Source organism: Corynebacterium sp. MSK019, assembly GCF_030232425.1.
Taxonomy (GTDB): domain Bacteria; phylum Actinomycetota; class Actinomycetes; order Mycobacteriales; family Mycobacteriaceae; genus Corynebacterium; species Corynebacterium jeikeium_D.
The window spans coordinates 1-50299 of sequence record NZ_JASPJT010000013.1; the positions used below are offsets into that span (position 1 = coordinate 1).

At 59.0% G+C, this 50299-nt stretch carries 45 protein-coding genes and 3 tRNA genes; 23 read left to right on the forward strand and 25 right to left on the reverse strand.

Annotated elements, in window-relative coordinates:
- Positions 1–127: 127 nt before the first annotated feature.
- The 5 genes from QP982_RS09255 to QP982_RS09275 form a co-directional block, all read right to left on the reverse strand.
- Positions 128–1066, reverse strand: coding sequence for an amino acid ABC transporter permease (locus tag QP982_RS09255; RefSeq protein WP_016421416.1), 939 nt, complete (start codon positions 1064–1066; stop codon positions 128–130).
- Complete coding sequence (locus QP982_RS09260; RefSeq protein WP_048733083.1) at positions 1066–1752, reverse strand: amino acid ABC transporter permease; 687 nt, start codon at positions 1750–1752, stop codon at positions 1066–1068. The genes QP982_RS09255 and QP982_RS09260 overlap by 1 nt, the downstream gene beginning before the upstream one ends.
- A gap of 19 nt (positions 1753–1771) precedes the next feature.
- Positions 1772–2713 (reverse strand): glutamate ABC transporter substrate-binding protein, encoded by a 942-nt coding sequence (locus QP982_RS09265; protein ID WP_016421414.1) that lies wholly within the window; start codon positions 2711–2713, stop codon positions 1772–1774.
- A gap of 15 nt (positions 2714–2728) precedes the next feature.
- Positions 2729–3457 (reverse strand): amino acid ABC transporter ATP-binding protein, encoded by a 729-nt coding sequence (locus QP982_RS09270; protein ID WP_069359127.1) that lies wholly within the window; start codon positions 3455–3457, stop codon positions 2729–2731.
- 120 nt (positions 3458–3577) lie between these two features.
- On the reverse strand, positions 3578–4858 hold the full coding sequence (locus QP982_RS09275; RefSeq protein ID WP_284870457.1) for an MFS transporter: 1281 nt from the start codon (positions 4856–4858) through the stop codon (positions 3578–3580).
- 259 nt (positions 4859–5117) lie between these two features.
- On the opposite strand from QP982_RS09275, the gene QP982_RS09280 reads away from it, so the two are divergent.
- The 4 genes from QP982_RS09280 to QP982_RS09295 all read left to right on the forward strand — a co-directional run bounded on the left by QP982_RS09280 (position 5118) and on the right by QP982_RS09295 (position 10466).
- Positions 5118–5567, forward strand: a complete 450-nt coding sequence (locus QP982_RS09280) for a MarR family winged helix-turn-helix transcriptional regulator (RefSeq protein ID WP_049172172.1) — start codon at positions 5118–5120, stop codon at positions 5565–5567.
- 34 nt (positions 5568–5601) lie between these two features.
- Positions 5602–7032, forward strand: coding sequence for an adenylosuccinate lyase (purB, locus tag QP982_RS09285; protein WP_069359129.1), 1431 nt, complete (start codon positions 5602–5604; stop codon positions 7030–7032).
- Positions 7033–7223: 191 nt separating this feature from the next.
- A complete protein-coding gene (locus QP982_RS09290) occupies positions 7224–8153 on the forward strand; it encodes an alpha/beta hydrolase (protein ID WP_070549872.1) in 930 nt (309 codons plus the stop codon).
- 336 nt (positions 8154–8489) lie between these two features.
- On the forward strand, positions 8490–10466 hold the full coding sequence (locus QP982_RS09295; protein ID WP_284870459.1) for a vWA domain-containing protein: 1977 nt from the start codon (positions 8490–8492) through the stop codon (positions 10464–10466).
- Positions 10467–10468: 2 nt separating this feature from the next.
- Here the strand turns inward: QP982_RS09295 and QP982_RS09300 are convergent, their stop codons facing one another.
- From QP982_RS09300 to QP982_RS09330, 7 genes are all read right to left on the reverse strand, one after another.
- Positions 10469–11164: a VOC family protein gene (locus QP982_RS09300; RefSeq protein WP_049173075.1), complete on the reverse strand. Its 696-nt coding sequence runs from the start codon at positions 11162–11164 to the stop codon at positions 10469–10471.
- Positions 11165–11284: 120 nt separating this feature from the next.
- Positions 11285–11860, reverse strand: coding sequence for an NADPH-dependent FMN reductase (locus QP982_RS09305; RefSeq protein WP_016421405.1), 576 nt, complete (start codon positions 11858–11860; stop codon positions 11285–11287).
- 42 nt (positions 11861–11902) lie between these two features.
- The gene (gene nrdF, locus QP982_RS09310; protein WP_080971523.1) at positions 11903–12907 is read right to left on the reverse strand and encodes a class 1b ribonucleoside-diphosphate reductase subunit beta; all 1005 of its coding nucleotides are present in this window, start codon (positions 12905–12907) and stop codon (positions 11903–11905) included.
- The gene (nrdI, locus tag QP982_RS09315; protein WP_284870461.1) at positions 12904–13368 is read right to left on the reverse strand and encodes a class Ib ribonucleoside-diphosphate reductase assembly flavoprotein NrdI; all 465 of its coding nucleotides are present in this window, start codon (positions 13366–13368) and stop codon (positions 12904–12906) included. Before nrdI ends, nrdF begins: the two co-directional genes overlap by 4 nt.
- Positions 13369–13748: 380 nt before the next feature.
- Positions 13749–14711 carry a MaoC/PaaZ C-terminal domain-containing protein gene (locus QP982_RS09320; RefSeq protein ID WP_048732091.1) on the reverse strand — a complete coding sequence of 321 codons (963 nt, stop codon included), beginning with the start codon at positions 14709–14711 and terminating at the stop codon, positions 13749–13751.
- A 53-nt stretch (positions 14712–14764) separates the two neighbouring features.
- Positions 14765–16123, reverse strand: a complete 1359-nt coding sequence (locus tag QP982_RS09325) for a 3-oxoacyl-ACP reductase (RefSeq protein WP_049173074.1) — start codon at positions 16121–16123, stop codon at positions 14765–14767.
- Between the two features lie 47 nt (positions 16124–16170).
- Positions 16171–17493 carry an acetyl-CoA C-acetyltransferase gene (locus QP982_RS09330; RefSeq protein WP_016421400.1) on the reverse strand — a complete coding sequence of 441 codons (1323 nt, stop codon included), beginning with the start codon at positions 17491–17493 and terminating at the stop codon, positions 16171–16173.
- A gap of 296 nt (positions 17494–17789) precedes the next feature.
- Here QP982_RS09330 and QP982_RS09335 point away from each other — a divergent pair, with 296 nt between their 5' ends.
- From QP982_RS09335 to QP982_RS09355, 5 genes are all read left to right on the forward strand, one after another.
- On the forward strand, positions 17790–18683 hold the full coding sequence (locus tag QP982_RS09335) for a phosphoribosylaminoimidazolesuccinocarboxamide synthase (RefSeq protein WP_016421399.1): 894 nt from the start codon (positions 17790–17792) through the stop codon (positions 18681–18683).
- A gap of 5 nt (positions 18684–18688) precedes the next feature.
- Positions 18689–20920: a S9 family peptidase gene (locus tag QP982_RS09340; protein WP_502870642.1), complete on the forward strand. Its 2232-nt coding sequence runs from the start codon at positions 18689–18691 to the stop codon at positions 20918–20920.
- A gap of 4 nt (positions 20921–20924) precedes the next feature.
- The gene (gene bluB, locus QP982_RS09345; RefSeq protein WP_284870462.1) at positions 20925–21596 is read left to right on the forward strand and encodes a 5,6-dimethylbenzimidazole synthase; all 672 of its coding nucleotides are present in this window, start codon (positions 20925–20927) and stop codon (positions 21594–21596) included.
- A 133-nt stretch (positions 21597–21729) separates the two neighbouring features.
- Entirely contained in the window at positions 21730–22539 is an 810-nt protein-coding gene (locus QP982_RS09350) for a polysaccharide deacetylase family protein (RefSeq protein ID WP_222867650.1), read from the forward strand.
- Positions 22540–22585: 46 nt separating this feature from the next.
- Positions 22586–23077 (forward strand): glutathione peroxidase, encoded by a 492-nt coding sequence (locus QP982_RS09355; RefSeq protein WP_049190229.1) that lies wholly within the window; start codon positions 22586–22588, stop codon positions 23075–23077.
- Between the two features lie 6 nt (positions 23078–23083).
- Here QP982_RS09355 and QP982_RS09360 read toward each other — a convergent pair whose 3' ends face one another.
- Positions 23084–24022, reverse strand: a complete 939-nt coding sequence (locus QP982_RS09360) for a hypothetical protein (protein ID WP_239272507.1) — start codon at positions 24020–24022, stop codon at positions 23084–23086.
- A gap of 119 nt (positions 24023–24141) precedes the next feature.
- On the opposite strand from QP982_RS09360, the gene QP982_RS09365 reads away from it, so the two are divergent.
- Entirely contained in the window at positions 24142–24849 is a 708-nt protein-coding gene (locus QP982_RS09365) for a hypothetical protein (RefSeq protein ID WP_049190233.1), read from the forward strand.
- Here the strand turns inward: QP982_RS09365 and QP982_RS09370 are convergent.
- Entirely contained in the window at positions 24846–25853 is a 1008-nt protein-coding gene (locus QP982_RS09370; RefSeq protein WP_016421392.1) for an acyl-CoA thioesterase, read from the reverse strand. The two genes, QP982_RS09365 and QP982_RS09370, sit on opposite strands and share 4 nt — an antisense overlap.
- A 29-nt stretch (positions 25854–25882) precedes the next feature.
- Between QP982_RS09370 and QP982_RS09375 the strand changes: the two genes are divergently transcribed.
- The 3 genes from QP982_RS09375 (at position 25883) to purM (ending at position 29168) form a co-directional block, all read left to right on the forward strand.
- Positions 25883–26323, forward strand: a complete 441-nt coding sequence (locus tag QP982_RS09375) for a sterol carrier family protein (protein WP_049190234.1) — start codon at positions 25883–25885, stop codon at positions 26321–26323.
- A gap of 53 nt (positions 26324–26376) precedes the next feature.
- Positions 26377–27945: an amidophosphoribosyltransferase gene (purF, locus tag QP982_RS09380; RefSeq protein WP_049190235.1), complete on the forward strand. Its 1569-nt coding sequence runs from the start codon at positions 26377–26379 to the stop codon at positions 27943–27945.
- 158 nt (positions 27946–28103) lie between these two features.
- A complete protein-coding gene (gene purM, locus QP982_RS09385; protein WP_016421389.1) occupies positions 28104–29168 on the forward strand; it encodes a phosphoribosylformylglycinamidine cyclo-ligase in 1065 nt (354 codons plus the stop codon).
- A 370-nt stretch (positions 29169–29538) separates the two neighbouring features.
- Here purM and QP982_RS09390 read toward each other — a convergent pair whose 3' ends face one another.
- Both QP982_RS09390 and ygfZ read right to left on the reverse strand, forming a co-directional pair.
- On the reverse strand, positions 29539–29721 hold the full coding sequence (locus tag QP982_RS09390; protein ID WP_005511943.1) for a DUF3073 domain-containing protein: 183 nt from the start codon (positions 29719–29721) through the stop codon (positions 29539–29541).
- Positions 29722–29981: 260 nt separating this feature from the next.
- Positions 29982–31136, reverse strand: coding sequence for a CAF17-like 4Fe-4S cluster assembly/insertion protein YgfZ (gene ygfZ / locus QP982_RS09395; RefSeq protein ID WP_049193816.1), 1155 nt, complete (start codon positions 31134–31136; stop codon positions 29982–29984).
- A gap of 80 nt (positions 31137–31216) precedes the next feature.
- On the opposite strand from ygfZ, the gene QP982_RS09400 reads away from it, so the two are divergent.
- Positions 31217–32104: an aminodeoxychorismate lyase gene (locus QP982_RS09400; RefSeq protein WP_069359331.1), complete on the forward strand. Its 888-nt coding sequence runs from the start codon at positions 31217–31219 to the stop codon at positions 32102–32104.
- Between the two features lie 77 nt (positions 32105–32181).
- Here the strand turns inward: QP982_RS09400 and QP982_RS09405 are convergent, their stop codons facing one another.
- On the reverse strand, positions 32182–32862 hold the full coding sequence (locus QP982_RS09405) for a heme-binding beta-barrel domain-containing protein (protein ID WP_016421386.1): 681 nt from the start codon (positions 32860–32862) through the stop codon (positions 32182–32184).
- Between the two features lie 101 nt (positions 32863–32963).
- Positions 32964–33821 carry an LmeA family phospholipid-binding protein gene (locus QP982_RS09410; RefSeq protein ID WP_016421385.1) on the reverse strand — a complete coding sequence of 286 codons (858 nt, stop codon included), beginning with the start codon at positions 33819–33821 and terminating at the stop codon, positions 32964–32966.
- 81 nt (positions 33822–33902) lie between these two features.
- Here QP982_RS09410 and mshD point away from each other — a divergent pair, with 81 nt between their 5' ends.
- The 6 genes from mshD to QP982_RS09440 all read left to right on the forward strand — a co-directional run bounded on the left by mshD (position 33903) and on the right by QP982_RS09440 (position 40379).
- Positions 33903–34811, forward strand: coding sequence for a mycothiol synthase (gene mshD, locus QP982_RS09415; protein WP_070603970.1), 909 nt, complete (start codon positions 33903–33905; stop codon positions 34809–34811).
- Positions 34812–35152: 341 nt separating this feature from the next.
- Entirely contained in the window at positions 35153–36205 is a 1053-nt protein-coding gene (gene pstS, locus QP982_RS09420; RefSeq protein WP_049193813.1) for a phosphate ABC transporter substrate-binding protein PstS, read from the forward strand.
- Positions 36206–36441: 236 nt separating this feature from the next.
- Positions 36442–37485, forward strand: coding sequence for a phosphate ABC transporter permease subunit PstC (pstC, locus tag QP982_RS09425; RefSeq protein ID WP_049181149.1), 1044 nt, complete (start codon positions 36442–36444; stop codon positions 37483–37485).
- A gap of 77 nt (positions 37486–37562) precedes the next feature.
- Positions 37563–38456, forward strand: coding sequence for a phosphate ABC transporter permease PstA (pstA, locus tag QP982_RS09430; RefSeq protein ID WP_070605402.1), 894 nt, complete (start codon positions 37563–37565; stop codon positions 38454–38456).
- A gap of 48 nt (positions 38457–38504) precedes the next feature.
- Positions 38505–39281: a phosphate ABC transporter ATP-binding protein PstB gene (gene pstB / locus QP982_RS09435; protein ID WP_049193811.1), complete on the forward strand. Its 777-nt coding sequence runs from the start codon at positions 38505–38507 to the stop codon at positions 39279–39281.
- Between the two features lie 267 nt (positions 39282–39548).
- Positions 39549–40379 (forward strand): hypothetical protein, encoded by an 831-nt coding sequence (locus QP982_RS09440; protein WP_049193810.1) that lies wholly within the window; start codon positions 39549–39551, stop codon positions 40377–40379.
- 345 nt (positions 40380–40724) lie between these two features.
- Here the strand turns inward: QP982_RS09440 and phoU are convergent, their stop codons facing one another.
- The 6 genes from phoU to QP982_RS09470 all read right to left on the reverse strand — a co-directional run bounded on the left by phoU (position 40725) and on the right by QP982_RS09470 (position 48784).
- Complete coding sequence (phoU, locus tag QP982_RS09445; RefSeq protein ID WP_080969597.1) at positions 40725–41462, reverse strand: phosphate signaling complex protein PhoU; 738 nt, start codon at positions 41460–41462, stop codon at positions 40725–40727.
- 90 nt (positions 41463–41552) lie between these two features.
- Positions 41553–42710 carry a tRNA dihydrouridine synthase DusB gene (dusB, locus tag QP982_RS09450; protein WP_049193809.1) on the reverse strand — a complete coding sequence of 386 codons (1158 nt, stop codon included), beginning with the start codon at positions 42708–42710 and terminating at the stop codon, positions 41553–41555.
- Positions 42711–42842: 132 nt separating this feature from the next.
- Positions 42843–44582: a thiol reductant ABC exporter subunit CydC gene (gene cydC, locus QP982_RS09455; protein WP_284870463.1), complete on the reverse strand. Its 1740-nt coding sequence runs from the start codon at positions 44580–44582 to the stop codon at positions 42843–42845.
- A complete protein-coding gene (locus QP982_RS09460; RefSeq protein WP_284870464.1) occupies positions 44579–46129 on the reverse strand; it encodes an ABC transporter ATP-binding protein/permease in 1551 nt (516 codons plus the stop codon). Before QP982_RS09460 ends, cydC begins: the two co-directional genes overlap by 4 nt.
- Before the next feature lie 29 nt (positions 46130–46158).
- Positions 46159–47175: a cytochrome d ubiquinol oxidase subunit II gene (gene cydB, locus QP982_RS09465; protein ID WP_070605374.1), complete on the reverse strand. Its 1017-nt coding sequence runs from the start codon at positions 47173–47175 to the stop codon at positions 46159–46161.
- Between the two features lie 19 nt (positions 47176–47194).
- Positions 47195–48784, reverse strand: coding sequence for a cytochrome ubiquinol oxidase subunit I (locus QP982_RS09470; RefSeq protein ID WP_049190245.1), 1590 nt, complete (start codon positions 48782–48784; stop codon positions 47195–47197).
- Between the two features lie 216 nt (positions 48785–49000).
- Here QP982_RS09470 and QP982_RS09475 point away from each other — a divergent pair.
- Positions 49001–49073: transfer RNA gene (locus QP982_RS09475), tRNA-Lys, on the forward strand.
- 75 nt (positions 49074–49148) lie between these two features.
- Here QP982_RS09475 and QP982_RS09480 read toward each other — a convergent pair.
- Positions 49149–49679: an NUDIX hydrolase gene (locus QP982_RS09480; protein WP_070643090.1), complete on the reverse strand. Its 531-nt coding sequence runs from the start codon at positions 49677–49679 to the stop codon at positions 49149–49151.
- 200 nt (positions 49680–49879) lie between these two features.
- On the opposite strand from QP982_RS09480, the gene QP982_RS09485 reads away from it, so the two are divergent.
- Positions 49880–49955 (forward strand) — tRNA-Glu (locus QP982_RS09485).
- 14 nt (positions 49956–49969) lie between these two features.
- A tRNA-Asp gene (locus QP982_RS09490) sits at positions 49970–50043 on the forward strand.
- Positions 50044–50299: the final 256 nt, after the last annotated feature.

A 50299-nucleotide genomic window follows, 5' to 3' on the forward strand; every position in this document is an offset into this window, starting at 1 on the left:
CTTATATAAGCCCGTTTTATGCGGCCTGACCAGCAAATAGGCTGAAAATCAGACACACTTTTTGTCACTTAACCCGGCGTCGCTGTGTTCGTCGTAAAGCAAGTGTGGCGTTAAGCCGTGATTAGCTTTACTCGTAGGTGCCTCGGAGGTCCTTGTAGTCCTCATCGTGCCAATCCACGTTGGCCTGGTCCTTGGTGGTGACACCGACATCAGGCTGATGCGGGACCTTCGCAATGATGTTGCGGCGGGCGCGGCCGGCGCGGAGCTGGCTTTCGATGCGCTCAGCAAGGTTGGCAAGGCCGAAGTTGATGGCAATGAGAATGATTGCTACGACGACCAGCGATGGAATCATGGCGCCGTAGTACTCGCCAAGCTGGCGGCCGGAGCGGACAACCTCGACGTAGCCAATCATGTAGCCCAGTGCGGAGTCCTTCAGCGCGATGACCATCTGCGAGATAATCGCCGGCAACATGGCGGCGACTGCCTGCGGCAGCAAAATGGTGACCATCGTCTGGCGGTGGGAGAGACCCAGCGCAATCGCGGCCTCTCGCTGGCCCTTCGGCAGCGATTCGATGCCGGAGCGCAGCGTCTCGCCAATGACGGATCCGTTGTACATGGTCAGGCCAAACACAACGGCGGCAAAGCCGAGGTAGTTCGACGGAAACAGCTGCCAAAGCGCGAACACCGAGTAGGCAAACAGCATGAGCACCAGCACCGGAATGGCGCGGAAGAACTCGACAATCACCGAGCACAGCCAGCGCACCGGAGCGACCGGGCTCAACCTACCGACGCCCAGGAGAGCACCAATAACCAGTGCCAACACAATAGAGACGACAGCCGCGACAATGGTGCTGACCAGACCGGGCAGAATGTACGTGGTCCAGGTTGTGGATTCTAGGAAGAACGACCACTTATTCGCCTCGAACTGGCCCTTGTCGGCCAGTTTCATTCCGACCCAGGCGAGGATCGCAACGGTGATTGCGGCCACGATCCAGGTGAGGGTTCGGTTGAAGCGCTGAGCCTTGGGGCCCGGCGCGTCGTAAAGAACTGTTGCGCGAGTAGCCATTAGCGCTTCACCGCCCATCGCTTGCCAGCCCAGCCGAAGAACAGGCCGGTCGGCAGAGTCAGAATAATAAAGCCGACAGCGATGATGCCGAAGATAATCAGGATATCGCTGGCGTAGTTTTCGGTCATGGTCTTCATCAGCAGCGACGCTTCAGCCACACCGATTACCGAGGCAATCGTGGTGTTCTTGGTCAGCGCGATCAGGGTGTTGCCGAGTGGCACGATAGCGCCACGGAACGCCTGCGGGAAGATGATGTAGCGGAAGCTTTGGCCGAAGCTAAGCCCCAGGGAGCGGGCGGCTTCGGCCTGCCCGAACGGCACAGTATTAATACCGGCGCGCAGGGACTCCGCAACGAAGCACGAGGTGTAGGCAACGAAGGCCAACACCGCGAGACGGAAGTTCTGCTTGACAATGAAGGAGTCATTCTCCGCAGCCAGCAGCAGCCCCAAGTTGTAGTAGAGACCCATCGAGGCCAGCAGCACAATCAACGTCAGCGGGGTATTGCGGACAATGTTGATGTACCAGGTCGACAGGGTACGCAGGATTCCCACGGGGCTCACGCGCATAGCGGTGAGAAGCGTGCCAAAAATCAGGGAACCAATTGCCGAAGCAATCGTCAGTTTGATGGTTACCCAGAAAGCCGGAAGCAGTTCCGGCCCCATTTCACTCCATAGTTCTGGATTCATTGTTTGCTCGCACCCCTTCCTACTTCTTCTCTACGAACGACAGATCGCCGATTGCCGGCTTGTCGTCGAGCTCGAACTTGTCGCCCAAATGCTTCTTCAGGATCTTCTGAAGCTCACCGGTGTCGTACAGCGACTCCAGCGCCTCATTGATGGCCTCACGGCTGGCATCATCACCCTTGGGCAGGCCGATGCCGTAGTACTCATTGGTCCAGTAGGAACCATCGGGGTTGCGCAGCTCGACCACGCGGAAGTCGTCGCCGAAGCGCTCCTTGTAGCGCTGGGCGAAGCCCGCGAGAATGGTCGCATCGGTGGTCAGGGCATCGACGACACCCTGCTTCACACCTTCCGCGCACGCGGCGTAGGTATCGAACTCCTGCAGCTGCACCTCCGGTAGAGCGTCCTTGACTTTCTGCGCTGGGGTGGAGCCGGATACAGAACACAGGCGAGTGCCCGGGGCGACGTCGTCAAGCCCCTGGATGCCCTCGGAACCGCGCACCAACAGTGCCTGGTGCGTGACCAGGTACGGGCCGGCGAAGTCGACGGCAGCCAGGCGGCCAGCGTTGATGGAGTAGGTGGCGGCGATCATGTTGACCTCGCCGTTGTTAATCAGCGTCTCGCGCTGAGCGGACGGGGTCTCGCGCCACTCCATCTCGGGCACATCCCAACCGTTCTTGTTGGCGATGTACTCAATGACGTAGCGGGAAACATCGTTGTCGACGCCCGCGAACTCACGGTCCGGAGTGCGCTCACCGAGGCCCGGCTGGTCAAACTTCGTACCCAGCGTCACGTGCCCGGCTTCGATATCGGCCAGCAGGTTTCGGGGTCCGCCGCTACCGCAGGCCGCGAGGCTCATCGTCGTGGCAACAGCTACGACAGCCGCCGCAACTCGCTTGCCGACGACACCTCGGCGGCCCTGGTTGCGACTGCGTCCCCGGCCTCCTCGTAATAGTGAAAGCTTCATGGTGACCAGCCCCGCCTAGTGTCCGACGATCTTGGCCAAGAAGTCCTTGGCACGATCGCTCTGCGGGTTGGTGAAGAAGGTCTCCGGGTCGGTGTCTTCGACAATCGCACCGTCGGCCATGAACAGGATGCGGTCGGCCACGCGGCGGGCGAAGCTCATCTCGTGGGTGACACAGACCATGGTCATGCCGCCCTTGGCCAGGTCGGTCATGACATCGAGGACCTCGTTAATCATTTCCGGGTCGAGCGCGGAGGTGGGCTCGTCGAAAAGCATGACCTTCGGGTCCATGGCCAGGGCGCGTGCGATGGCGACGCGCTGCTGCTGACCGCCGGAGAGCTGTGCCGGGTACTTGTCAGCCTGTTCCGCAATGCCGACACGGGCGAGCAGCTTGTCCGCACGCTCGCGGGCCTCGGCTTTTGAGATCTTGCGGACCTTCAGTGGGGCCAACGTGACATTGTCGCGAATGGTCATGTGGCTGAAGAGGTTGAACTGCTGGAAGACCATGCCGACCTCAGCACGCAGACGGGTGAGTTCCTTACCCTCTTCTGGGAGAAGTTTGCCGTTGATGCGGATCTCGCCGCTGTCGATGGTCTCGAGGCGGTTGATGGTTCGGCACAGTGTGGACTTACCAGAGCCGGAGGGGCCGAGGACAACTACGACCTGACCAGCTGGGATTTCCAGATTGATGTCGCGCAAAGCGTGGTAATCGCCGTAGTGCTTATTCACCCCGGCAATCGAAATCATGCTCTGTGGTGTGGATGATTCAGTCATGTGAAAAAGTATAGGTGACTCACGACACATCACTGCTATCGGTGTTCCTTGTGCGATATTCACTTGTGAAAAGTGACTGCACACCAATTAGTTCTAAAGATCCACGCGATGGCGCCTCGCAACAGGCTTGCGGCCATGCACGAACCAGTAGAAAACGGCCGCGAGAACCACGACAACCGCCAGGCCTGCGTACATCTTGTCGAAGCCCATAGTGGCGGCTACCGAACCAAGCACGATTGGGCCGAGGCCGATGCCTGCGTCGACAAGCAGGAGCAGCGTCGAGATGCCCGTGCCCAACTTGTGCGCCGGCGCCAGGTGCACGGAGATGGTCTGGCAGGCCGGCATCAGCGTGCCGTAGCCCAGGCCGCAGAGCGCACCGGCGGCGATAACGTGCCAGTCAGCGGTTGCGAAAGCCAGAACAAGCAGTGAGATGGTGAAGCACACCAGGCCGATGGCGATAACGGGGTTGTCGCCGCGGCGATCTTGTAGGCGTCCCAGTGAGAAACGCGCCGCCATCATCGCCACCGCATAGGCGATGAAGAAGAAGCTGGCGCCCCTAGCCAGGCCGCTCAGCTGCGAGTATCGGTTCAGGAATGTAATCACGCCCGCATACGCCAGGCCGATGAGCAGCATGAACAGACCGATCGGCACCACTCTCGGCGTCATGATGTCATCGAAGGAAAATGTGCGCTTCGTCTCGCTTGCCGACGAATCCTCGGTGGCCTCGGCCTTGGTTTCCGCAGTGGTGGGCCCGTTGTGTTGTGGCAGAACGAGTGCCAGCACCAGTCCGACAATGGACAGGCCGAGGGCTGTGGTAAAGAGGACGCTGTAGCCGACCGAGCCAATAAGGGCTAGGCCGAGAGCTGGGCCAATCGCGGTGGCCAGGGTGGTGCCGAGCGAGATATAGCCAGTTCCCTCTGCGCGGCGCGAAGCCGGAATAGCGGTCTGGGCGGCGGCCATCACGGCGGTGGAAGCTAATGCGTAGGTCAGGCCGTGGATGATGCGGATTGCAATCAGGACCGGCAGGGATGCGGCCCAAATGTAGGCGGCACAGGCTGCCACGATGACAGCGAGCGAGCCAAGCATGATTCTGCGACCACCGAAGGTGTCCACCAAGTAGCCGGAAAAGAGTCGCGCGATGGTGGCGCCGACCACGAAAGAACTGGCAGCGAAGCCACCGGCGGCATCTGAGGCGGAGAAGCGCTGGACGGCGTAGAGCGCCATGACTGTGATTGAAAGGTAGAACACCAGGTACATGCTGAAGTTAATCAGCCAGCTGATGATGAACGCGGGGGAGAAGAGCTTGTCTTGCCCGTGCTGCTCGTCCTGCTCGTTCTGTTTGTGCCTGTTCTGTGTGGTCGTATGCGTTGTCATGCTGAAGATACGGTCTCTTTTCTCGTTTGAAAACGATCGTGGAATTAGTGCTTTGGCGAAACTGCTTTCCGGCATTTGTATCATGCAAAAATGCAGTTAGGGCTCGAATTATAACAATTGGTTTGTATGATGCAAATGTGCTTTTTCGGCCTTAACCGCATCCGTGGCGCGCTAGAATAGGGGCTGTTCAGCAAACAGATACATCCCGCAGGCCCATTAAAGGGCCGACATAAAGGCGACAAGAGGATTGACTGCCACCGTGCGAAACGACGACCTGGCCGCGCTCGTTTACGAGAACATGCTGCTATCCCGGGTGAGCTCCAGCGGCTACCGACCACATCGTAAGGACATCCTGTTGGATCGCTCCGCCGCAGCACTGCTGGCTAGGCTGGAAGCACAGCCGGATATGACAGTCGCCGAGCTCTCCGATGCACTAGGGCTGGACATTTCTACAGTGCATCGCCAGCTGGCCGCCGCCATGCGGCAGGGGTATATCGCGAAGAGGTCCGCGCCGTCGTCAAGCGCGAAGGTGCATAGCGCGACCGACAAGGGGCTAGAGCTGCTGCACCGGGAGATTGAGGCGCGTAAGAATACCGTCGATGACATTACGCATGGCTGGGAAGACTCGGAGCTCGCGGAGTTCGTGCGATTGATGCGCAAATTCAACGAGGGCGTGGAAGAAATGCGTGGTCATCCATGGCCTAGATAACCGCGGATGCAGTGGTCATGGAATACTTGAGGGCGTGGCTGAGAAAAAGAAGATCGCAAACGTCCTTGCTAACCGATACGCCTCTGCGACTCTGGCTGAGTTGTGGAGCCCTGAGTACAAGATCATCCTCGAGCGCAAGCTCTGGATTGCCGTTCTGAAGGCTCAGGTCGCTCGCGGAATTGAGGTGCCGGAGGGCACTATCGAGGCGTATGAGAAGGTCATCGACCAGGTTGACCTCGACTCCATTGCCGCCCGTGAGCGTATTACTCGCCACGATGTGAAGGCTCGCATTGAAGAGTTCTGCGACCTGGCTGGCACCGAGCACATTCACAAGGGTATGACCTCGCGTGACCTGACCGAAAACGTTGAGCAGCTGCAGGTTCTGCAGTCGCTGAAGGTCGTGCGCGACAAGGCCGTTGCCGTTGCCGCCCGCACTGCGGAAAAGGCCTCCGAGTACCAGTCGCTGGTGATGGCAGGTCGCTCCCACAACGTCGCCGCACAGGCAACAACCCTGGGTAAGCGCTTCGCCTCTGCTGCGGACGAGATGCTGCTGGGCATCGAGCGCGTAGAAGACCTGATTTCCCGCTACCCACTGCGTGGCATCAAGGGCCCGATGGGTACCGCCCAGGACATGCTGGATCTGCTTGACGGTGATGAGTCCGCACTGGCCTCCCTCGAAAACGAAATCGCTGAAGGCCTCGGCTTCGACCGCGTCTTTGACTCCGTTGGTCAGGTCTACCCGCGCACCCTCGACTTCGACGCTCTGTCCGCACTGGTCGAGCTGGGCGCAGGCCCGGCGTCGCTGGCCACCACCATCCGCCTGATGGCCGGTAATGAGACCGTCACCGAGGGCTTCAAGGAAGGCCAGGTCGGCTCTTCCGCCATGCCGCACAAGATGAACGCCCGCTCCTGTGAGCGCGTCCACGGTTTCCAGGTCATCCTGCGTGGTTACATGACCATGCTCTCCGAATACGCCGGTACTCAGTGGAACGAAGGCGACGTTTCCTGCTCCGTGGTTCGCCGCGTTGCACTGCCGGATGCTTTCTTCGCCATGGACGGCATGTTCGAAACCTTCCTCACCGTCCTGTCCGAGTTCGGTGCATTCCCGGCCATGATCGACCGTGAGCTGGAGCGCTACCTGCCGTTCCTGGCTTCCACCAAGATCCTCATGGCAGCCGTTCGCGCTGGTATGGGCCGCGAGGAAGCCCACGAGATCATCAAGGAGCACGCCGTCGCCACCGCACTGGATATGCGCGAAAAGGGTGCTGAGCAGAATCTCACTGAACGTCTCGCTGCAGATGAGCGTTTCCCGCTGGATGCCGCAGGGCTTGCCGACGCTCTGGCGAACCGCCATGCGTTCATCGGTGCCGCGGAATCCCAGGTTGACCGCGTAGTTGCACGTGTGCAGGCTGTCGTGGACAAGTACCCAGAGGCCGCGGCCTACAAGCCGGGCGAGATTCTGTAGCTTCGCGAGCGTCACGCGCGAATCGCGAAGCGCGAAACGCGCAAACGTGCAAACGTAAGTACCTTTGAAAAACTCTGTCACGTTGGTGGCAGAGTTTTTCGTCGTTTGTTGGCGAAACCACCAGTGAGCAGCCAAGTTCCTCGGTACGATGAGCGGTAAGTATCGAAACCTCTACGCGAAAGGTGCCCGACGTGACATCGGCTGTTAGGACTTCGCTTTCTCGCCCAGGTGCCACATTGAATGTGCTGCGCTGGGTTCCAGAAAATGACAAGGGCGCGCCCGTTACTCCTAAGGGAGTGGTGCAGATTGTCCACGGCATGGTCGAGTACGCCAACCGCTACGCCAAGTTCGCCGAGTACCTCGTATCCCAGGGCTATGCCGTCGTCGCGCACGACCATCGCGGCCACGGTATGACCAAGACAGATGCTGGCATCCCGGGCTACTTCGCTGACTACGGTGGCTGGAACTTGATTCTCGAAGACCTCCACGCGGTGCGCCAGTATGTTGATGCTGAATTCCCAGGCAGCAAGCACTATATTCTCGGCCACTCCATGGGGTCGCTTCTGACTCGTAACTACATCGCCAAGTACGGCGAAGGGCTCACCGGCGTCATTATCATGGGTACTGTGTCGTGGCCAGGGGCTAAGGGCGACGCGGGAATGAAGGTGGCAAACCTGCTGGCTAAGATTCGTCCTACCGCGCCGGGCAAGCTGCTCAACACTCTCACCTTTGCTGATTACAACAAGGGCTTTGAGCGCCGCACTAAGTTTGATTGGCTCACCCGCGACCACAAGGTTGTTGATGCTTATATTGCGGACGACAAGTGTGGTTTCGTTCCCACCAATGCCTTTTTCCGCGACCTTCTCGTCGGCACGCACTACGCGAACTCGCCTGAAGCCTATGAGAAAGCGCCTGATGAGCTGCCGCTTTTCGTGGTTTCCGGTGCCGTTGATCCGGCGGGTGGCGCTGCCTGTGTGACTGAGGTCGTGGGCAAATACCTGAACGCGGGCAAGAAGGACGTGCGCTTTAAGGTCTATCCGGATGGTCGCCATGAGATTCTCAACGAGTTGAATAAGGAAGAGGTCTACTCCGACATTGTGGCGTGGTTGGAGTCCCGCTAGGGGGAGCTGGTTAATAGACAAAAAGTATGCCCGTTCGGCGGGTCGACCGGTGGGCATCTTTTGCTACTTATCCCAATGCGAGTTACTGACTGCGTTTATGTCAGCGGCGGCAGGGCGATGCAAGTTACTGACTGCGTTTATGACAAAAATGGCCTGAAAAATTGCCTGAAAGTGTCATAAACTCATACAGTTTCACATTTGCAGCCCGTAATCATATTTGGCGCCCGTAATTTTTGGGGTCTGCCCAGTCATTATCTTGAGAATCAGACATACTTTTGTCATGTAACGTTCTTTTTACGCTTGAAGATTTACGCTTGAAGAAAAGGAACCGACCACATGATCAGAAGAAGACAACTCTCAGCGGTCGTGCTCACCATCTCCATGCTGCTGGTGCTCGTAGGCTCTTTTGCGGGAATCACAACAGGGCGTGCACAGGCGCAAGAGGCCGCGAGTACTATCTCGCCAACCATGGTGATCCTGGATGCTTCAGGGTCAATGCTTGCCGACGACGCGGGCGGCCAGACCCGAATGGAGGCAGCGAAGACTGCCACGAGTAAGTTCGCGGGATCGGTGTCAGAGGACTCCGAAATTGGGTTCATGGTCTACGGCACGGAAGTTGGCAATTCGCCGGAGGAGCGGGAAGCTGGCTGTCAGGACATCACCACGCTGCTGCCCGTGCAGGCGGGTAACTCGGCGAAGATTCCTGCTGAAGTAGGAAAGGTCCAAGCCTCCGGCCACACCCCGATGGGGCCTGCGCTGCGTCAGGCTGCCGATGAGTTGCCGAAAGAAGGGCAACGTTCGATTGTGTTGGTCTCCGATGGTGAGGACACCTGTGCTCCGCCACCGGTGTGCGAGGTAGCCAAGGAACTCAAGCAGCAGGGCATTGACCTGGTCATCAACACAGTTGGTTTCCTTGTTGATGCAGGTGCACGTGCTGAACTGGAGTGCATTGCTGAGGCCACTGGCGGTGAGTACCTGGACGCCCAGGACTCCGATTCGCTGGCTGAGTCCATGAAGACGCTGGCGACCCGCACCGCACGCACCGCGCAGTCCAGCGCGCAAGAGATACAGGGCGGCGACGCTCCTACGAGCGCTACCAAGGTGCCTGCCGACGTGGAAACGTTCTCGACCAAGCTGCGGGAAAAGACTCCTGAGTCCGAGCGCAGCATCAGTAATCAGGAAGGCGACGGTGCTGAGTACTTCTCCGTCCCGGTCGCTGAGGGAGAGCGGCTTGCAATTAGTGCGGCCACGGTGCCGGGAGCGTCGTCAGGCGCGACTTTGATGGACCTAGATGTCCGCAACTTCGCGCTCACTATGCATTTGGATGACAGCAGTTGCTTCCTTGCCAATGATTTCGGCAATGGCATCATCGACTCCAATGGCCCCTTTTTCGCATCGATAACAACCAAGCAGTCCGGAGGAGCGGAGGGGGACTGTAAGTCGGGCAATATGGTGTTCTCCGTGGCCCGAAAAGGAGGCCCCTTCGAGGGCCAGGACATTCCTGCAGAAGTAACCATCAAGCGTTTCGCCAACGAAAACCTGATTGATGTGCCGGAGGCGTTCCCGTCCGACAAGGAGAGCTTGACCCCTCCGCCCGCGACACCGGAAGCGGATCAGGCTAAGAAGGTCACCCCAGGTTCGTGGTTCGATGACGCCACGGAACTTACTGCCGACAGCATCAGCAGCGTCACGGCCGACATTGTTCCTGGTGAGACGCACGTGTACAAGATCAAGTCCGAGTATGGGCAGCAGCTCCGCGGCGCCGTCAAACTCATTGACGCCCCAGAAGCGGACAAGCTTGCACAGATCTCCGGCCTGGATATCAAGACGCTGAACTCGGCACGCCAGCTCGCCGGCAGCGAGGAAAACCGTCCGGCCAATGAACACCAGATCGGTGAAGAGACTACATTTGGTAACTCGGCCCGGATTAACTATCGCAATCGGATCGGCGAAGATAGTGAAAAGTCGGGCGATTACGAGGCTGAAAGAGCCTGGTTGGATGGCGACCAGTACATCGTTGTCTTCTTCAACAACAGCTGGGGTGCCGGTCAATCCCACGATGTCGCGGGTGTTCAAAACGTCCCGGTGACTTACCAGCTGACCACGGAGTTGGTCGGCGAGAAGATTCCGGGCCCAGCTTTTGAACAGGTCGCGCACAAGTCGCCAAGTAGCGAGGCCCCGACTAGTAGCCAGCAGAATCCGAAGGGCACCGAAGAAAACGAGGATGACGGCTCTTCCAACATGATGTGGTTCTCTATTGGTGCAGTTCTGTTAGCCGTCGTCGGCGCGGCAATCGCGTTGACCCGTAAGTAACGCTAGAGCGTCCAGTACACGCCGAATCGGTCAGGCTTGACGACGGCTTCCGTGCCCTCGGCAACCTCAGCGCCTGTTAGGCCAAGCGCTTGGCAGGCGCTTTCGACCTCTTCGGCCGAATCGCTGGAGAGGCGCATCGCCACACCGTCGCCGAAGGTGAAATTGTGCATGCCCGGCGAGTCGAGCGTCATGAAATTCCCTGACCCGAAAAGCCGGTTGTATACCTCGGTGGCGGCGGCAGCCTGTGGTTCGTCGCCTGTCCACATGAAGTAGGGAATAACGGCGGGATTCGCTGTCTTTGCGGCAGCGTCCGTGCTTGCAGCCCCGCTGGTTAAGGAATCAATCATCAGTTGCCAGTTGACCCCATTGCCGTCGACCAACCAGCCAAAGAGCGGCGAGAAATCGTAGCTGGTCAGGGGCATGAGCGTAGCACCACCGCTGATGGTTTCATCACCCGCCATCAGATGCTCCCACAGTCTGCGCAGCTGGTTTTCCTGACCAGGGGCAAATCGCACCATAAAAGACACAGCGGGGGTTAATCGGCGGTTCCCGTTCTCAATGAGTTCAAAGTCCATCCCGCCGATGGTGAGCGTGGTGGAGTTGGGCTTGATGTTGGAGTGAAAACCTTCGGCGTAAAACCGCGCAGCGGCGCGGGGGTCGTCGTTAAGCGCGATCACGGCCGAGATAGAAACAGTCATGAAAATGAGCCTAACGACGAGCGCCTAACCGCGCAGAGAACGCAGCGTTTGATCCTAGTCAGTGAAGAATCTTCATACGGCGATATCCCCAGTAACGCTGCGCTGATTAGGGGATTTCAGTTAGTGGCGTGGGCTCTGCTCGCGAACTAGGTCTGCAAATCTGTTGATGTAGTCGCGAACAAAGTCCTCAGTGCTTGACGACGTGAATTCTCCTTGTTCGTCAATGAGTGTTGGCGATTGTCCCAGGAAGACCTCTGGCTGACCGAGCATCGGCATGTCGAAGTACGACAGCGCGAGTCGCAAGTTCTTCTGAGAGCTATAACCGCCCATACGGCCGACGGAGTGGCTGATAATTCCCGCGGGCAGGTTCTTCCATGCCACATCACCGTTGGGCTTAGATCCGATGTCAACGGCATTCTTCAGAGCTGCAGGAATTGTGCGGTTGTTTTCTGGGGTGACAAATAGGATGCCATCGCTGGCTTTAATGGTTTCCCGGAAACTGGTGTATTCCGCGGGAGTCGCAATATCGGACACTGCGGGGTCGTCGTAGTCGAAGTTGTAGAGAGGGAGGTCACGAATCTCGACGATGTCGACTTTGAAGTCATCGGGGAAGTACGTGGCTGCCTTGAGTGCAATCTTTCGTGCATAGGAGGCTCGACGCAAGCTTCCTACCAGGATAGAAATCTGTGCAGTCATGCGAATGTTCCTTTCTTAGGATGTATGGGGAAAGACGTGGATTTAGAAATCCCAGTCTTCATCTGCGGTGTCTTCGGCTTTTCCGATGACATATGCGGAGCCGGAACCGGAGAAAAAGTCGTGGTTTTCATCTGACCCCGGGGTGAGGGCGGCGAGAATTTCGGGCTTGAAGGCGGTCTCTTCATGGTTAAACCGCTGCGGGTATCCCAAGTTCATGAGCGCTTTGTTGGCGTTGTATCGAATGAAGTTGGCAACGTCGTCGTAGAGCCCGAGTGGTTGGTATAGGGCTTCGGAGTACCTCAGTTCGAGCTGGTATAGATCATCGAGAAGTTCGAAGACGAAAGCCTTCATCTGCGTTTGCGTGGCGGTGTCGTAGGTTTCTACGCCTCGCTGGAATTTGTAGCCGGAGTAATAGCCGTGAACAGCTTTGTCACGCAGAATCAGGCGCACCATGTCGGCGGTATTGGTCAGGATGCCACGTGATGCGAAGTGCAGCGGGAGGTAGAAGCCGGCGTAGAGCGAGAAGGACGAAAGAAGCGTTGCTGCCGCCTTTCGCTTGAGTGGAACGTCGCCGTAATAGTGTTTGAGCACAGCTTTTGACCGAGCCTGCAGGATGTCATTGGCGACTGCCCATTGGTAGGCAGCGTCGATGTCAGGGGTATTGGATAGCGTAGAAAATACTGAAGAATAAGACTTTGCATGCACTGCTTGCATGAAAGCGATATTCGTGTAGACGGCCTCTTCATGTTCGGTGCGGGCATCTTGAATTTGGGAAATCTCCCCGACAGACGCCTGGACTGTGTCGAGCATGGTCAGTCCGGTGAAGACCTTCATGGTCAGCTCGCGTTCTAGATCGGTGAGACGTCGCCAGTCTGCAAGGTCATTGGACAGCGGAACTTTTTCGGGCAGCCAAAAATTTGCTGTTAGGCGATTCCACACTTCGAGATCTTTGTCATCTTGCACTCGGTTCCAGTTGATTGGCCGAAGGCGGGCAGCTGGGTCCTTTCGAAAAGACGGTGGCGTAGTTGAATAGCTGTAGATGTTCAAGAAGTAGCGCTCCTCCAGAATTCTTCCAGGCCCTCTTTGACGTTCTCCACATCGTGGTCTGTCCCCAGTAGCTCATAGTGGTATAGCTCCGGAACCTGGCATTTTGCAGAAATGATGGCTCCGGCTATGCAAAAGTCGGTGCCGAAATTTGTGTTGCCCGAGGTGATGACACCGCGGATGAAACTCCTGTTGGTTTCGTCGTTGAGAAAAGCGATGACTTGCTTAGGTACCGCGCGGCGCCGACATCCGCCACCATAAGTCGGTGTGATCAGGACAAATGGGCTGCAAACGCGAATCATTCCGTCTTTTCGCGGATGTAACGGGATGCGTGCTGCTGGTTGAGCCAGCTTTTGGACGAACCGGTGAGTGTTTTCAGAAGCACTGGAGAAGTACACGATTCGGGGTGACTCCTCCGGTGGGAGTTCCGTGAAAGTCAGCGGCGTCTTCGATGATGAAGACACTCGATTACCTCCTATGTTCAATGGATTGAACAATAACGTACAGGAGTGAACGTGGTGTCAACAAGGTGCTGCTTACGTAAGACTGAACGTGCTTAGTAATGCAATTGAGAAGTAAAGCCGCGGCTCTGTATTAACGGCAGAAAAATCCAGCAGTTGATTTTCAAGGCGAGAAAGATAGCGGGGCTGGCAGCGGGGGTGTCTCCCCAACGAGGGGAGGTAGATTCCAGAGGCCTCTCAGCGGAGCCAAACAGGGCAAACAAAAAGGCCGCGCTTTGGAATGAACCAGTCAACGAGATGACTGGGTTTCCAAAGTGCGGCCTTTTCTACAGCGCTTAGCATCAATGCGTTATGGAATAACTACAGATGCATAGCGAAATCCACTACTTCAGTGGGCGAACACTTCCGGTGAAGTGCGGACGCTTCTTCTTGCGGTCCCATGCGACGATTTTGACTGCGCGGCCAATGTTGGAGCTGCCATCAGTCAGATCGTGTGCGGCACCCGCGCCGTCACCGGTGTGGGTGAGGGCGACATTGATCGTGGTCGGCAGAACGACTGGTGCCCCGAAGGAAATCTGGAACTCGTATGGCTGACCCGGCAGAACCTGCGCCTCAGCCAGCGCGCGGGAGGCGGTGTACATGCCGTGTGCAATTGCTGCCGGCATACCCAGGGCCTTGGCGGAGACAGAGGTGATGTGAATCGGGTTCCAGTCACCGGAAACCTTGGCCCACTGGCGGCCAGTGTTGCCAGCTAGCTTCCACTGAGCGGTGGGGAAGGGAACCTTGAACTGCTCGCGTTTGATGGTCTCGGCGCCGGACTTGATGGCCTCACGCTGTGCCTGGACCTCTTCGAAGCCCTCGGCATCCTTCAGGCGAACGCCCTTGGCCAGATACACCGACTGCTCCTCGACCAAGGTGGCGCCGGATGTGGACGATGTAACAGTTGACTCCAGAACAACCTCAGTGCCCGAGCGGTGAGCGCGGAATGCGGCAACCTTCACCGCGATATCAACTTTGCCACCGAGTGTGACAGGCGAGATTTCGCGGTAGGTGTTCTCGGTGTGGACCAGGCCCATCATCGGCAGCGGGAAATCATCCGCAGCCATTAGCTCCATCTGGATGGGCATGATTAGGGCGTGGATGTGGCCGAAGAAAGCCTGTTCAGACTTCGGGGCGCCAACGACGTCGCGGAAGTCCTGGTCACGGTCGGCATCGACAGTGACGCCCTTGACCACTAGTTCATCGACCTTGATTTCGGTGGAGTTCGGGCGTTTCTTCGCCGAACCAGCAGCTGCCTTGGCGTAGAGCGGAACCAGATTGGGAATGGCATCCAGGGTCTTAGCCATAAGTTTTCCTCTTTCCTCCTTATCGGGAGCCTATGCGGAAGCCGCGACTTCGCTTAGGCGCCGACGATGTTCTGACCGCAGACGCGCAGGACGTGACCATTGACGCCGAGAGCGCGGTCGGAGACCAGGAAGGCGATTGCCTGGGCGACATCGCCCGGCTGGCCACCCTGCTGCAGCGAGTTCACGCGTCGAGCAACCTGGCGGTTGACGAACGGAATAGCAGCGGTCATGTCGGTCTCGATGAAGCCCGGAGCAACAGCGTTGATGTTGCCGCCGCGCTTAGCAAACTCCTCAGCGTAAGCCTCGACCATTGCGATAACGCCGGCCTTGGAGGTGGCGTAGTTGGTCTGGCCGCGGTTACCTGCGATACCGGAGGTGGAAGCCATGGTGGCAATACGCGGAGCCTTCTCGAAGGCCTTGTGGTTCAGCAGCTGCTCGTTCATCTTCAGCTGAGACTCGATGTTGACGGCGATGACCGAGCCCCACTTGGCGTCGTCCATGTTGGCGAACATCTTGTCGCGGGTGATGCCTGCGTTGTGGATGACGATGTCCAGGCGACCGTAGCGGGCCACAGCGGCATCGGCAATGGCGTTGCCGGCGTCGTCGGCAGTGATGTCCTGCTGCAGAGCCAGGCCACCGAGCTCGTTGGCAACCTTGGACAGAGCCTCGCCCGCCTGTGGAACGTCGATGACGATGACCTCTGCGCCGTCAGCCTTGAGCTGGCGAGCGATAGCGGCACCGATACCACGGGCGGAACCGGTGACAGCGGCAACCTTGCCAGCCAGCGGCTTATCCCAGTCGGACGGGATCTCGCCCGCGTCGGAGGTGACGCGGAGGAACTGGCCGTCGATGAAGGCCGAGCGGCCGGAGAGGAAGAAGTGCAGGGAGGAAATCACGGATGGCGCGGTGACCGAGACCCCCGGAGCAACGAGGATGCCGTTGGCGGTGGAGCCGCCACGAACCTCGTGGCCGAGGGAGCGAATCAGGCCCTCGATACCACCGGCGACAGCGTTCTCAGCGATCTCGGCCGGGGTTGCGTTGTGGTGAGCATCCTTGGCGCGGGAGACGGTGACGATGCGACCACCCTTGTCCAGCTTGCGCATGTGCTTTGCAGCAGCGAGCACTGGGCCCTGCAGCTCTGCCGGACGCTTGGCCTCAGTGGCGACGAGGACAATGGCACCAATCTTGTCGTCAGCGGCGTTGCCACGACGGACCTGCAGACCCCACTCAGCCAGCTGAGCTGCAACTGCGTCTGCATCTGCACCCTCGCCGGTGACGAGCACCTTGTCGTTGTTCAGCAGCGGACCGCCCGGCTTGTGGCGGCGCAGGAACGGTGGCTGCGGCAGGCCAGCGGCCTTAGCCAGTCCAGTGAGCGGACCACCGTTGACGAGTTCCTGGTACTTATCGGTCATGGAAAATTCTCCTTGAAAGTAAAAGTGTCTTTATCGGTGGTGCGCTTTTAGACGCGAGCCTCGAGAACTGCGACAACACCCTGGCCGCCCGCAGCACAAACGGAGATCAGGCCGCGAGTGGTCTTGCCGGTCTCGTCTGCCTTCTGACGCAGCATCTTGGCGAGGGCTGCCACAATGCGGCCGCCGGTAGCGGCGAATGGGTGGCCGGCTGCCAGGGAAGAGCCCTTGACGTTGAGCTTCTCGCGCGGGATGGAGCCCAGCGGGCCTTCCAGTCCAAGCTTGGTGCGGCAGAACTCCTCGTCCTCCCATGCCTTCATGGTGGACAGGACAGTGCCGGCGAAGGCCTCGTGGATCTCGAAGAAATCGAAGTCGTCGAAGGTCCAGCCGTTGCGGGCCAGCAGGCGCGGGGTGGCGTAAGCCGGAGCCATCAGCAGGCCCTCGTCGCCGTGGACGAAGTCGACTGCGGCTGCCTCGGAATCGACGACGTCGGCAAGCACCGGCAGACCGCGCTCAGCGGCCCACTCCGGGGTGGAGACGAGGACGGCGGAGGCGCCGTCGGTAAGCGGAGTGGAGTTACCGGCGGTCATGGTCGGCTCTGCTTCCAGACCGCGGCCGAAGACTGGCTTGAGCTTGGCCAGCTTCTCCGGGGTGGAGTCCGGGCGCATGTTGGTGTCGCGGGAAACGCCCTTGTACGGGGTGACGAGGTCAGTGAAGAAGCCCTCGTCGTAAGCGTTTGCCATGTTCTGGTGGGAAGCGGCGGCGAGCTCGTCCTGCTCGGCGCGGGTAACGCCCCACTTGGCGGTGGTGATGGCCTGGTGCTCGCCCATGGACAGACCAGTGCGCGGCTCGCCGGTCGACGGGGTGTCCGGAGCCAGGTCGGACGGACGAGCCTTCAGGAAGACCTTTGCCATGTCCAGAGTGGACTTCTGGCGGCTGGCCTCCAGCAGGATCTTGCGCAGACGGTCGTTGACAGCAATCGGAGCGTCGGAGGTGGTGTCCACGCCGCCGGCGATAGCGGAGTCAATCTGGCCCAGCTTAATCATGTTGGAGACAGAGTTGAGGGCCTCCATGCCGGTGGCACATGCCATCTGAATGTCGAAAGCCGGGGTGTCCGGCGCCAGTGCGGAGCCGAGGACACATTCACGGGTGAGGTTAAAGTCACGGGAGTGCTTCAGCACGGCGCCGGCGGAGACTGCGCCGAGGCGCTCGCCGCCGATACCGAAGCGGGCGACGAGACCGTCGATTGCAGCGGTCAGCATGTCCTGGTTCGACTCGTTAGCGTATTCCTTATTAGAACGAGCGAACGGAATGCGGTTACCGCCGACAACGACTGCGCGGCGCAGAGAGTTATTGTTGGCCTGAGCTGCCATGTGATTGTTCCCTTCAAAATCCTTGAAGTGTGACGTGAATTACTAAATTTAGACAATACTGGTATCGGTGTTTTCTGTCACGTTTTTAGAAATATTTTTGCCCGGTCATCTACCGAGCGGGGGAGGTGAGGGGTAAACACCGTCGTCCACCTGTGAAAAATTCGATGGGCAGCACTCCGGAATCTCAAAAGTTTTCCCGCTTGACGACGGTAATTGCGTCATTCCCCACTAGTTGGGGTGGTGGCCGGAGGTATCAATAGAGTGCAAAAGCGTATAGGGGTTTAGACTTTATCGCCATGCGACCTGAACTTTCCTCGTATAACCATCTTTCCGCGGGCAAGGTCCGGGAAATCTACGAGATTGACCCTGAGACTCTGCTGCTTGTGGTCAGTGACCGTATTTCTGCCTTCGACCACATTCTGGAGACCCCGATTCCTGACAAGGGTCGAGTGCTCACCGCGATGAGCGTGTTCTTCTTCGATGAGATTGACTTCCCGAACCACATGGCTGGCCCGGCTGACGATGAGCGCATTCCGGAGGAGTGCCTAGGTCGTGCGCTGGTGTGCAAGAAGCTGGACATGCTGCCATTCGAGTGCGTGGCACGTGGCTACCTGACAGGCTCTGGCCTGGTCGAGTACAAGGAAAACGGCACTGTCTGTGGCATTGAGCTGCCAGAGGGCCTCGTCGAGGGCTCCAAGTTGCCGGAACCGATTTTCACCCCGGCCACCAAGGCTGAGCTGGGCGAGCACGACGAGAATGTCTCTTTCGACGCCGTTGTGGAGTCCCTGGGGCAGAAGCGCGCCGAAGAGCTGCGCGATGCCACCCTGCGTATCTACACCCAGGCTGCTGAACTGGCTGCTGAGCGCGGCATCATCCTGGCCGACACCAAGTTCGAGTTCGGTCTCGACTCCGACGGCAATCTGGTGCTGGCCGACGAGGTTCTCACCCCGGACTCCTCCCGCTACTGGCCAGCCGACTCCTACCAGGAGGGTTCGGTTAACCCGAGCTTTGACAAGCAGTACGTCCGAAACTGGCTGACCTGCTCCAAGTCCGGCTGGAAGAAGGACGAGGGCACTCCGCCGCCAGCGCTGCCGGGTAGTGTTGTGGAAGCAACTCGCGAGCGGTACGTCGAGGCCTACGAACGACTGTCGGGCCGCCGCTTCTCGGACTGGATTGGAGAACCTGCGTGAGCGAAGTGACCTTGGACTCGGCATCCGTCGGCAAGCCTGCAAAAAAGGATTTGCCCGCACCCCGTGCACAACGGAAGCCGGTGACTCGGTCCTTCCACGGAAGGGACTTCACCGATAACTTCGAGTGGCTCCGCGATAAGGAAAACTCCGAGGTTATCGACTACCTAGAGGCTGAAAATGCCTATACGGAGGCTTTTACCTCCGATGTTGACGGCACCGCGGACGCGATTTTTAAGGAGATCAAGTCGCGTGTGCAGGAGACCGACATGTCGGTCCCAACTCGCCTTAACGGCTGGTGGTACTACTCGCGCACGCAGGAGGGCAAGTCCTACGGGATGAGCTGTCGCGTGCGTGCGGAGGCCGGTGACGGTCTTGCCGCGTGGACGCCGCCGACCATCGCCGACGATGCCCCAGCACCAGGAGAACAGGTCATCCTGGATGCCAACGAGCTGGCCGAAGGCCACGATTTCTTCGCCCTCGGCGCAGCGAGCGTCTCCGCGGACGGCAATCTGCTGGCCTATTCCACCGACGTCACAGGCGACGAACGCTACACGTTGCGCGTAAAGGATCTGCGCACGGGCGAACTGCTTGACGACGAAATTGCGGGCATCGCCGCAGGTGCTACCTGGGTCGGCTCGGAGTGGATCTTCTATCAGAAGGTCGACGAAGCCTGGCGGCCGGATTCCGTGTGGCGTCACCGTGTGGGCACCTCCACCGAGGACGATGTCTGTGTCTTCCATGAGCCCGATGAGGCCTACTGGGTTGGAGTCGGCACGGTACGCAGCGAAAAGTACCTGATTATTGAGAGCTCCTCGAAGATTACTTCCGAGGTTTGGTACCTGGACGCCAGTGACCCGACCGGTGAGTTCACCTGCGTGCGCCCGCGTGAGGCCGGTGTTGAATACGACATCGATCACGCCGTCATTAGCGGCCGGGATATGTGGCTGATTACACACAATATGACTGGTTCGAACTTCGCACTGGCCATGGTGCCGGCGGGGTCTTTCGACAGCATTTCGGATCTCACTGAGCTGGTTCCGCACCGCGATGACGTCCGCGTTGAGGGCGTCGACTGCTTCGCTGGGCACATCGCGTTTGGTTACCGTCGTGGCGGTATTGGCCGTGTGGCGCTGGCGGTATTGGGTCAGGATGAGGATGGTGCTGGCTCCGCTGGTGATGCCTCTGATACAAGCCATGCTGCTGCTCCAGTGCCAGCGTCCGCTGTGAACTTCGTCGAGCTCGACTTCGACGAAGAGCTCTACTCTGCAGGCACTACCGGCAATGCTGAATGGGACACCCCGGTGTTGCGCTACGCTTACGGCTCCTTCACCACGCCGTCGCAGCTTTGGCAGATTGATATTGCCTCGGGCAAGCGGGTGCTGCTCAAGGAGCAGAAGATTCGCGGGAAGTTTAATCGCGGTGATTACGTCGCCAAGCGTGAATGGGTGAGTGCAGCCGACGGTGCCCAGATTCCGGTATCGATTATCCACCGCGCGGACCTGGACCTGAGCAAGCCGAATCCGACGCTGCTCTACGGCTACGGTTCCTATGAAGCCTCGATGGATCCTGGCTTTTCCATCGCGCGACTGTCGCTGCTGGATCGTGGGATGATTTTTGTCATTGCACACGTCCGCGGTGGTGGCGAAATGGGCCGCGGCTGGTGGGAGAACGGTCGCGCAACCACGAAGAAGAACACATTCACTGACTTCGTCGCCGTCGCTGACTACCTGCTGGATTCTGGGTGGACCACACGCGAGCAGCTGGTAGCACTCGGCGGTTCGGCGGGCGGCATGCTGATGGGCGTGGTCGCGAACATTGCTGGCGATAGGTTCGCGGGCATTCAGGCCGTGGTCCCGTTTGTCGACTGCCTGACATCCATGCTGATGCCAGAGCTGCCGCTGACCGTGGTGGAGTGGGATGAGTGGGGCGATCCCTACCACGACCCGGAGGTCTACGACTACATGGCCTCCTACGCGCCGTACGAGAACATCTCGGCCGATGCGAAGTACCCGAAGATTCTCGCGATTACTAGTTTGAACGACACCCGCGTGCTCTACGTGGAGCCGGCAAAGTGGATCGCCAAGCTGCGCGAGGTTGTCGGAGGTCAGCCGGGGCAGTTCCTGCTCAAGACCGAGATGTCCGCAGGTCATGGTGGTGTTTCCGGTCGTTACGAACGTTGGCGTCAGACTGCCTTCGAGTACGCCTGGATTGTCCACACTGCTGGTGCGGTGGAGTAACGGCATGGATATGCGCACGCTGCTGGCAGCGCAGGGTTTTGACACCGATTCGCTTTCCGACGATCAGTTGGCCGTCTACCACACCCTTTTTCGGCGGCGGGATGTGCGCCGCGAATTCGCCGGAGAAGTGGTGGACAGGGAGCGATTGATGCGCGTGTTGGCGGCGGCCCATGCAGCCCCGTCGGTGGGGCTGTCCCAACCGTGGGACTTTCATATCATTCAGAATCCGGACCGCCTGCGGCAGTTTGCCGACCACGTAGCCGGACGCCGCGCTGAATTCGCGGCCAAGCTCGAAGGCGAGCGGCGTGAGACCTTCAATCCGATTCAGATTGAAGGAATTGTGGACTCGGGAACGGGCATCGTCGTCACCTATGACCCGACCCGTGGCGGCAAGAACATTCTCGGCCGCGACACCGTCGATGACACCGGCCTCATGTCAGTCGCGCTGGCTATTCAGAATCTGTGGCTGGCTGCTACGGCAGAGGGGCTCGGCGTCGGCTGGGTCAGTTTCTACCATGAGGATTTCCTGGCTGACTTTGTCGGTGTCGAGGCACCCGTGCGCCCGGTGGCCTGGCTGTGCATTGGTCCAGTAACGCACCTGGCCGAGGAGCGTGACTTGGAGAAGTTCGGTTGGCGCAAGGGACTGGCGCTCGATGAGGTTGTGCATTGGGGATAATCCGCGCTGCAGACGCGAATTGATGCCCTGCGATGGCGCTTTTTGAACTCTTACTTGAAAGGCTTCTGAGTATTCTCCAAGCCTTGTCCTCTCCGTTACCAAAAATTTACATACGCCTGTTTTTGTTGAATCCATGGCAGGCAGTGGGGTGCAAGAACAGATTCGGACGACCGACCAGGTCATTCGTCCAGCGGGCAAAGAGCTCGTAACTGTTGACGGTGGTGAGGTCGGTTCGCCGCTTTTGGTGTCGGTGTCGGGTTTGCGCGATGGCACATTGCTCGACGTCGCTCGTTTCGTGGCAGCGATGGAACAGCGCGGTATTACACCGTCTCTGCTGGTAGCGCCGCATGCGGGTAAAAACTGGTCGTTGCGGGAAGCTCCGGCGGTGCTGGATTGGCTCCGCCGTCGTAGCGATGACGGCATCGAGATTGTTCTCGCGGGGTTTGATCAGTCAGTTCGAGGCCGGGGCGCGGAATTTGCGTCGTTAAGCGAACATGAAGCGCGTTTGCGCCTGACCGCCGCAACGCGCCAGATGCGTGCGATGGGTTTTGAGACGGACGTCTTTGCACCGCCGAAGTGGACCATGTCGCCAGAGACCATGAACGTGCTGCCGGAGCTGGGCTTCCGTGTGGCAGCGGACCGAAATGGTGTCCGCGACCTGACCACTGGTGCTGTTGATCCGACTCGCGTGCTGGCTATCGGCGAGGGCTTCGGCGGCGCCGGTTGGTGGCGCCGTGCGGTGCGCTCCTCGGTGCAGCGCTCGCTGGAGAAGGGCCGCGCGGTGCGCGTCTCCGTCAACGCTTCGAAACTGCGGGAGCACAAGCTGCGCCAGGATGTTGTCGGCATCATTGACCAGGCGGTCGATGGGGGTGCGCAGCCGGTCAACCACTCTTCGGTGCCGCTGGGCCGCGAGCTCTTTGAAGGCATGGAGCAGGTGGGCTAGTCGCTACCTCTGACGGCTATCGAGGGACTGCCCTAGTGTGGGGTTTATGAGCAATCTCTTCGACATCCCAGTGACCACCATCGACGGTAACGAAGCAACGATGCGCGACTGGGCCGGCCACGTTCTGCTTATCGTCAACACCGCCTCGGAGTGCGGTTTCACAGATCAGTACGACGATCTGCAAGGACTTTTCGACGAACTCGCACCCCGCGGCTTCTTCGTCCTCGGCTTCCCCTGCAACCAGTTCGGTGGGCAAGAGCCCGGCAGTGCCGAGGAAATCAAGCAGTTCTGCCAGCGCGAATTCGGCGTTACCTTCCCGCTCTTCCAAAAGACGGAGGTCAACGGCGATGGCGCGCACCCACTGTACAAGCTGTTGAAGGAAACCCCGGACGCCGACGGCGAGGCTGGGGATGTGAAGTGGAACTTCGAAAAGTTCGTCGTTTCCCCAGAGGGCGAGGTCATCGGCCGTTTCCGCTCTAAGGTCTCGCCTGACGACGACACTCTGCGCGACCTCATCGAGGAAAACTTGCCTATTTAAACTTGGCTATTTGGTGGCGTCCAGCGGTGCTTGCTCGAAGTAGCCCGTGGCACCGTAGCCCACGATGCCACCTCGGTTGCGCAGGGTCATGCTAGCTAGACCGACCTTGCCAAGCTCATCGCCACCGATGGTGACCCAGTCACCCTGAACCGCGACAACCATGTTGGCGTGCACCCCAAGGCCTGCGGGGTAGCGGTAGAAAATGATGTCACCCACCTGAGGAGAGAAGTCCTTGTCGGTGACGAAAGCATCATGTGTCTTGTAGGCATCCATGAGCTGTTCGACATCCGTAACCAGCCATGGGTTCTCGGTTGTGGCAGCCGAATCCTCGGGCGTATCAAAGACCGGAACACCCGCGGACGCGAGCAGGAATGACAAGAATGGCGCAGTCCAGGAACCGGAGCAGTCGACCGTGTTGCCGAATGCGTCAAGGTTTGGATTCAGTTTCGAAGTCTCGTTCGCAGCCGCAGGTGCAGAACCCGGCCTGGTGGCAGCAGCGGCGGCGACGGCATCTGCATCAGCAGTTGGGTCTGCGTCTGAATTCGGGTGTTCGCCGACCTTGGGGATAACGCTGCGGATGTCGTCATCAGTAGCGCCACACGCCAGGCCGAAGTAAACCTCAGGGGAGGGCTGCTCCTCGTACTGATAGCGCGCAACATCCTTCAGAGCCTGCTGATAGTAAGGGCGGTCTGCCTCGGTGCGGGGGAACGTGCCACCACGCCAAGCCAGAACATTGATAGGACCGAAGAGCGTGAACCACCCGGCGAAGAGGAATACCGCCGTCAGTACCAGGATGGACACAGGCGGGATAGCGGCGCGAACACGTTGCAGCATGCTCGGTGAGGATGCGTTCTCCTGGCCGTCGTCAAGCGATGGTGAGGAAGACTCAGACCGTGCTGCATGAGGCTGCTGTGCGGGTACAGGCGCGGGTGAATCGGTGGTCATATCTTCCCAGGATAGTAGGCGGCGCTGCGGTCGTCCTTGGCGAGTGCGTCTGAGCCGTACGTAATGGCCTAGTCTGCGGCTCCTGCTGCAGAAGAGGGCGTGCAGTTAAACTGTGGTTCATGACTTCACCCGACATGCGTAACGAGGCCGAGCACGACCCTCGTGAGGATTTGCCGAGCTTCCTGCGTGAGCCGGACAAAATAGACAAGCTTCTCTATGCAGCGCTGATGCTGGTTGCCGTGTATGGCTTTGCAATCATCCCGTTCCGTGCGGTTTTGCTGCTCAAGTACACGTTCTTGCACACATGGCTGACAGGATCGAATCTGTCGGTGCTGATTCTCGCGTCGGAAAACGAGGACCGGCCGCTCTTCCTCTTCGCTGTTGTAGTGATTGCGGCGCTTTCGACAATCAAGTTCATGCCGTTCTTCTACTGGATGGGCAAGAAGTGGGGCACGGAATTCATCACGATGAGTTTCGGCGGACACCCACCGCGATGGTTTAAGAAGATGGAGAACTTCATCTATGAACGCATCGGGCTGAGTGTGCTGGCATCGTTTGTGCCATTCTCGCCGATTCCGGCCACGATTGTCGTGGCCATCGGTGGTATTGCGAAGGTGCGCGGCTGGGTAGTAGGCGTGTACCTCTTCCTCTGTGCCGCAATGCTCAAGTGCTTCTACCTGTACTTGGGCCTGAAGTTTGGCCCAAGCATCCAGGGCTCCCTGCAGACGATTGACCGGTACGTCACCTACATCACCTTCGCGCTGATTGGCTGGATGTTCCTATCCATCTGGTGGAAAAACAGGAAGCCGGGTAGCCAGGCGGCTTAATCCTGTTCGCGCTCAATCAGCGGCAGCGGGCTGTACTTGTCACGCAATGCCTTCAGTGACAGATCGTGAGCGTGCAGGCGCTTGTCCTCATCCGTCGTCGGCTGGAAGTGCGGTACCGGCTGCGGGTTGAAATCGTCATCAATTGCGACATACGTCATGGTCGAATGCAGTGCCTTGCGCAGGCCGCCGACACCCTTGCGGGGCTCACAGCAGTAGACCTGCACCGACAGGTGCATCGAGGTCGTGCCTGTACGCAGGATGCGTGCGCGCACCTCAACCAGGTCGCCAATGTGGATTGGGCTGTAGAAGCGAATACCACCTGCGTAGACAGAAATGGTCTGGCGCCCTGCCCAGTTGGTGGTAACTGCCGTCGCAGCCTCGTCGATCCACTCCATGGCGGTGCCGCCGTGGACGTTTCCGCCCCAGTTGACATCGGTCGGCTTTGCCAGGAAACGTGTGGTCAGTTCGGGTGCGGAAGAGTCCGCGGAGTAGGTCTGCGCGCGCATGCTGGCTTCGATGTCGCGGCGGAGCTCAAAACGGGAAAGAGCGGCTTTCTCAACGCGCTCTTCTTCCTCTGTTTGCGGCACCCACTTCGGCACCGGAGTCGACTTACCGTTTTCATCCATGGCCACGAAGATCACCAGGCAGTCAGCTGCGCGGGTGAACTTGCCCTCGCGCGGATCAGCCGAGAGCACTTCGTTGACGATGTGCATGGAACTGCGACCGGTATGCGCAATCTTGGAGCGCACCTCGACAATGTGGCCACTGGGAATCGGGCGAGTGAAGTGAATGTGACCGAAGTACGCAGTCACGCAGTAGCGTCCCGACCAGCCGGTCGCGCAGGCGTAAGCGGCCTTGTCAATCCACTGCAACACACGGCCGCCGTGGACAGAATTGGTTCCGGCCATAATGACATCGGTCGGCGATGCCATAAAACGGAGTACAAGAGATGGTGACGCTGGAGCATGCACCTGTTCAGCTTTTTCAGTTGACTGCGTATCCATATATGAAAGCATAACTCTAGGATGAGGTTATGGTATCCAAAATCTCGCCTTTCGACGTTCGCAGCGCTCTTTCCACCGCCGCACCCTGGGCGGCGCAACGGCTTCTCGGCCGCGAGTTGCTGTCTGACCAAGAGGCTGTCCCCTTCATCGGGGCGGATGGGGCGCAGGGGTCGTCGTTAAGGCGTGCGAGCCTTGCCAAAGCGGTGCGTCTGTCCGTGCGGATGCTCGCCCAAGAGGCGCCGGGGCATAGCGTCGAGGTGCGTGTGCCGCCCTTCGTCGCGGTCCAGTGTATTGAGGGGCCCAGGCACACACGCGGTACGCCGCCCAATGTCGTGGAGATGTCGCCGGAGATTTGGCTGGGACTCGCGTGCGGAATGATCACGTTAGAGCAGGTGCAGGCGCACATCGATATGTCGGGCACGCGCGCGGCGGAAATTGGGAATCATCTGCCGGTGGCGCGCATTTCTTAAAGCCCGTGGGGGGGGGATGCTGAATTGGTGCCTAGGCGGGTGGGGCTATTAGTGTGAATGTCGTGGCCGATACCAACATTTCAGGTGCACCAAAGTCCAAACTTTTGCCAATTTCGCCTTACGACGATCTGGGGGAGACATCCCCGCGCGAAGAATGTGGCGTTTTTGGCGTTTGGGCACCTGGCGAAGACGTGTCCAAACTCACCTACTATGGCCTGTTTGCCCTGCAGCATCGCGGCCAGGAAGCCGCCGGTATCGCAGTCGGCGACGGCGACCAAATTCTCGTATTCAAGGATCTCGGGCTTGTTTCCCAGGTTTTTGATGAGCAGACGCTCGACGCCCTGAAGGGGCACGTAGCGGTGGGGCACACGCGCTACACCACCGCTGGCGCTCCTGCGTGGGAGAATGCACAGCCGATGTTCCAGATGGCCTCTGACGGCACGGACATCGCGCTGGGGCACAACGGCAACCTGACCAACCACCTCACGCTGTTCCATGAGGCGGTCGACAAGGGCCTGCTGCGTGAAGAGGGCGAGCTGCCCAGTGACTCCGCAATCATGACCACTTTGCTTGCCGACGAAACCGGCAAGATTGACCACCCCGAAGATTACGGCTGCAGCACCAATGTAGAAGCGGCCGCGATGGCACTGCTGCCGCGTTTGAAGGGTGCTTTCTGTCTTACTTTCACCGATGGCGAGACGCTGTACGCCGCGCGTGACCCATACGGTGTGCGCCCGCTGTGCCTGGGGCGCCTGTCCGGTGGCTGGGTAGTCGCATCCGAGACTTGCGCGCTGGATATCGTCGGTGCATCGTTCGTCCGCGAGATCGAGCCAGGCGAGATGGTGACCATTGATGCTTCTGGTGTGCGTTCGCAGCGTTTTGCCGAGACCGCCCACGCTGGATGCATTTTTGAGTACGTCTACCTGGCGCGCCCGGACTCCAACATCCGTGGTCGCTCCGTCAACGCGGTGCGTCTTGAGCTGGGCCGCCAGTTGGCACGTGAGTTCCCGGCTGACGGTGACCTGGTGATGCCGGTGCCGGAATCCGGTACCCCGGCCGCTGTTGGCTACGCCCAGGAATCGGGCATCCCGTTTGGACAGGGGCTGACCAAAAACGGCTACGTGGGGCGTACCTTCATTCAGCCTTCGCAGACGATTCGTCAGCTGGGCATCCGACTGAAGCTGAACCCGCTGAAGGAAGTTATCGCCGGTAAGCGCTTGGTCGTGGTCGATGATTCCATTGTCCGCGGCAACACCCAGCGTGCCCTGATTCGCATGCTGCGTGAGGCCGGTGCAAAGGAAGTGCACGTGCGCATCGCCGCACCGCCGGTGAAATGGCCGTGCTTCTACGGCATTGACTTCGCCTCTCCGGGCGAGCTGCTGGCCAACGGTGTCGATGAGAATGACATTGTCTCCGGTATCGCAACCGCGATTGGTGCCGACAGCCTGGGATTTGTCTCCATCGATGGCATGGTCGCCGCTTCCGAACAGGCAAAGAGCGAAGTGTGCTGTGCCTGCTTCGATGGCAAGTACCCGCTGGGTCTGCCGGAGGGCAATCCGAATGCGGCAGCGGTTGAGAGGATGCAGGCAGCCCAGGCTGCCAAAGCCGCAACGAGCAATTAGCCTCGAAACCTCCTTAGAATGAACTACGAGAACTGAACCGAGAACGAAGCGCAAGCGGTGCTGTAGATTGCAGCCGTTGCTTTGTTCCCGGTCCGCCAATACTCCCGGATACGGCAGTAACGCCGCCCGGGGGAGAAAGTTTAAAGCGAGAGCCTCTAATGACCGAGAACGTTTCTGGTGCTTCCTACGCTGCAGCCGGTGTCGACATCGAAGCCGGCGACCGCGCCGTTGAACTATTCGCCCCGATTGCCAAGAAGGCCACTCGCCCAGAGGTCCGTGGCGGGCTCGGTGGTTTTGCCGGCCTGTTTGCACTGGGCAACTACGAAAAGCCGCTGCTGGCCGCATCCTCCGATGGTGTGGGAACCAAGTTGGCCGTGGCGCAGGCCGTCGGCAAGCACGACACCATTGGCCTGGACCTGGTCGCCATGGTCGTCGATGACCTGGTTGTGTGCGGCGCCGAGCCGCTGTTCCTGCAGGACTACATTGCAATTGGCAAGGTCGTGCCGGAGCACGTCGCCGAGATCGTTTCCGGCATCGCCGAGGGTTGCGTCCAGGCGGGTTGCGCCCTCCTTGGTGGCGAGACTGCAGAGCACCCGGGTGTGATGGAACCGGGTGAGTACGATGTCTCCGCTACCGGCGTCGGTGTCGTGGAAGAGGACAAGCTTCTCGGCCCGGACCGCGTGCGTGAGGGCGATGTCATTATCGCCATGGAGTCCTCTGGACTTCACTCCAATGGCTACTCGCTGGCTCGCTACGTTCTCCTGGAGAAGGCCGGTCTGGAGCTCGACGGATACGTCGAAGACTTCGGACGTACCCTCGGTGAGGAGCTGCTGGAGCCAACCAAGATCTATGCGAAGGACTGCCTGGCTCTCATGAACGAGGCAGAGGTTCGCACTTTCTGCCACGTCACCGGTGGTGGATTGGCTGGCAACATGGTCCGCATCATGCCGGAAGGCCTGACCGCTGACATGAGCCGCGCAACATGGACCCCGGGCCCGATCTTCAAGACCATTGCTGAGCTCGGCAACGTCTCCCGCGAGGAGATGGAGAAGACCTTCAACATGGGTGTTGGCATGGTTGCGATTGTTTCTGCAGAGGATCGCGATCGTGCACTGGCTCTGCTGACTGCCCGCCACATCAACGCTTGGGAGCTGGGTACTGTCCGCAAGAGCGAGGCTGGCGAGGACGGGGCTGTTTTGCGCGGCAGCCACCCGCGCTTCTAAGCGTCGGCCGGCCGTCGGTTTACTGCGACGGGCGGCCGGGGACTGGGCCGGCTGGTCTGCCGTGGAGGGCGGCCTACTGATGCGACGGGGCGGTCTAGATTCTGGGTTGCACAACGGAGATCCCAGAAAACCACGGGCTGCAAATGTGAAACTGTATGAGTTTATGACACTTTCGAGCCGTTTTTCGGGCGATTTTTGTCATAAACGCAGTCAGTAACTCGGATTGATTCGCCGCGGCCGAACATAATCGGCCGAGCATAAACGCAGTCGACGAAGCAAAAGCAAGCACCCACCAACGGAATCGTTGGTGGGTGCTTGCTTTATTGAAATAGAAACGCTTTGCGGAAAATACGACAGCGGTTAGCTTGCGCTAGCTGTCGCGACCAGCGCCTGAGGCCCATTCCTCCCAGTCAGAGTAATAGTCGTCTCGATCGGACTCGTTCGACTTGCCGACGAGTTCCCGCTGCAGACGTTCCAAATCCATTTCTGGTGAATCGTACTTGAGCTGCCGGGCAACCTTCGCCTGCTTTGCTTTCGCACGGCCGCGACCCATGGCCTGACCCCCTTGTGTAATCCGTGGGACGGCACGGGGATACGGCCGACCCACTTATGTCTTATTGCGTTAATTCCTGTAAGACACCATAGCTGATTTTTAGACGAAGGGGTTACGCGGGGAGGCCCATAGTGGGTCGTGTCCTCGCGCTCAGGCAACTCAATATGCGTAGTGACCTGGGGAAATGTCCTTTCTGAAAAAGAATGGAAAAAGTTATTTTTTCACCACTCTGTCTGGTGGCTTTACCTATTTCCTGTTACCTATTTCCCACGCAGGCGGTTGATGGCCACACGGCCCGGCGGCAGCTGCTCAACGCGGTCGATGGAGGAAGGGTCGACGGCCACGGCGCAGTCACCCACCACAAGGCCCTCGCGCTCCTGAGCTGAGCGTTTAAGCAGCGCCAATGCAATCGGGCCGTAATCGGCATGTTGCACGACGGTGCCCACGCGGCCCACGGCGCGCTTGCCCATCATCACTGGATCGCCGGTTTCCGGCAGCGTGGCCGAGCCGTCGAGCTGCAGCATCACCAAAACTCGTGGGGAGCGACCAACATTGTGGACACGTGATACCGTCTCTTGGCCGCGATAGCAGCCCTTGTCCAAGTGCACGGCAGCCGTGTCGAATTCAGAAGCAATCCAGCGGGGAGCCTCATGCGGAATCATCTTCTCGTCTACGTCGATTCCCAGCTCGGGCCGCAAGGAGACTACGCGTTCGGCCTCCCAGCCCATCAGGCCGACTGGGGAGGCGCCAGCGGCCACCAGCGCGTCCCAAGCACCGACTAAATCCTGTCGGCGTACGAGCACATCCACACGCCCGCCGCGTGGCCACGGCAGGTGCCGGACGTAGGAATGTCCCACAGTCGTAGCTTTACCCACCTGCGGGAATGCGAGACCAGCGGCTACCAGGACCTCAGGGGCATTCGGCCCCATGACGGAAATAATCGCCCTTTCTACCTCAGCAATTTCCACCTTGGACCAGAACACCATCATGTTCAGGTACTTCAACAGGGAGTCGAAGCCGGCAGGGGGCACGTCGATAAGCACGGAATCGTCCAAAACAGTCAACGTCATGTGATGGAGAACGTGACCGTTTGCATCCAGGTTCAGTGCTTCAGTGACAGTGCCGGGAGCGGCTTCGTCGACCTTCTGCGAAAAAAGTGTGTTGAGGTAGGTCAGGCGATCCTCGCCAGTGACCTCAATAACGCGGTAGTACGAGCGATCTACTACGCCGCAGTCCTCCTGCAGGTGACGTTGCTCTACCAGCGGACGGCCGTAGTGCCATGCCACGCTAGCTTGCCCTGTGGTTTGCTCAACGTTTTTCGCTGAGTTTCCGTCTGGGGCGTTCTCTGAGGCCTTCTCCAAACCTTCCATCTGTCCGCCCAGTTCGAGGGCAGCGGCGCCAGCCACGTGAGACATCAAAGGACTTACATACTCAACACTCACTCCCTCATGTTAACCAGAAATCCTCAAATTAAGCATGGATTAAGCTTGTGTGTATGACGGATTCGCTTTCTTCTCTAGTGCTTATCGACGTCTTCGCAGACGGCGGCCCGGTTGCTGTCGAGGCAGGACAGCCGTTCCTCTACGCGGATGATCTCGGAGCTATTCGCGGCGACGGAGTTTTTGAAACACTCCTGGTCAGGGGTGGTCATACCTGTAATACTGACCGGCACGAGAAGCGATTCGCATCGTCAGCGCTAATGCTGGATTTGCCAACCCCAGATCTGCAGCAGTGGCGGGCGGCTACCGAGGTCGCACTACAGGAGTTGCGCGATAGGTCAATTGAGGGGGATGCGACGTTGCGGTGGGTGTACTCGCGTGGTCGTGAGTCCACCGGAGAGCCGACTGGCTACGTTTTGGCTAGCTCCGCGGAAAAGGTGGCGGAAAACCGTCTGAAGCCGGTATCGGTCATGCTTGCAGAGCGCGGTTTCTCGCTCGACCTTGGCTCCCGTGCACCGTGGGCGCTCATCGGCGCGAAAACGTTGTCATACGCAGCTAATATGGCCGCTTTGCGCTATGCCAAGTCCAAGGGTTTTGACGATGTCATCTTCACGTCCGCAGAGGGCAAGCTCTTGGAAGGCCCAACATCGACCATCATCGTTCAGCGCGGCAATGAACTGCTGACTCCCAACCCCGGTGAAGGAGTGCTGCCGGGCACAACTCAGGCAGCGCTGTTTGAAACAGCCGCCAACTGCGGCTGGAAAGTCACCCCGACGGTCCTGGTGCCCGGGGACCTATTCACCGCCGATGCGGTATGGCTGGTGTCTTCGGTGCGTATCGCGGTCGTGGTTAAGTCCATCGATGGTGAGCCCATCCGGCAGCCGGATGCAATCGCGGAAAAGGAATTCCGCGACCTGTGTGACAAGGCGCTGGCGACGCAGTAGGACCCCAAATAGTAGGGCTTGATGCAGTTGGGCGACGCAGTAAGGCCACACAACGCCCGTCGTAAAGCGGGGAGAACCTAGCCCGCGTAGCGCTTGAGCTGCGCGGACATGCGGGGAGCGAATTCCTCATCCCGCAGGCGCTCGTCCACCCACCCGAGATCGTTGTTCGGCATCAGACCGTAGAGGCGCTTGCCCGGGCCAAGGGATGCAGGACCGGTAGCAGTGACCATTGTGGAGGCTGCCTGCAGTTCCCATGCACGCTCGGAAACCGGCTTGCCGTAGTAGATCTCAGTGACGCCGGTGGAGTGGACGCAGATGAACTCAATCTCGTCCTCGTTGTTAATGCGCCAAAATCCTGTTTCGCGCTGGTCAGGGCCGGTCGGCTTGCCTTCTTCGTCCAGCTTCCAGATGCGCGACTCATACTTCAGGTAGTTCTCGCCATCGTGGCTGAAAATGAGCTGCTGGCCGAAGTTGTACTCGCCGTCGACGACAGTGTTCGCCTGCCCCTCACCGCGCCACACGCCGACCAGCGGCAGTAGTGCCAGCAGGCCGTCGTGAATATTCGGGCCGAAGCGCAGGTTAGCGGTCTCGTCGGGGATCGGGAGCCCCTCAAGCTCAGTGATGTTGCGCGTAGCGGTGCTCTTGGCCTGTTCGGCCGCGCGGTTGATGGCCTCGTTGCCGTCGAGGCGAGGGGCTTCCGCAGCTGCAGGCTCCTGTGCAGCGGCGTCTGTCTGGTTGCTGCCATTCTTCTCGGTCATGCTTCACACTCTACCGCTGAAGCTCTTGTGGCCATGTATGGGCTGTTGTCGCATGGTGCTAACGCTGCACCGACGCTTAACGGCGATGCTTGACGACGGCCTTAGCGACGCACCCGACAGTTCTTCTCCGGCAGCTTCTCCGTGGATTGAGCTGACGCCTCGGCATCCTGCTGGGATGTCGGCGGCATGAAGTTTGTTGGCGACACGGTGCACAGAATCTGTTCGCCTTCGATGGTGATAGAACCGCCCGACACGTACACGCGAGTCGCCGGCATGCCCATCGGTATCTCTGAATCCCGCAGCGTCAGAGCGAAGGTGTCCATGATGTGCTGCGTATCAGCCTCAGACAGCTCAGGTTTGATGTGGCTTTTAGAATCCGTTGGGGACGAGGGCGCAGAAATAATCTCCATCGGCGTAATGACCACGTCGCGGCTGACAATGCGCAACTTCGCCGTAACCTGGGTTTTTCCCTGCCATCCGGCTGGCGTGGCCTCGAAGATAGCCTCGGTCTCCCAGCCGCCGGTGGGGGAGGAGTCCTTCAGGCTCTGGATACTCAAGTCTGTCAGTCCCAGCTTGTTTCCCAGAGAGACACCGTCGAGCGAGAGCTTAGTGAAGTACTGCTTCGTCGGCGATTCTGGGAAATTACCGCTGAGCACCGCCGATGCCGGGACCTTAACGTTGGAGGCTCCGTACTCCAGAGATACCAAGCCGAAGTCGGGCACCTCGACATCGCGGATGCGCGAGGTTACGGAGCTCCATTTTCCCGTAACAAAAGAGGACAAGTAGGCCTTGCCACCAATGGCGACGTATGGGGTCATCTCCAGCTGAGCAGTCTCCTGAATATGCTCGGAGAGCTTGTACTCCGCATGGCTGGCGAAGCCCATGTCGGTGGCAATCACCAGCGCGGCAACGGCGAGGATAGAGCCACCGATCTTCTTCTGTCGTCGGGAAATGGACACACTCTATTAGTACCCCATCGCTTTTGGCTCAGACGACATCGGGGAAGTGTTGAATTCGCTGCTGTGTATAGGGTGGGGCGTATGAACGTAACCGAACTGCTTGACGTAGACACCACCGCCGCCGATACGCTACTGCAGCACGCCCACTCCGCCGACGGCGTGGAGGCGTTCGGCGAGGCTTTCGTCCGAGGGCTTGACGACGAATCTTTCGGGCATCGACACTTTGCGATTATTGAGAACGACCGTTACTTGGGCCTGGCCGCCGTTGCGCCGGATGCTGTGGAGATGGTTGTTGACCCGGAGTTTCGTAAGCAAGGAGTGGGGGCGAAGCTGCTTGCGCACATCGATGCTGAGGTCGGCGAGCGCCTGCCTGTCTGGGCTCACGGTGATGTCGCCGGTGCCAGTCGTTTGGCAGAGTTGACGGGACGCAAGGTCATCCGCGAGCTGTTGCAGATGTCCATTTCGAGCTCAGCGTTGGAGAAGGCTGCGGGGGCCGTCGATAAGCGCGATGATGTTGAAGCGCTAACCCTGACTGCGGCACGCGCGAAGTGGGGTGAGGCGGCCGTGGATCGGGTGTGGTTGGCTGTGAATAATGAGGCGTTTGACTGGCATCCGGAGCAGGGCGGTTGGTCGCAGCCACAACTCGATCGCGCTCGGAACGTGCAGTGGTTCGACCCGGAGGGCGTGTTCTTTGCTGCGGATGTGGCCGGGGCGCGCGACAGTGCGGAGGAGATTTGCGGTTTCCACTGGACGAAGTGGCATGCCGAGGAGTCTGTGCCAACTGGCGAGGTGTATGTGATTGGACTGAGCTCGAAGGCACGCGGACGTGGTCTCGGACGATGGCTGACCAACGTTGGGCTTTCCTATCTCCGAAACCGGGGAGCGGAAAAGGTAATTCTCTATGTCGAAGGCGACAATGCGCCGGCAGTGCGCACGTACCGTGCGGTCGGTTTCGAGGTGGCCCGCCGTGATGTGATGTACGGCGCGTAGATGCGACGGTTCGGTTTATTGGGGGAGTTATTGAAGGCGAGCTAGGGGGGGGCGAGCTTAGCTTTATCTCAGTTTTAGGTGGTTTTCCTCTGGCGCGGGGGCAATGATTCTTGTGTTTTTGAGGAGATGCTGTCCAATCCTCAGTGTTTCAGGGGCGCATTTTAGGGCCTCTTACAGGGAAAATGAGGATAAATAAAGAATTACTTGCGCCGTTCACCAATTGTTAATGTTCTGAACAGGTTCCGGTTACTATCGGTAGATAGGTTCAGCGCAGTGGACCGGAGTGTGGCGGTTCCACGTGAACTGTTTCACTCATTGTGTAAAACCCCGGAGGATTTACTGTGCTGAAGAAGAACCGTGCGGCATCCGTCATTGGCCTGGCCGCTGTTGCAAGCCTTACCCTGGCTGCTTGTGCTGAAGGGCCAACGCTGCAGGGCGAGGGCGCTACCTCGCAGCAGCGTGCAATGGACCTGTTCGCCACCAAGTTTGAAGAGGCCGGCTCGACCCTGTCGTACAACGCATCTGGCTCTGGTTCCGGTCAAACTCAGTTCATTGCCGGCACCGTTGCTTTCGCTGGCTCCGACTCTCCGCTGAAGGAGAAGGACGGCAAGGACCAGGTTGCAGAGGCTAAGAAGCGCTGCGATGGTAACGATGCATGGCACCTGCCGATGGTTATCGGTCCGGTTGCCGTTGCCTACAACCTCGAGGGCGTTGATGTCACTCTGACTCCGGCTCTGGTTGCTGAAATCTTCGACGGCAAGATCACCAAGTGGAACGACCCGAAGATTGCTGAGGTCAACAAGGACGCGAAGCTGCCGGAGAAGGACATCAAGGTTGTCTACCGCTCTGAGGAGTCCGGTACTACTGATAACTTCATGAAGTTCCTGAGCGCAGCTGCTCCGGAGCAGTGGAAGCACGAGGCTTCCAAGTCCTTCCCGACTGCTACTGGACAGGGCGCTAACGGCTCGGCTGGTGTTGTCGACGAGGTTTCCAACATCGACGGTGCTATCACCTACGTTGAGGCTGGTTTCGCTAAGGACAAGGACCTGGGCATTGCCAAGATGGACTTTGGTCATGGCCCGGTTGAGCTGAACAACGACACCGTCGGTAAGGCTCTGGATTCCGTCACGTTCAAGACTGAGGGTCACGACATGGTTGTTGACACCGACGCTCTGTTCGCAATGGATGAGAATGGCGCTTACCCGCTGATTCTGACCACCTACGAAATCGTCTGCTCCGCTGGTTACGACGAGGAGACTCGTGACCTGGTTAAGAGCTTCCTGAAGGTTGTTCTGGAAGAGGGCCAGGGCCCAGAGCTCGAAGAGCGGGGTTACATCCCGGTTCAGGGTGAGTTCAAGGACAAGTTGTCCGCAGCGGTTGACGCTATCAAGTAATTCGTTGCGCGCAACGCGGGTGAAAGCAGAGTTGGCTCTGTTGTTACCCGATTGGCGCGAGGATTACTTCAGCCGGCCACGCAGATTTGAGCTGTAGGCCGAAAACCTGACGTAGACCGGTTGGCTTTATATATCGACACCTCAGTTGATTGGGTACCGCTCGTAGAGGGGTACTGAGGCCAATCGGTCTTCATGTGCGTTGAAGCACAAATCACTTCTACTTAGGAAATGAGATCATGAGTTCCTCGACTCCCATTGAAGGGAAGCAGGAGGCTGTAGACAGCAGTCTGTTGCAGTCCTCAGCACCGCAGGTGGATTCCTCCGGCGACGAGAGCTCGGAAGAGCAAGCCATTCAGTCCGGCGTTGTTCGTCCTGGTGACCGAATCTTCAAGATTCTGGCGGTAGGATCTTCCGCATTGGTGACTGCTGCCATCATCGCAATTGCAGTGTTCCTGCTCCTGCGCGCAGTTCCGGCAATGTCCCGTAACGAAGCGAACTTCTTCACCTACACCGAACGATGGAACCTGGCGGATACCTCCGCCATGTACTTCGGTATTCCGAACATGTTTCTGGTGACCGTCGCGGTTTCCATCCTGGCGCTGATTCTGGCGATGCCGGTTGCGCTGGGTATTGCCATCTTCCTGACTGCCTATGCTCCAAAGAAGATGGTCAAGCCGCTGGGCTACCTCGTGGATTTGCTGGCCGCAGTGCCGTCGATTGTTTACGGTCTGTGGGGTTTTATGGCTCTCGGTCCGGCATTGGCCGGTCTGTACGGGTGGTTGGCTAAGACACTGGGCTTTATCCCGATGTTTGCCCTGTACCCAAACTCGCCGGCCTTCGAGACTGGTCGAAACCTCTTCACCGGTGGCATTGTGCTGGCAATTATGATTCTGCCGGTTATCGCGGCTACCACCCGCGAGGTCTTTGTTCAGACCCCGCGTGGTCACATTGAGGCATCGCTGGCTCTCGGTGCGACCCGTTGGGAGATGGTCAAGCTGGCCATTCTGCCATTCGGTCGTTCTGGCTTTATCTCCGGCTCGATGCTGGGTCTGGGACGTGCCCTCGGTGAGACGATGGCTCTGTACCTCGTAATCTCTCCGTCTTCGGCATTCCGTGGTTCGCTTTTCGACGGCGGTACCACCTTCGCAACCGCAATTGCCAATGCGGCACCGGAGTTCAATGACAACCTCAAGGCCGGCGCATACATGTCCGCAGGTTTGGTGCTGTTCTTGCTGACCTTCGTGGTCAACTCCGCAGCCCGAATCATTGCGAAGAAGTAGCAAGGTCGTAGGAAAAGAAACGAGAAGTAACAATGACTAGTTCAACTACTGATTCTTCGCCTCACGGCCCCGCAGACATGGTCCCCACCACGGAGTCGGCATTCACCCAGATTAAGGGTTCCCGCAAGGTAGCGGACAACGTCTCCACGGTCCTCATTTACTTCTGCATGGCTCTTGCCCTGATCCCGCTGGTGTGGGTTCTCTTTGAGCTTGTCGTCCGAGGTACCCCGTCACTGCTGAGTGGTGAGTGGTGGACTGCTTCCCAGCGCGGTGTCACCCTTGGTGCATCTGCCGGTGGTGTTGCTCACGCAATCGTCGGTACCTTGGTTCAGGCTCTGGTCACAACTCTCATGACCGTGCCATTCGGTATCTTCGTCGCTATCTACTTGGTCGAGTACGCAGGTAACTCCCGCTTGGGCAAGGTCACCACCTTCATGGTCGACATCCTCTCCGGTGTGCCGTCGATTGTTGCGTCGCTGTTCATCTACTCGATGTGGGTGGTCATGTTCGGCATGAGCCGCTCCGGTTTCGCCGTGTCGCTGGCACTGGTTCTGCTGATGCTGCCAATCGTTGTCCGCAACACCGAGGAAATGCTGCGTATCGTTCCGCACGAGTTGCGTGAAGCCTCTTACGCTCTGGGTGTTCCGAAGTGGAAGACCATTTTGAAGATCGTGCTTCCGACCGCACTGTCGGGCATCGTCACCGGCATCATGCTGGCCGTCGCCCGCGTCATGGGTGAGTCCGCACCGATGCTGATCCTGGTTGCAACCTCGCGAATCATTACCTACAACCCGTTCGGCCAGTCGCAGTCCTCGCTGCCACTGTTCATGCTGGACATGTACAAGGCCGGTAATACCGGTGCGGCATTCGACAAGATGTGGGGCGCAGCGCTCACGCTGGTTCTCATCATTGCCCTCATCAATATCCTGGCGCGCGTCGTATCCGCCAAGTTCTCCGTCAAGAGCAGTTAATGCTGGGCGCCTAACGTCCGCTATTTCAAGGAAGGTTTTTGAAAGACCATGGCTAAGCGCCTAGACCTTAACGATGTCAACATCTACTACGGCGATTTCCACGCTGTGCAGAACGTCGACCTGCACGTCCCGCCGCGTTCCGTTACCGCATTCATTGGCCCGTCCGGCTGTGGTAAGTCCACCGTGCTCCGTTCGCTGAACCGTATGCACGAGGTCATCCCGGGTGCCTACGTCACTGGCGAGGTGCTTCTCGACGGCGAAAACATCTATGGCCCGAAGATTGACCCGGTCTCCGTTCGTAACACCATCGGTATGGTGTTCCAGCGTCCGAACCCGTTCCCGACCATGTCCATCGAGGACAATGTCGTGGCTGGCCTGAAGTTGGCCGGTGTTAAGAACAAGGCTCGTCTCCAGGAGGTTGCCGAGAAGTCCCTGCGCGGCGCCAACCTCTGGGATGAGGTGAAGGACCGCCTGGACAAGCCGGGCGGTGGCCTCTCCGGTGGTCAGCAGCAGCGTCTGTGCATCGCACGCGCAATTGCAGTTGAGCCGGAAGTTCTGCTGATGGACGAGCCGTGTTCCGCACTGGACCCGATTTCCACCCTGGCAATCGAGGACCTGATTCACGAGCTGAAGGAAGAATTCACCATCGTCATCGTGACCCACAACATGCAGCAGGCAGCTCGTGTGTCCGATCAGACCGCATTCTTCTCCCTCGAGGCAACCGGTAAGCCGGGTCGCCTGGTCGAGGTTGGCCCGACCAAGAAGATCTTCGAGAATCCGGACAAGAAGGAAACCGAGGACTACATCTCCGGTCGCTTCGGCTAAACGCTTTGCGTATGCCGTAAGAAGCAAAAAGAAAGAGCCCCGTACTTCACGCGTCTTCACGCGAGGTACGGGGTTCTTTTTGTTGTTGCAGTTTATGAGATTGCTGTTTGTTTCGGTGTGGGGCCGGGGGTGAAAATAATGTTTGTTTTGGGGCGGAATTGTCTGTTTGTTATCGGGCGGGGTAATCTTCCGAAGACGCAATCGAGCGTCCCCCGGAAAACTGTAGAGGGATCTGGGTAAATATATTTACATAGGAGTTATTCAATTATGGATAACCAGCAAAACGCGCAGTTCAATCCTCAGTTTTCCCCTGTGGGTGAGCAATCTTGGCCAGTAATCGCCGAAGAGAAAGCGCCGAAGCCAATTGTCGGTTACATTGCACTTGTAGTTGCGATTATTGGTTTACTCGGTTGTATCCCGGGGGCTTTGATTATTGGTTGGGTGGCGCTACCGGTTGCATTTATTTTATCGGTCGTCGGACTGTTTCAGCGCGCAACTACCAAAAAACCAGCTCTTATCGCTCTGATTCTTTCTGTGTTGGGATTGCTCATTGCGCCAATTGTATTTGTTTCTTCGGTAGGCAATGCCGTGGATGATGCGTTCAATCGGGATACGACTGCCTCTAGCCCGGATGGAAGCAAATCTGATTCTTCCGATTCTGGTGCTGCGGGCAGTAGTCGGGAGAATCCGTTGCCGATTGGAACGACCATCGAAAGTGAGCAGTGGGCCATTACTATCGATAGCGTAAATCTAAACGCTAACGATGAGGTTCTGGCGGAAAATCAGTTCAATGACCCTGCTCCAGAGGGGTTTGTATACGGACTTGTGCATGTTACTGCAAAGTACAAGGGGAATGACCCTCAGGGGCAGAGTTCCTGGCTTGGTATTAATTATGTAACTGCAGGTGGCCAAACCACGGACGAAACGGAGCTTTGGGCGGTGGCGCCTGACGAGTTTGACACCCTCGAGACGGTGTATGAGAACGGCGAAATCGCAGGTAACGTGGTAATCGTTGTGCCCATTGATGGGGCAGATCAGGGAGTTCTGGCAGTCACCCCAGATTTAATGTCAAAGAAGTCTTTTGTTGCTGTCTCTTGAGTAGCGGCTGTCTCTTGGGTCGCGGGGATGGACACGATATAAGAATCGGCATTCTCCAGACATCTAACGCGAAAAGTAATCGCACAAACAGTTACTGACTAGGTTTATGTCAGATGAATAGCGTTTACTCGCAGTAAAGTGTCATAAACCTAGTCAGTTTCTCGGTTTGAGACAGTGTTTGGCTGGGGAGGTGTTTAGCCCAGTGTGGCTTAAAAACGGCTCCACTCCGGCCTAAAAACCCGCGCCCCAGGCCAGCAGCCACCCCGACATCCCTACAGCTCAGCCCAACACCCAGCCCGCCGAGCAGCCCAACAGCCCCCCCCAACAGCCTGCAGCTTCACGAACCTACATCCGCAGGTGACGCTCCAAGGCCTGCAGGCGTTGGTTAAAGCTGCGCTGGTCGCGCTCATCCTCGAGCTTGTCCAGGTAGACATCGCGCTTGTAACCGGTGGCCAGGTAAATAATCCGGGCGGCAACCTCGACAGCGTGATCCGCGTAACGCTCGTAGAAGCGGCTCAGCAGAGTGACATCCACTGTCTGCGCAGGGGAGTGCGGCCAATTATCGTCGTTGGTCAGCGTAAACAGGTGCTGGTGAATGTCATCGATGCTGTCATCGGTCTTATCCAAGGCCAATGCCTGGTCAACGTCGTAGTCGATGAGCACCTGACGGGTTTCATGCGTCATCTGCTCAGATACGGAGGCCATCTCGCGGAAGAACCCCTCCACGGGCTCCGGCAGTGCCTTGTTCGGGTGGCGACGCCGGGCAACGTTGGCAATATGCACACTCAACGCGCCCATGCGGGAGATGTCCTCGACAATGTAGAGGCCACTGACAATCTGTCGGAGATCACCAGCCACAGGAGCTTCGCGGGCCAACAGCTCGAAGGCTCGCTGCTCCGCATCCTGGCGCAGGTCCTCGAGAGAATCAATCTGGGAAAGAACTGTTTCAGCCGAGACCAAATCAGCCTCGAAGAGGGCCTTGTTCGCAAGCTTGTGCATGGAGCCAACTCGGTCACACATCACAATCAGGCTGTGGGCCAAGTTGTCCATTTGTTCTCGGTAGACAGTGCGCATGCGTTCCATAGTAGGCAATCCTCAACAACGTCGCGCGTTAGTGGGGAGCCCCCAATTACCCCTCGTAAAGTTATGTAAACACTCGCTCAGAACCGAAGCTTAGCCACCGGAGTGCATAATCTCCGCGCCCTCGGGCACGGTGTCGTCCTCCGGGTCGTCCAGCCAGCCCTCCGGCAATACCACCTTTGCAGGGGACCCCTGTCGGCCGCGGGCGCCGTCGGCGTCCTCCGGGCGGGCGTGGGCGCTGGGGCCGTCGTAAAGCGGTGCGAGAATCTCGTCGAGCGTTGCCAGCGAATCGACGCGCGCAAGAGACTTCCGCACCTCACTGCCGGCAGGGTATCCCCGCAGGTACCAGGCAATGTGCTTGCGCAGGTCGCGGCAGCCCTTACGCTCGCCCTCGTGCTCCACGAGCAGTTCCGCGTGACGACGGATAATCCCCGCGACCTCACCAAATGTTGGTGCCGGCGGCACTTCTTCGCCACGCAGCTCGGCGGACAACTGCGCGAACAGCCACGGGCGGCCAAGGCAGCCGCGACCGACGACGACACCGTCGCAGCCGGTCTCGTCGAGCATTTTGCGGGCATCGGTGGAGGCAAAGATGTCGCCGTTGCCAAGCACCGGGATATCGCTGAAGCCGGAGTCGACCATGTGCTCCTTCAGCCGCGCGATCTGCGACCAGTCAGCGTGGCCGGAGTAGCGCTGCGCTGCAGTGCGGGCGTGCAGAGCCACAGCCTGGGCGCCCATCTCAGCGGCGATGCGGCCGGCGTCGAGGTGCGTGTGGTGCTCGTCATCGATGCCGACGCGGAACTTCACGGTCACCGGGATGTCCGTGCCCTCCGTGGCCTTGACCGCTGCGGCGACGATGTTGCCGAAGAGGCGACGCTTATATGGCAGCGCCGAGCCGCCGCCCTTGCGGGTGACCTTCGGTACTGGGCAGCCGAAGTTCATGTCGATGTGGTCGGCGAGGTTTTCGTCGACGATCATCTTCGCGGCCTCGTAGGTCCACTTCGGATCAGTGGTGTAGAGCTGCAGGCTGCGCGGGTTTTCGTCAGGTGCGAAGGTGGTCATGTGCATGGTCTTCTCGTTGCGCTCGACCAGTGCTCGCGCGGTGACCATCTCGCAGACATAGAGGCCCGAGACCGTGCCTGTACGCTGCAGCTCCTGCTCGCGGCACAGCGTTCGGAATGCCACGTTGGTGATACCGGCCATCGGCGCGAGTACCACGGGGGAGGCGAGCTCAAAGGGGCCGATGTGCATGTGCGAGGACGTGGCATCGGCGGGTGTGGCGGCACTGAGTGGACTCGTGGAGGTATCTAACACGTACAGTATTGTGTCACGCTGAACTGCCGTTTTCGAATCTGTTTTATCTGGCAGATCGGATCGCCCCGGTTAGCGCTGCGTCCGCGGATGCCTGACGACGATCACCGTTCGGCGACCCCTCCCACCGGGCAGGTCGGTGGTATTGCGGAGAATTTCCAGGATGTGGTTCGACTCTTCGTCGAGGTGTTCGGTGGGTTCGTCGAGAAGCAGGATTGGCGCTGTGCTGACAAGCGCACGGGTGAGAATGAGCCTGCGCCGCTGACCACCCGAGAGACTGTCCGCGCCGCTGTCCAGAATCGTGTCCAGGCCGTCGGGTGCGGCATCGACCCAATCGCGCAGGCCCACGGCGTCCAGCACGGAGTAAATGTCATCGTCGCTGACCTGCGGGTTACCAATAGAGATGTTGTCCCGCACCGTCGTGGCGAAGATGTGCTCATCCTCGGCGATAAAACGCACCAAGTCGCACTGCTCCGTGTTTTCGTGGGGCTCGCCGGCACTTGCCGCACTGCGCCACAGCTCGCGTCCGTCCCCGTCAGTGATAGTCACCGTGCCCGCAACCGGCGGGATTAGTCCGGCGATTGTTTTCAGCAGCGTGGTCTTTCCGCTTCCCGACGGCGCCGTGATCTCCCGGTAGTCGCCAAAGGTGACCTCGAAGTTTTGCATCGGCAGTTGAGCTGGCTGGGCAGCGGGCCCTTCCGCAGTATTCGAGCTGTTGTCGTCGGGGTAGCCCACGATCAAGTCTTGAACCTGCAGAGTTGGCCGAACTGCCAGGTGGTTCTGAGGGAGCGTGGACGTGTGGATTGGCGCTGTGGGGGCTGGGGACGAGCGCATGGCATCCGCTTCCTCTGATTCGCTCGCACTTGACGCGAGCGTCAGCAAGGCTTCCCTCGATTGCGCCAGTGTTTGCGCAGCAGCTGGCAGCGGACCAACCGCTTCAAAAGCAGCTAGCGGCACCAGAACCAGAACTGTCAGCCACTCGGGGGAGTGCAGCAAACCGCCGCCAGCGCCCCCGGCCGAATCCGTCACCAACCATGACGCTACGACCACGGTCAGGACAGCGGTCAACACGCTAGCCGCGGTGCTCAGTGCGGAGGCGCGGGCATTTGCTCGACCTGCGGCGTCATCGATGGCCGCAACCGTTTTGCTGGAGGATGACGCGGCAGAGACTGCCTCATCCAACTGGCCGTGGATACGCAGGCCGGCGGCGTCGGAAAGCAGCGCTTCGACGGCAGCGGCATGCGACTGAAGCGCGGCCGCGCGACGCTGACTTGAGCGCGCAGTGGCGCGATACGTCAGGTAAGGAGCAACACCGCCGGCCAGAAGCAGTCCCACCGCCAGGAGAACCGCAGCGGCAGGCGAGAGTAGAGCCACAAAGATGACGGCGATGAGGGAGGTCATCAGCGCCACCAACGCGGGCACTATTGAACGCACGACGGCATCGGCAAGTGCGTCAATATTCGCCCCGAGCGCTGTGACAATATCGGAACGCTCACGCAGCGCCAGCGTACGGTCGGCCACGAAATGCTCCCATAGCTTCACGCGCGAGCGCTCGGCGGTGCGCAACGCCACATCGTGGGAGACCAACCGGTCGAGGTATCGAAACGCAGCTCGCGAAATACCCAGCGCGCGCACAGACGTCACCGCCAAGGTGATGTCCATCAGCGGTGGCATCTGCCAAGAACGCGTAATCAGCCACGCCGACACCACGGTCAGACTCAGCGCGGACAGCAGCGTGATGGTGCCCGCCAACACCGGCCACACCAGGTCGCGGGGTTTCACCAGGCGACGAAGCGCTTGCAGAGTAGTCATCGCGACTGCACCTCCACCACGCCGTCGGCGGCCGCAATCAACAGCGGATTATGGCTGGTGGCAATCACTGTGGCTCCGCGCCGGGCACGTGCGTGCAGGAGCCTAATCACGGACTGCGCACTGTCGGCATCCAGGTGAGCTGTCGGTTCATCGAGGAGGACGAGGTCGCGGGTGTCGTCGGCAAGCTCGCGCCGAAGCGCCTCCCGCTGACGTTGCCCGAGCGAGCGCCGCGAATTGTCTCCCACCGTCGCTGCGTCCAACACTGGGCGCTGGGGCAGCCACGCGATGCGCCGCAGCAGATCCTGGTCACGGAGAATGCGCTGGCCGTCGCGAATAGTTACGGAGCCTTCCAACCCCTCGTGCACGATGCCGGCGACCGCAAGCAGCGCTGTCGTCTTGCCCACGCCGTTCGGCCCCGCCAGCACCGTCACCGTGCCCGGCCGCGCGATGGCGCTTAATTCACTTGGCCGCACGCCGTCTCGCCCCGGCGCGGAAAGACGTTCGAACACGACTGTGGGTGCGCTGGGGACACTGCTTGACGACGTTCCTTCGGCCACCTCTTCCACAGTTTCAGAGGTGGTGTCTGTGGAGTTTGGAGTCTGGCCAGCGTCCTTGTCTAACAGTTCCGTGACTTCGGTGGCAGCGACCACACCGTCCTGGGCGGCGTGGAATTTCTGGCCAACCTGGCGCACCGGGCCATAGATTTCTGGGGCGATGATGAGCACTGCCAGGCCGGTTGCCAGCGTCATGTGGCCTCCCAGAAGTCGGAAACCGATGCCGACGGCGATGAGGGCGATTGACAGGGTGGTGAGGAATTCCAGGACCGACGCGGATAGGAAAGCGATGCGCAGGACCTCCATGGTGGATTTCCGGTGGCGGGTCGACAGGCGCTTGATTTCCTCGCTGGGGGTGTCGGCCATGTTGTGCGCTTTGAGCGTTGGCAGGCCGATGACCAGGTCGAGAATCTGACCACGCACCGTGCCGATGTCGGCCAGACGGCGTTCTGTGCGGCCCTCAGTGAGGCGACCTACCAGCCACATGAACAGTGGAATGAGTGGCAGCGTGACAACCGCGATGGCAACCGATGGGAGGTCCAACCATGCGACTGCGACCAGTGCCATCGGGGTAGCCAGCGCTGCGGCCACCAGTGCGGGGAGGAATTCCGCCACGTAGACGGCCACACCATCGAGCCCGACCGAAAGCAATGCGCGCCAGTGCGCGGTGTCGACAGTGCGAGGATCGCGCAGAGCCAGGGCTCGCAGTGCCCGGCTGCGCAGGTCTGTGGCCACGCGTGCACCCGCAGATTGGCCGAAACGCACGAGCGCGTAGGAGCAGGCCACCCGAACGAGTACAGCGGCCGTGGCTATCAGCGCGAATAATGTCCAATTAGGAGTTGCCTCACCCAGAACCTGCGCCGTAATAGTGCCGATTGCCAGCCCCAACGCGATTGTGGCACCTGTGCTCGCGGCGGTCAGTGCGCCCGCGAAAATGACCCAACGCCAGGCTGGGGCCGACAGCTTGAATAGTTTCGGATCGACAGGTGCCACTTTTTAGAAACTAACCTCCAACGGACGGTCTACTGTGAGACCTTACGTTCAGCCATCAACCGCTTGCGGAATACCCAGTATGTCCACGCCTGGTAGGCAATCACCAGTGGGGTAATCACCAGCGCGGTCCAGGTCATGATTTTCAGCGTGTAGGGGTTAGAGGCGGAATTCCAGATATCGAGGGAGACTCCGTCGGCAAGCGTCGTCGGCATCAGGTACGGGTACATGGCGCCGAAGACAACGGTGGTGACGGCAGTCACGGTGACGGCGGTTGCGGAAAAAGCGATGCCATCGCGGTTGCCTACGGTTGCGGAGATGGCAATGACCAACCCCGCGACGGCGATGACGACAACAGCCCACAGCCAGGTCTTTCCGTAGCCCAGCTGTGTCCAGATGAGGAACACGCCGCCAAATATCAGCGCCGACAGTGCCGGAATTCGAGCGGCGTTGCCGACCTCGTCGCGTAGCTTGCCGGCGGTCTTCAGCCGCAGGAACGTAACTGCGTGAAGAGCGAACACAGCCGCAAACGCAATCCCGCCGACCAGGGCGTACGGGTTCAGCAACCCGAGCAGGGTACTAAAGCCGGAGTCCAAGTTCTTGTCGGCATTCAGCGGGACACCACGCACCAGGTTCGCGACCGCTACGCCCCACAGAATCGGCGGCAACCAGGAGCCGAAGATGATTGCGCGGTCGCACCAGGCGCGCCAGCGCTCATCGTTGACTTTGAAGCGCCATTCCAGCCCGACAATACGGACAATCAACGCCACCAGAATCAGGAAGAGCGGCAGGTAGAAGCCGGAAAACATGGACGCATACCATTCCGGAAATGCCGCGAAGAGCGCGCCGCCAGCGGTAATTAGCCACACTTCGTTGCCGTCCCATACCGGCCCGATAGTTCCGAGCATCGCTTTACGACGCGGTTCATCGCGGCCAACGAACGGCAGCAGCATTCCGACGCCGAAGTCAAAGCCCTCGAGCAGGAAGTAGCCAGCGAAGAGGAACGCGATCAGGATAAACCACAAAACGGGAAGATCTAATCCGAACATGTCAGAGATACATCCTTATCTACTTTGTGTCCTCAGTCGCGGAGACTTCGGAGTCGGGGCTGGCAGCGGACTGGGCATGGACCTTGTTGAATCGAACCGGAGACGAGATGATCGCGCCCAGATCGGTAGCGATTGGGGACGATGGGCCAGCGTGCTCGGGGTCATTGCCGATGGCGTTGATTGCCTCAGCGGATTCGGTCGGAGGTCCGGCAATAACTGCGCGGCGAATCAACCAGAACCACACCACTGCCAAAATCAGGTAGAGCAGGGTAAAGCCCACCAGGGTGATAATCACCGTGGCCGGTGCGTGGTCGGACACACCCATATCGACGGTCATGCGAATCAGCTCGGTGCGCGGGTCGCCCGCGTGATCCGGGTTCGGGTGCACAATCCAGGGCTGACGGCCCATCTCCGTAAAGATCCAGCCAGCGCTGCTGGCCAAGAACGGGAACGGAATCGCGAGGATACTGCAAGCGGCGAAAATGCGGGCTCGCTTGCCCGTCGGCACGCGCCCCTTGCGAGTAAATAGCCAAGCGAAAAACGCGATAGCCAGAGAACCGACCATGAGCCCAATCATGGCGCGGAAAGACCAGTATGTGACGAACAGATTCGGAGAGTAATTGCCTGGGCCGAAGACCGCCTCAGCTTTTTCTTGCAGGTCCTGCACGCCCTGGAGCGTGACGCCACTGAACTTGCCCTCGGCCAGGAATGGCAGCACCCATGGCACCTCGATGAGATGCAGCACCGAGTCGCAATTGTTGTGCGTACCGACGGTCAGAATCGAGAACATTGGATCTGTCTGCGTGTGGCACAGGGACTCGGCCGATGCCATCTTCATCGGCTGCTGCTCGAACATAAGCTTGGCCTGGATATCGCCGGTGATAAACACCGCCAGCGAGCTGAGCACAGTTGTCCAGAGCCCGACCTTCATGGACTTGTGAAACGTCCGTTCGTGAACAGTATTGCTCTGGCCACCGCGGCGGCTCTGAACCAGCCACCAGCCACTGACGCCGACAACGAGCGTGCCGGCGGTAAGGAAAGAGCTGGCCACGGCATGCGGGAAAGCTGCCAAGGCAGTGGAGTTGGTCAACAGTGCGCCAAAGTCTGTAAGCTCTGCGCGGCCGGTTTCCGGGTTGTAGACCGCGCCTACAGGATGCTGCATGAACGAATTGGCGACGATGATGAAATACGCCGAGATATTCACCGCAATAGCGACAATCCAAATCGAGAGCGTGTGCATCCAGGTGGGAATACGCCCCCAGCCGAAAATCCACAGTCCCAGGAAAGTGGATTCCAGGAAGAATGCGATGAGACCTTCAAGAGCCAGCGGGCCGCCGAAGACATCACCGATCATGCGGGAGTACTCCGACCAGTTCATACCGAACTGGAATTCCTGGACGATACCCGTGGCTACGCCCATGGCGAAGTTAATAATGAAGATGGTGCCGAAAAATCGTGTCGCTCGGTACCAGAGGTCATTTTTCGTCGTGGCCCACAGTGTCTGCATGAGCGCGACGAGCGGAGCTAGACCAATTGTCAGCGGGACAAAAATGAAGTGGTAGACGGTGGTTATGCCAAATTGCCAACGAGATATATCGACGACATCCATGTTTCCTCGACTGAAAAAGTAGACATAAACGATGCGTGTACTCCGACGGATTTGTCGAAGCCTGCATCAAGTGTCCGCAGTATTCCTGCTTATTAATTCAGTCGGACAGGAGGGGTAAAAAGTTCCGGGGCGTGAACTTATCGACGCGGGCAGGGCAAAACTCCGGAGGGCAATTATTAAAAACAAGCGCGTAATTGCTAGGCTATTTTGTTGCGCGGGCCTTTAGCTCAGCTGGTAGAGCTACGGACTTTTAATCCGCAGGTCGCGGGTTCGATCCCCGCAGGGCCCACAAGCACGCAAAACCCCAGGTCATCAACAGCCTGGGGTTTTGTCGTATCTTGCCTGTATTTGCCCTCTGTGGCACCTACTTCTCCCGCTTGTGGTAGCCCATCCGTGGCTTGAAGCCCGCCGGGTGCTTGAGCTGCGCCACTGCATCGGCGACTATCAAGCGGAAGCGTGGCTTCATCGGTGGCATCTGTGAGATCTGGAACCATCCGACATCAGTGGATTCATCATCAGCGACATAGGGGACGTCGTCGCCAACAACACTGCAGCGCATGGAGATATCCAGATATGAGGAAACATCGCCGTTGAGGTGTTCGATAGGGCCAACGGCGCCAGTTCCAAGCAGGGCCTCAACTGTGACATCGAGTCCCGTTTCTTCCTTTACCTCTCGCACGGCGGCGTCGTGAGGCTGCTCGTCCGGGTCGATAATTCCGGTGACTGGGGTCCATTCACCATTATCGGAGCGACGAACCAGCAAGACCTCGGGCAAGGCGTACATCGGTGCATTCGGCGGAACATCGCGAATGACGATAGCCGTGACACCGGGGAGCCAGAGCGGAGCGTGGCCCACTTTTTCACGGAGCTGAACAATGAAATCCGGAATTGCCATAGTTGCGAGCTTATCTGAGTACTAGTAGCGTCCGCGGAAATAGTAAGAAACTCCAGTTCAACCGTGGATTTTGGGAAAAGGGTACTTATCCTCTATAGTTCTTTACGTTGCCAAGAGCGCGCGCAAATGCAATGTTCATACACTGCAGGTGTACGCGGAGTGTGCCACTGAGTGGGCAACTCTTTGCAGCGTTAAGTCGGGCTCCCATCGTCTAGAGGCCTAGGACTCCGCCCTTTCACGGCGGCAACACGGGTTCGAATCCCGTTGGGAGTACCACTAAAAATCATGATGGCCCTGTGGCGCAGTTGGTTAGCGCGCCGCCCTGTCACGGCGGAGGTCGCGGGTTCAAGTCCCGTCAGGGTCGCAATTCTAAACGCCAGTTCCGGTTGGAGCTGGCGTTTTTTGCTTTTGGTTAGTGGTGCGCTGGGCGTCGGCGTGGGTAATGGACAAAAAGTGTGTCTGACTCTCAAGATGGTGACTGGTGAGAAGCCAAAAACTACGGGCTGCAAATGTGAAACTGTATGAGTTTATGACACTTTCAGGCGGTAGGTTCAGGCGGTGAATGCATCACCACTTTCGACCAGGAGAAGTAGTGAAGCAAACCCGCCGAACGAAATACA

Coding starts and splice junctions, on each gene's coding strand:
- QP982_RS09270 (WP_069359127.1), bottom strand. CDS start 3,457: ATGATTTCGATTGCCGGGGTGAATAAGCACTACGGCGATTACCACGCT.
- cydC (WP_284870463.1), bottom strand. CDS start 44,582: ATGACTACTCTGCAAGCGCTTCGTCGCCTGGTGAAACCCCGCGACCTG.
- QP982_RS09295 (WP_284870459.1), top strand. CDS start 8,490: ATGATCAGAAGAAGACAACTCTCAGCGGTCGTGCTCACCATCTCCATG.
- QP982_RS09390 (WP_005511943.1), bottom strand. CDS start 29,721: ATGGGTCGCGGCCGTGCGAAAGCAAAGCAGGCGAAGGTTGCCCGGCAG.
- QP982_RS09470 (WP_049190245.1), bottom strand. CDS start 48,784: ATGGATGTCGTCGATATATCTCGTTGGCAATTTGGCATAACCACCGTC.
- QP982_RS09325 (WP_049173074.1), bottom strand. CDS start 16,123: ATGACCGATAAGTACCAGGAACTCGTCAACGGTGGTCCGCTCACTGGA.
- QP982_RS09365 (WP_049190233.1), top strand. CDS start 24,142: ATGACTTCACCCGACATGCGTAACGAGGCCGAGCACGACCCTCGTGAG.
- QP982_RS09440 (WP_049193810.1), top strand. CDS start 39,549: ATGGATAACCAGCAAAACGCGCAGTTCAATCCTCAGTTTTCCCCTGTG.
- QP982_RS09265 (WP_016421414.1), bottom strand. CDS start 2,713: ATGAAGCTTTCACTATTACGAGGAGGCCGGGGACGCAGTCGCAACCAG.
- QP982_RS09305 (WP_016421405.1), bottom strand. CDS start 11,860: ATGACTGCACAGATTTCTATCCTGGTAGGAAGCTTGCGTCGAGCCTCC.
- cydB (WP_070605374.1), bottom strand. CDS start 47,175: ATGTTCGGATTAGATCTTCCCGTTTTGTGGTTTATCCTGATCGCGTTC.
- QP982_RS09260 (WP_048733083.1), bottom strand. CDS start 1,752: ATGAATCCAGAACTATGGAGTGAAATGGGGCCGGAACTGCTTCCGGCT.
- pstA (WP_070605402.1), top strand. CDS start 37,563: ATGGTCCCCACCACGGAGTCGGCATTCACCCAGATTAAGGGTTCCCGC.
- QP982_RS09480 (WP_070643090.1), bottom strand. CDS start 49,679: ATGGCAATTCCGGATTTCATTGTTCAGCTCCGTGAAAAAGTGGGCCAC.
- QP982_RS09360 (WP_239272507.1), bottom strand. CDS start 24,022: ATGACCACCGATTCACCCGCGCCTGTACCCGCACAGCAGCCTCATGCA.
- QP982_RS09300 (WP_049173075.1), bottom strand. CDS start 11,164: ATGACTGTTTCTATCTCGGCCGTGATCGCGCTTAACGACGACCCCCGC.
- QP982_RS09355 (WP_049190229.1), top strand. CDS start 22,586: ATGAGCAATCTCTTCGACATCCCAGTGACCACCATCGACGGTAACGAA.
- QP982_RS09255 (WP_016421416.1), bottom strand. CDS start 1,066: ATGGCTACTCGCGCAACAGTTCTTTACGACGCGCCGGGCCCCAAGGCT.
- bluB (WP_284870462.1), top strand. CDS start 20,925: ATGGATATGCGCACGCTGCTGGCAGCGCAGGGTTTTGACACCGATTCG.
- QP982_RS09275 (WP_284870457.1), bottom strand. CDS start 4,858: ATGACAACGCATACGACCACACAGAACAGGCACAAACAGAACGAGCAG.
- QP982_RS09375 (WP_049190234.1), top strand. CDS start 25,883: ATGGTATCCAAAATCTCGCCTTTCGACGTTCGCAGCGCTCTTTCCACC.
- pstB (WP_049193811.1), top strand. CDS start 38,505: ATGGCTAAGCGCCTAGACCTTAACGATGTCAACATCTACTACGGCGAT.
- QP982_RS09400 (WP_069359331.1), top strand. CDS start 31,217: ATGACGGATTCGCTTTCTTCTCTAGTGCTTATCGACGTCTTCGCAGAC.
- QP982_RS09335 (WP_016421399.1), top strand. CDS start 17,790: ATGCGACCTGAACTTTCCTCGTATAACCATCTTTCCGCGGGCAAGGTC.
- ygfZ (WP_049193816.1), bottom strand. CDS start 31,136: ATGTCTCACGTGGCTGGCGCCGCTGCCCTCGAACTGGGCGGACAGATG.
- QP982_RS09320 (WP_048732091.1), bottom strand. CDS start 14,711: ATGGCTAAGACCCTGGATGCCATTCCCAATCTGGTTCCGCTCTACGCC.
- purM (WP_016421389.1), top strand. CDS start 28,104: ATGACCGAGAACGTTTCTGGTGCTTCCTACGCTGCAGCCGGTGTCGAC.
- phoU (WP_080969597.1), bottom strand. CDS start 41,462: ATGGAACGCATGCGCACTGTCTACCGAGAACAAATGGACAACTTGGCC.
- QP982_RS09405 (WP_016421386.1), bottom strand. CDS start 32,862: ATGACCGAGAAGAATGGCAGCAACCAGACAGACGCCGCTGCACAGGAG.
- mshD (WP_070603970.1), top strand. CDS start 33,903: ATGAACGTAACCGAACTGCTTGACGTAGACACCACCGCCGCCGATACG.
- QP982_RS09370 (WP_016421392.1), bottom strand. CDS start 25,853: ATGGATACGCAGTCAACTGAAAAAGCTGAACAGGTGCATGCTCCAGCG.
- QP982_RS09350 (WP_222867650.1), top strand. CDS start 21,730: ATGGCAGGCAGTGGGGTGCAAGAACAGATTCGGACGACCGACCAGGTC.
- pstC (WP_049181149.1), top strand. CDS start 36,442: ATGAGTTCCTCGACTCCCATTGAAGGGAAGCAGGAGGCTGTAGACAGC.
- QP982_RS09330 (WP_016421400.1), bottom strand. CDS start 17,493: ATGGCAGCTCAGGCCAACAATAACTCTCTGCGCCGCGCAGTCGTTGTC.
- dusB (WP_049193809.1), bottom strand. CDS start 42,710: ATGCACATCGGCCCCTTTGAGCTCGCCTCCCCCGTGGTACTCGCGCCG.